The organism is Shewanella sp. SP1S1-7, from assembly GCF_031932105.1.
In the GTDB taxonomy this organism is placed as follows: Bacteria; Pseudomonadota; Gammaproteobacteria; order Enterobacterales; family Shewanellaceae; genus Shewanella; species Shewanella baltica.
On record NZ_JAUOEU010000034.1, the window covers coordinates 1 to 45688 of the forward strand.

Below are 45688 nucleotides of genomic sequence, written 5' to 3' on the forward strand. Positions count from 1 at the left end.
AGCTGGGAGAGCACCTCCCTTACAAGGAGGGGGTCACTGGTTCGAGCCCAGTAGCGACCACCATATTTATTCCCCCTAATAAACTTTACCCATACGCTGACTCAACTATGCTTGATCTCAATCAGCGAGTGCTAAATTTTACTATTTCGCCTTTTATGATCCGTAAAATACCAAGCTCTATCGACACTCAGCCTGATTTCATTCTGCTTTTAGCATTGTTTGGAGATCAACGTTATGGCCAGCGTCAGTCAATCCGCTTCTCTTGCCAATATTGCCGCTTACTTAAAGCATACCCACGCTTGCGATGAGCAAACGGCGCTCAAGGAAGCACGAGAAGTCATGCACAATCTCGTCAGCATGCGCCAAAAGGGCTTTATTACTGGTTGGTACTTTGACGAACAAGGCCACTTAGAGTTGTTGCCTAGCGATGCGCTCCTAAAACGTATCCTTTTAGATGATGATTAACTGCACCAACTGCCCCTTTGTCTTGATTGACGACAAACACCATCGACTTGACCACAATTGACCATACAATCAGCCTACACTGCTTATCCCAAAATAATCCATCACGCATTTTCAGCGTAGCGCATACTTTTGCAGCATTTTTTGATCTCAAAATAACTAAGTTTGTTTAATAAACCTGCACCGCCAAGGGCTATCTATTTGAGGCAGAACCGCGCCATGGGTGGGTTTCCACCCAAATAGAAAATCACTGTGAGCGTGATCTCACCCACAAAACTAAAAGTGTGACAAACATCAAATGAACTACACTTTAGTAACCAAACACTTACAGAAGTCAGTGTAAGTTGGCGTGGTATTTGCCTTTAGTAAGACAGACCTCAGGGAAATCAAGGCTGTATTCCTACTCAAACTTGGTAACAAACTAACCAAGACTGAGGACAAATCCTAACAACAGAAAAAGGAACTCAAGATGACATTGAATCAACAAACTGGATTGACCCGTCCACTCAAAACCTTAGTCAAAATGCTCGCCGTTGCCTCCGTATTCGCAACCAGCTTTAACGTATTTGCAGAACCTATTGAAATTAAGTTTTCGCACGTTGTGGCAGAAAATACGCCCAAAGGCCAAATGGCACTTAAGTTTAAAGAACTCGTTGAACAACGTTTACCGGGTGAATACAAGGTCAGTGTATTTCCTAACTCACAGTTATTTGGGGATAACAACGAGTTAGCGGCACTACTGTTAAACGACGTGCAATTTGTTGCGCCGTCACTCTCAAAATTTGAACGTTACACTAAACGCCTACAAGTATTCGATTTACCTTTCCTCTTCAATGATATGGATGCGGTAAACCGTTTCCAACAAGGTGAAGCAGGTCAAACACTGCTGAACTCTATGACCCGTAAAGGGATTGTAGGTCTAGGCTATTTACACAATGGTCTGAAACAGTTCTCGGCTAACACGCCACTTAAAAATCCTGCTGATGCAAAGGGCTTGAAGTTCCGCGTAATGGCGTCTGATGTTTTGGCGGCTCAGTTTGATGCTGTCGGCGCTATTCCAGTGAAAAAACCTTTCTCTGAAGTATTTACCCTGCTGCAAACCCGCGCTATCGATGGTCAAGAAAACACATGGTCAAATACTTACTCACAAAAGTTCTATGAAGTGCAAAGCCAAATCACTGAAAGTAACCACGGTGTGCTCGACTATATGGTCGTGACCTCTGACACTTTCTGGAAAGGCTTACCCGCTGACAAACGTAAGATCATCAAAGAAGCTTTAGATGAATCTATCGCATTAGGTAACAAAATTGCCGCTGAGAAAGATAACCAAGACAAGCAGTTAATCCTAGATTCTAAACGCTCACAGTTAGTGACTTTAACGCCTGCTGAACGTCAAAAATGGGTCGATGTGATGAAACCAGTTTGGGCTAAGTTTGAAGAGCAAATCGGTAAAGATGTGATTGATGCTGCTGTAGCTGCAAATAAATAATAATGATGATAGCCGCTTAATCTCAACCGAGGTTAAGTGGCCATTTCAGCGAGGGGATTATGGCTGTGATATCGCGAATATTTGGTTATTTTGAAGAAGGTATGCTCAATTTATTGATCACTCTGATGACGTTGTTAGTGTTTTCAGAAGTCGTCGCACGCTTCTTCTTCAATACGGGTTTTCTGTGGATCCAAGAACTCACACTGACCTTTTGCGGTTGGTTTGTGTTGTTTGGTATGTCTTATGGGGTAAAAGTTGGCGCGCACATTGGTGTCGATGCCTTCGTTAAAAACTTAGCGCCTCGGGCCAAAAAGATAACGTCCCTCGTTACCGCCTTTGTCTGTATCGTCTATTGCGGACTCTTTTTAAAGGGCAGTTGGGATTACTTAAGCCAGATGTATCAAATTGGTGTGCCTATGGAAGATATTAATTTCCACCAATTTTTCTTAAAAAGCCTCGACCCAGACTTTGCTTGGAACACCTTAAGGATTGATGTTGAAGATGGCGCGGTACCGATTTGGTTATCCCAGAGCATCTTGATCATTGGTTTTTCGATGTTGACTTGGCGATTCGCCGAACTCTTTATTGCCATCCTACGTGACCAAGTCACTGGCTTCCAATTTGCCGATGAAGCGAAAGAAAGTATGCATTTAATCGATGAAAGCGTTAAAAACGCCAATGAAGAACCCGTCTCTGACGAAAAGGAGACTAAATAATGGCGATTGCAACCCTATTTACCGCCCTATTAGTGTGTATGTTTCTCGGTATGCCTATCGCTATCGCGTTAGGTTTTTCCAGCATGCTCACCATTTTATTTTTCTCGAATGACTCCTTAGCCTCAGTGGCACTCAAACTGTATGAGTCTTCATCGGAGCATTACACCCTACTCGCTATCCCCTTCTTTATTCTGTCATCAGCCTTCCTCTCAACCGGTGGCGTCGCGAGACGGATTATCGATTTTGCCATGGACAGTATTGGACATGTCCGTGGTGGATTAGCGATGGCATCTGTTATGGCCTGTATGCTGTTTGCGGCGGTTTCAGGCTCATCACCCGCAACCGTAGCGGCGATTGGTTCAATCGTGATTGTGGGCATGGTTAAAGCGGGTTATCCCGAGAAGTTTGCGGCGGGGGTTATCACGACCTCAGGCACACTTGGTATTTTGATCCCACCATCAATTGTGATGTTAGTGTATGCAGCCGCGACCGAAGTGTCTGCAGCCAGAATGTTTATGGCAGGTTTAATCCCAGGCTTAATGATGGGATTCATCCTGATGATCGTTATCTACATAGTCGCGCGCTTTAAGAACTTACCTTCGCGTCCTTTCCCAGGCTTCAAACAACTGGGGATTTCGAGTGCTAAAGCTTTGGGTGGATTAGCACTCATCCTTATCGTACTCGGCTCTATCTATGGCGGCGTTGCGAGCCCGACTGAAGCTTCAGCCGTGGCTTGTATGTATGCGTATTTTATTGCGGTATTTGGTTACCGTGACATTGGACCATTAAAAGAGGTGGCTTGGCGCAACCAAGGTGAAAGCTTACCTAAAGCCGCGGCACGTAACTTAGGTCACATGTTCCTTGGACTGATTAAAACGCCTATCGACAAAGACATACGTAACGTAGTGCGTGATGGCGCTAAGGTCAGTATCATGCTGCTGTTTATCATAGCTAACGCTATGTTGTTCGCGCATGTCTTAACCACTGAGCGTATCCCGCATATTATCGCTGAGCATATTGTTAATATGGGTTTACCCGCTTGGGGCTTCCTGATCATCGTTAACTTACTGCTGCTTGCTGCCGGTAACTTTATGGAGCCATCGGCGATTGTACTGATTATGGCGCCGATCCTCTTCCCTATCGCGACTCACTTAGGCATAGATCCTATTCACTTAGGTATCATCATGGTGGTGAACATGGAGATAGGTATGCTCACGCCGCCAGTGGGGCTCAACCTCTTTGTTACCGCGGGGATCACAGGTAAGAGTATTGGTTGGGTCATTCAATCGGTTCTGCCTTGGTTACTGCTGATGTTAGCCTTCTTAACCTTGATCACTTACGTGCCGCAGATTTCGCTCTTCTTACCAGAATGGTTGGATTCGATGCGTGGATATTAAGCTAAAATTCAAGGTAATGAGATTACCCCTTGATTACAGTTAGTTTTTAAGCGAGCCTAGTCAGGCTCGCTTTGTTTTATGATGTACAGTCTCAATGATTGATACCGTTGCTTTATCAGGATAGCCACCATGTTGCCCATGACGCCTAAGGCCAAGAAACGCCTCTTTCTCACTGTAGTGTTACTTGCAGGTCTATTTGCAACACTCAAACTGACCTATTGGGTGCATTTGCATCAAGGTAAAATCGAGATCCAAACTCAATCTGAGAAACAACTAAAAGAATTAATCAGTTTCCTTGATGGGGCGTTATCGCGCTACGAAAGTATTCCCCATGTGCTCTCAACTAACCCTATGCTCGCCAATGTACTGAACGATCAACAAAATCCTGATAAAGTCCAAGAGCTTAATTTATATCTGGAAGAAATTCAGCATGTCACTGAAGCGTCAGATATCTATCTGATTGATGCCTTAGGGATTGCCATTGCCGCCAGTAACTGGCAACAGAGTTTCTCGTTTATCGGCAAGGACTATTCCTTTAGGCCCTATTACACCGATGCTATCTCGGGCAATTTAGGCCGTTATTATGCCGTGGGTACCAGCTCAGATAAGCGTGGCTTTTATTTCTCCTACCCTATTTATCAGCAAGGCGGCAAAGGCATACTCGGCGCGATCATTGTCAAAGTGGACATTAGCGGTATCGAGCAGCAAAGCACAAGCATGGCAATTGCGGGCCAGTATCAATTCCTTATCAGCGACCCAGAGGACATTGTTTTTATCTCCAGTGTCGATGAGTGGCGGTTAAAGTCACTCACCCCACTTACCCAAGCCAAACAGTATATGCTCAATGCATCAAAGCGTTACGCAGAACGCCCCATAGGTGAGCTGTTAATGAAGCCACCCTATGAGAGTGGCAGCCAAGCCATGCTCTACCAATTGCAAACGGGTAGAGATCATGAGCAATACATGGATAATCATCAGTTAATGGCCAAAGCTGGCTGGCGGGTGCATATCTTAGCACCCATCAAACCCTTGCTGTCGTCTTTACCTGCGCTGATGTTATTGTCGGCTAGTATTTATCTATTGCTGGCACTCAGCATCTTGTTTAGTGCCGAGCGGCGCCGCAACCTACAGCGCATGCAACTGGCACAAAGCCTGTTAGAACAACGCGTAGAAGAACGAACTCAAGACTTGCAGCAGGCGAACAATCAGCTTAAAGATACTCAAGATGAACTCATTCAAGCGGCTAAACTCACAGTGATCGGCAGTTTATCCGCCAGTATTAACCATGAGCTTAATCAACCACTTGCCGCGATTCGCAGCTATGCCCAAAACACTCAAACCTTTCTAGCCCGTAATATGCAAGATAAAGCACTGGATAATATCAAGATTATTATTGAGCTGACCGATAGATTGGCCGATATTGTCGGCCAATTTAAAAGCTTCACCCGCAAGAGCCAAGGCACAGATAGCGCTACCGATATTGGGCGCTGCATTCAGCAAGCGCTCACTATCGTTCAGCCAGAAATAGACAAACAAGGTGTTGAGCTCGATGTGCAACTTCCCAATGGTAGCTATCAAGTTTGGGGCGATAAGGTCCGATTGCAGCAAGTATTTGTCAACATCATGAGTAACGCCATTGTCGCTATGCAGCAATCGGATAAACGCCGCTTGATTATCCGCGTAACCAGTGAAGATAAGTTCTGCATCAGTATCCAAGATTCAGGTCCTGGCGTACGTGAAAGCCAAATGGAGAAAATCTTCGAACCTTATTTCACCACCAACGAGCGGCATGGCCTAGGGCTTGGCTTATCCATTTCTCAGCGTATTATCGAATCTATGCAAGGCCAAATTAACGTCGCCAATGCCGAAGAAGGTGGCGCCATTTTCCAGATTATTTTACCTATTTATTTGCTTGAGGAATGTTAGTCTCATGAGTGTGCCCAATTCTATCCAAGATTATTCTGTACTCATCATCGACGATGAGCCGCACATAGGCACAGTTCTCGTTCAGCTATTTGAACTTGAGGGCATTAAGGCGCTCGCTACCACAGAGCCGAAAGGGATCGCTAAACTCCTGCATAAGGATTGGGCGGGAATGGTGATATCAGATGTCAACATGCCGCAATTAGATGGCATCAGCTTAATGCAACAAATCCGCCTGCAGGACCCCGACCTCCCCGTTGTGTTATTGACAGGGTTTGGGGATATCGCCATGGCAGTCAATGCCTTAAAGCAAGGTGCCTACGACTTTCTCGAAAAGCCCTTTAATAACGAACATATACTCGATGTGGTGAAGCGCGCCTTAGATAAACGCAGCCTGACCTTAGAAAACCGTAAGCTTAAAAAGGATCTCGAAAGCCAGAGCGTACCGGGCCCGCGCATTTTGGGTAACAGCGTCGGCATCAACCGCATGCGCCACATCATAGATCAAGTGATAGATACCCCCGCTGACGTGTTAATCGAAGGTGAAACAGGCACAGGTAAAGAACTCGTCGCCCGCTATTTACACGATCACAGCAGCCGCAGCCAAGCCAACTTTGTCGCCATCAACTGTGGGGCGATCCCTGAAAACCTAATTGAAAGTGAGCTCTTTGGCGCCGAAGCAGGTGCCTTTACCGGCGTCGATAAGATGCGCATGGGTAAGTTTGAATACGCCAACGGCGGCACATTATTTTTAGATGAAATTGAAAGTACACCACTGTCGCTGCAAGTAAAACTGCTGCGGGTGCTTGAGGACCGTAAGGTTGAACGCTTAGGGTCAAATAAAAGCATCAGCCTTGATATACGGGTGATTGCCGCCACTAAGGTGGATTTAAAAAGCCTGTGTGACACGGGGGAATTTCGCCAAGACTTGTTGTATCGCTTAAATCTGGTGACTGTGCCTATCCCTCCCCTGCGGGATCGCCGTGAAGATATTCCTTTGCTGTTCCTGCACTTTGCCCGGGTTGCATCGGCACGCTATCACAAAGCGCTTATTGCCTTAAATGCGGAGCAAAACGCCATACTCACCTCCCACGACTGGCCGGGCAATGTGCGTGAGTTACGTAATCTCGCTGAACGCTTTGTGCTGCTGGGCGGAGAAGCCGCCTTTGCTGGCACATTAGGCAATACTCCAAGCCTGCACTCGAGTATGTCCCTGCTACAAAGGGTAGAGTTTTTTGAACGGGTACTAATTGAAGAAGCGCTCAGCCACAACAAGGGCAGCATTAAGCAGACAATGGAACAGTTGGAACTGCCCCGCAAAACCCTCTACGACAAAATGCGTAAATATGATTTAGACCGCAAGCAGTACATTAATTCCGATGACTAAACAACAAATTGAAAGCTAGACTAATACCCGTTTGACATGCGTTTGATGGTAATGCAAACGGGTGATGGCTAAGGCAATCAAGGCCAGTAAGGTTAACGAGCCCATCACCACGCCGCGCCACTGCGCCTCATGCCAAAACATCATCAAATAAGGCCCACCAATCGCAGCGCCTAAGTAGTAACAACATAAATACAGCGATGTCGCCTTAGCCCGATCGCGACTGGCGCGCATCGCGACAAAGGAATTACAGCAACTGTGAGTGAGGAAAAAGCCACAGGCCGTCATCAAAAAACCTAAGCTAATGGTTAAAGTGGTATCAAACAGGGTCAATAAACTGCCGAGCAACATCACGCACCAAGACCACTGATACAACTTATGTTGGCCAAATTTGGCGAGCCATTTCGCGGTAAAATACGACGCAATAGTCCCGCTCGAATAACACAGAAAAATCAAGGTAGCTTGAAAGCGGCTCCATTCATAGGGCGCCGCCATCAAATGCAGCTGAATAAAACTAAATTGATTCACCATCATCATAAAGGTCAAGCCGCCAATCGCGTAAACCAAGCGCATTTGCGCATCGATCAGATGATGGCTAAAGCCATGAAGATCTTGGGCTAAACGGGCGCGTTTTGATAAAGAGGGCTCAGTTTTACTCTGTGACATGGCCTGCGCATCGGCAAGTGAAGGCAGCAAATAGTTCACTAAAGCCACGCCCGCTAAGGTGACTAAAAACAACAGCCACATGGATTCTTGCCAAGATAAAAACTGCGACATAACGCCACCGAGCAAACGGCCAACAATGCCGCCAATGCTGTTCGCCATAATGTAAATGCCCGCGGCTTTAAGCATAGTGCTAGGTGATAACTGCTCTTTAAAATACGCCATGGCAATCGCTGGCACGGCAGCGAGTAATGCACCTTGCAGCAATCGCACTAGCACTAGCCCGTTAAAGTCCGGTGCCCAAATCAACAATAAGTTAGACAACGCCAACAACCATAGGCTGACAATAATCGGCGTGTGTCGACCGATACGATCTGACAGTACCGCATACAAGAGCAATGAAAAAGCCAAGGAAAAACTGGTTACCGACAGGATTAACGTCGCTTTAGACCCAGATACCGCAAAATGCTCCGCAATCAGCGGCAACATGCCTTGCATCAGATACAAGTTGATATACACCACCACAGAGGCGACACATAGCGCCCACATCAATCGGGTATCACGCTGTTTATTATCAATCATAGTATCTAACTCGGCTTGCACAGGAGCCTCGACAAAGCACACTCATAGGATAGACAAAGGTTATCACTGGGCATAACATAACAATAATAGATAATATCTATCGCTATCATTGATTTTTGTTATAGCCACAAAGTACCGACCTTACCACTATTCAACAGTATGGGCCCGATTGATGGATATCCGCCAACTCAAGCATTTAGATGCCCTTGCCAGTACTGGCAGCTTTACCGCCGCAGCCAAAAAGCTCAATATGGCCCAACCAGCCTTAAGCCAAAGTATCAAGCGCTTAGAAGTCGCACTCGGCGTGACTTTGGTTAATCGTACGAGCAACAAGAATGACAAGCTGCTCGCACTCACGGCCGAAGGTTTAGTCCTGCATCAACATGCCACTTTGATCCTGAAACAGCTTAAGCAGGCCGAAGCGCAAATCCGCGCCATGGCGAATCTCACCTCGGGAGAAGTCCGTATTGCCGTGCCGGGCATGCTGGGTTCTTTCTACCTTCCCTCGCGCTTAATGGCTTTTCGCCATAAATACCCCGAGTTGAAACTGTCCCTGTTTGAGGGCGGGACGCGGGACGCACTGCGTATGTTGCAACAGGAAGAAGTGGATATTGCGATCATTACCGCCCAAGACCTGCAACCCGAATTTGATAGTCAGCTGTTGATCCGTGAGCAAATGGTGATCGCTATGGGGGCCGAACACCCTTTAGCTGAACATAACGCCGTCAGTCTCAATGACTTTTTCGACCATGAATTAGTGATGTTCAAGACAGGTTATTTCCACCGCGAGTGGATCCTATCGCAGGCCAAGGATCTGGGAAAAAAGCCCAATGTCGCCTTTGAGACTAATTTGATTAACCTTATCAAACAGATTGTTTCCCAAGGATTTGGGATCACCAGCGTGCTCGAAATGGCCATAAGCTCAAAAGATGACATTTTAGCTAAACCCTTCGATCCACCAGTATTTTTGAATCTGCACATCGCATGGAAAAAACAACGCCCCGTGAGTCAAGCAGACCGCGCCTTTGTCGATTTTTTAATGTCAAATCGCTGACCTAAACCGATTAAAACAAAAGGGCTGATATCAATATCAGCCCTTCTCTTTTTACTAGTAAATAACTGTTAAACCTTGCGATTTAACCTTAAGCGATTAGCCTTGCTTACGACGGCCAAAGGCAAATGGTAGCAATAACAAGCTTAACCAACCTAATGAACCACCATCATCTTTCTTAGCTGGTGTTTCAGTCACAGACACAGACACGACACTTGAATCTTTGTTGCCATGGTTGTCCGCGACAGTAAGTTGGAATGACACTGTTTGAGCTGTACCACTCACTTCTGGCGCCACGAGATTAAGCTTGGCTGCATTAGCGTCAAAGTTAAAGCTCGCGCCGCCTAACTGAGTCCATTTGTAGGTTAATGGATCATTATTGGCATCGGATGACTTGCTCGCATCGATAAACAGTGGTTTACCTTCTTGAACAGATACCGGTGCTTCAATCACTGCCACTGGCGCCACTTCTGGAACATCAAATTGATATTCTTGCTTCAAGATTTCAGCCGACTCGTTGTTCACTTTGTTGGTCAAAGTCACAAGGTTGTCTTGGCTTGCCTTACGTGGCACTAAGTCAAACGTCACATCTTGCGCCGCGGCACCAGAGGCCATCTCGATAGTCCAAGTGATCTTATTGCCCACTTGCGAACCTTGATGGCTGATATTAGCCACTTCATGACCTTCTGGTAATAACGCTTCTAAGGTGTAAACGCGGGTTTCTTGCGTTTTGTTCGCTTCGACACGGGTCTTCATCACTTTAACAGCGCCTGGCGTTAACTCGCCAGAAACAGTGCTACCTAGAGGGGGTAACACATCATCACTGACGCGCTCAAATATAACCGGAACTTTAACTGGAGCGACTTTGTCATCAGTAGTGGTCAGCGTCAGCATTGCCAAACCAGCATCGCCCACTAACATCGCTTGTTTCCAAGCTAAGTTGACGTTGAAATCTTTATGATCACCGGTAAGATTTGCCGTTAAGTTATCACCCGCTTCATCGTATAAGGTCACTTGTTTCAAACTAAAGGCATCATCCGCATCGGCTGCAGATGCCTGATAGTTTTGTATCACGACAATATACTCACCTTTCACTGGGTCCTTAATAGACACACTTTCTTTTGAACCACCAAACGCAGAAGATGCCGCGATAGAAAGCTTACTACCATCTTTCTTATCGAGTATCACAAACATGTCTAAGTCAGGAGAGGTGGTATTACCGATTGATGCATTGAAATATAACGCTTTGTCTTCAACGTTAAAGCTAAATACTTTTACGCCATCGGCTAAATCATCAAATGCACTATCGGTATTTGAATCCTGTTTCACACTTGATTCATAAGTAGCGCTTAACTTAAGTTCAGTCACTGTCGCCGCAACACCCGGTAGATCAATTGCTTTCAAGTGCGCCAAATTGCGCTCATCGGCATCACGTGAGGCTGAAACATTAACAACCGCAGGTAAGTCGCGTTTAGCAATCTTAGCCACGATCGGCATGTTAGCCGTTGGGAAGGCTTCCGAAGCTAATACTAAGTTACCAAAGCCCCAACTTGCACCGACGTCAGTCACATCCGCAGTCACTGTGATAGTTTGGCTCTCACCTTTTTTCAGGTTGAAGCTTTCTGGCGTCACAGTTAACGCGAACTTATCTGTTGCGGAAACACCTTTTGCAGTCCAGCTACCGTCAGCCGTTGCAGTGACAGTACGTGTCCAAGTACAAGTATCGATACAACGTGAATCAGCCATGCTTGGAATGTTTAGCTTACGAGGATCGCCACCTGTTGTAGGGTTAGCAATCTCGTAGTTTAAGGCACTTTCATCCATCACTAAGCCAGATTTCGCCGCTAAATCCACACGAATACGGCCTGCGCCTACGTCAAACGGATCTGCAACAGTTTTGCCATCAGCCTTTTTCATCGCTTGGGCTGTCGTTGCTGTCATCATTAACGCAGAACGAATGTTATCTGGGGTCCAATCCTTATGCAGCGATTTAAGTAACGCGCCAGCACCGGCAACATGAGGACTCGCCATTGAAGTACCTGACATCAACGTGAAATCAGCAGGATCAGTTCCCGTCTTATCATGGCCGAATTGTTGATCTGCATAAGCAGCGTAAATGTCACTACCCGGTGCAGCAACATAAGGCACGAGTACATCGTTAGTCAGGTTAGGTCCAATCAATGAGCTGGCAGCTAAAACATCCGCTTCTTTACTGATGACTTTAGGGGTTGGAGACAGCGTGATTTCAAGCGCTGGATTTGCCGCCATAGCAGCAATCAGTTCTAAGCCATCGATATCGCCAATAAATACCGCTGGAATATCCAATTTATCTAGCCCAGACATGGTCAGACGCGCATTATTTTCACCATCTCTATTGAAAACAATCACACCCTTAGCGCCAGCTTTCATCGCCGCAGCGACTTTAATATCGAATGAACAACCACCGCGTCTTAAAACAGCGATCTTGTCTTTAAAAGCATCCGCTGCGAATGGTTTACAGGCTTCAAAATTAGCGGCATCGATTGTGCCAGCATAAACAGGTACACCTTTGAGCACTTCAGTTTGAACCGGGCCAGAGCCAGCAGTGTAGTGGTAGTTTTTACCATTAAATTCAACGGCGCGAACTATGTCGCGATTGTGGGTCGAGTTAGCAACCGAAGTATACCAAGGCGCATTTTTAGGCGTTGAGTAAGGTGTTTGATTAATAGCAGGGCTAGTATTTGTCGCGGCACGTGTGTTACCCGCAGCAACGGCAGCAAAAATACCCGCATTACGTGCAGCTAAGAAACCTTGCTCTGTTGCACTATTCCACGGATTTCCACCACCGCTGATTGAAAAGTTAATCACATCGACGCCATCTTTGATTGCATCGTCTAACGCTTTTAAAATAGGTGCGGTCGGGCAGCCAGAATAAGTGTCGCCCGCATTACCCGGATTACAGATTTGATAGGCAATGATGTTTGCATGTGGTGCAACACCTGAGATTTGCGCAAATTCAAGACCCGTCGCAATACCATCACCTTCTAACTTACCGGTTTCACCTTGCACATAAGGGACATTCACTAAAATGTTACCCGCTGCTGTACTGGCAACGTGCGAACCGTGTCCGCCGTAATCCTCACCATTTTTTGCCGGAGGGGTGTCACCATACACTTTTACGTCATCAAAGTTATTGGTGATTTCTGGATAGCTACGGACACCGATCAGTTTATCGTTACACATGCTAGCGAAATCAGTTTTACAATCACCAATATAGATGCCTTGGCCTAATGGGTTAGTGTGGTCATAACCATCTTGGCCAACATCCGCAAATGAAGCATGGTCAGAGTTAATGCCTGAGTCGATAATACCGACGATCACACCTTCACCCATGGCTTTCGTGCCCGTTGCACTACCATCCCATACATTTGGAGAACCGATAAGCGCTTGGCTAACATCAGTTTCCATTTGTTCCATGCGTTCGCGCTCAACAAACGCAACCTCAGGTAACTCAGCCATTTTCTTCGCTTGAGCTTGAGTCATGCGCACTGCCATACCATTTAACGCATACTGATAGGTCGTTAATGGCTGCAGATTGGTGCCAATAGCCGCACTTGCGTTAGCTAGAAATCGGTTTTGTTTGACTTTTAAATAGCTAACATAGCTTTTGACTTCAGGTCTTGAAGCATCGAGTTTACCATTCACCGCGACTTTTGAAGTGCCACTTGCCTGCACTCTCTGTGAGCTCGTCGCTTTAAAGCCAGGAGTCGTTCCTTGATAATTGGCGACTGAACTGTCACGTAAACGAACGATATAAGTAAATTCACCCTCGCCTAAATCCGCTTCTGGTACAAACTTAACTTCAGCTCCGGCAGCATTACCGCGTAATGACGTGGCTTGTAGTTCACTTGGAATATCTAACTGCAAGGTTTCACCCGTAGGTGATAAAACGGTTTGCGCATTTGCCGCCGACGATAACAGCGCCATAGACACTGCTAGTGCTATTTTAGTTTTCATTGTGACTTCCCTAATTCTTATAAGTTGTATGATTTATAAAACTCAGGTTGGTGGCATGAACATACTGCAACAACCAAGAACGTCACCTGTAACTGACATTTTTTATGAATAACCATTCAATTTACTGTGATGATGATCACTGAGTTTTATCGCGACAATTTGTAACACGCAAAGATACAAATTGAAACACCAAGTTAACAGAACGTAATTCAGTAAATCATTTGTCAGGGTCCATTTATGATAAAAAAGCTAAATAGTTTGTTTAGTGAGTCGGATAGACTGTAAGACCAGACTAATATATAAAGTTACTGGAAAACAAAATAATCAATACAATTAAATACTTGAAATCAAGAATTAATCACCTAGTTAATGTAAACACAAACGGAACGTGTTACCGTAAAAATATTGGCTCCCTCAAAAAAACAGTTACAACAACAAACAAAAGCAACCAAAATAATTAACAAAAAACAAACAAACAAGAATCAATTTTAAAACAATTTAGCGCAAGTACCATTTGCCCACATGGCCCACTTTTATAAATAAATACTGACATATGCATTAATATTCTTAGTTCTATATAAAGAAAAACCCTATCTTATGTCACAGACACAGCATGCAAGTTCAAATATTAACCATTAAAAAGCCCTTGCAATATAAATTGAAAGGGCTACATCTTTATCAATCCAAAACCGATATGGGCCGATAATTAAGCGTGGTTAATTAGCCATAACCGCCTTCATTAATACTTCTGTTGTGAACTTATCATTATTGACGACAGGGAACCTGTCATAGGTTTGGAAGATCACTTGGTCTTGGAATTTGATCATTGCCACAACACCATATTGAATACTCTTATCGATCGATTTGGCGGGCAACGTAAATTTAAACGGCACTGGCGCTCTGGCGATGTTAAAGGTTTTCTGCGCAACGATAACACCCGGTGTATTCAAATCAATGATAGCAATCGTGATTTGGCAACCTTGAGGCAAAGGGATCTTCTCTAAATAACCCGCTGCGCCATTGATAATAATTGGGGGTTCAGGTTTAACCGTCACGCAGCTATTGAGCAGAATAGCCATGAGCGAGACTAATACAAACGACCTTATCTTAAGCAACATACTAACGTCCTTTTACCATGCGGATCAGACCTTCTTGGGTAGAAGAAGCCACTAACTCGCCTTGTTGATTGAAAAACTGCCCTCTGACATAACCTCTGCCACCGCTGGCATTGGGGCTATCAATACTGTAAAGCAACCACTCTCCCATATTAATCGGACGATGGAACCACATCGCATGATCTATCGTCGCCATGCGCACTCCAGGACTTAAAAACGACACACCATGGGGCTGAGCCGCTGTCACCAGAAAGTTAAAGTCCGAGGCATAGGCGAGTAAATATTCATGAATATGGGCGTCATTTGGCATGGGACCATTGGCCCTCATCCACACATGACGGTAGGGCTCAGTTTCTTTGGGCGCAAAGGGATGTAATGGATTAACCAGTCGCATCTCAATGGGCGCATCGGCCATAAACTTTTCGAGTATGCTCGGCGGCACTTTATCCCGCATCGTTAGCGCTAATTCCTGCTGATTCAATAAACCTTCAGGTCCAGGTACTTGCGGCATCATCGCTTGATGACTAAATCCTTCTTCCGGTTCTTGGAAGGAACAGGTCATGTGGAAAATCGGTCGACCTTTTTGAATTGCACTCACGCGGCGGGCACTAAAACTGCCGCCATCCCGCATATTTTCGACTTCATACACAATCGGTAACTTCTCGTCACCTGCACGTAAAAAGTAGGAGTGTGATGAGTGGACCTTACGCTCAACGGGGACGGTTTGTTTAGCGGCGCTGAGCGCTTGCCCCATCACTTGACCACCAAACACATGCCCAAATCCCAGATCTTGGCTCTGACCACGAAAGAGGCCGATTTCAATTTGCTCAAGGGAAAGTAATGATAAAAGATCGTCTAATACCTGACTCATGGGATCCTACTGCATAATTAGCCATTAATGCTAAAGGGTAACTCAGTTCGCCTTAAGCTGACCAGTCTTCTATCGATTATTCACAATCAAATCAATCAATTTTAATATGGTGTTCTAGCGCGCTTAACTGAGACCAAGACAAGACTTTATCCTCACCACTGGAGTGCAAAGTAACTGGAAAGGATTGGTATAGCTGGGGCCACTGCTGCGCGAGATTATCAGGCGTAAAAAGCCCCTCATTAAAATACATCGGCTGAAACTCTACAAACATGCCATGGCTGACGCTGCCCGCACCTGCGAGCAAGTGTTGACCATTGGGCGCCTGTTCACTCACCAAAAAAGCCGTTGTGGCGGTTAATGACTCAAAGGAAAATAACGGCTGAATCGCACTTGCTAAATGTTTGGCTGTCATCGCTGTGACGGCCTGTGGGCATAAACTATTGACGTGAATATTATGAATTTCTCCTTCTATCGATAAGCAATTCACCATGCCCACCAGCGCCATCTTACTCGCACTGAAACCGACTTGATGCAAATCACCAAACAAGGCCGAAGCCCCCGTCGTCATCATGATCCGACCATAATCCTGTTGTTGCATATAGGGCCAAACGGCTTGCGTCAGATAAAAACTGCCATTGAGATCGACATCCAATTGCCGTTGCCACTGCTCAAGCTTAATGTGCTCGAACGGACAAGCACCGTAGACCCCCGCGTTATTAATCAAGATATCAATGCGATGCCAACGTAAGATCACTTCTTCGACCATGCGGTTTACTTCATCCCGCAGGCTAACATCAAGCACAAAGTAGAGACAGTCACCGCCGAGTTTAATAATGCAGCAGTAGGTTTGCATCAATGCTAAGTTGGCAGGCATTGCTTTAGCGCTGTCGGTAGAAATAGACTCGGATGACGATAACGGCTGATCAACGAGCACCACTTTCGCGCCCCGCTCAGCTAACATAATGGCATAGGCTCGACCTAGCCCTGCTCCTGCCCCAGTGACTAACGCCACCTTCTCATCGAAACGCATCCAAATATATCCTTATCGGCATAACAGTAGCGGCAAAACGCAGCCAATGAATGCACAAAAACAACTCGCATAAGGCGACTCGCACCTGTGGTATCTCCAGTTGAACATAGGATTTAGCGTTACGCCTATGTCTTGGGCGGCGCAGCGTCTCCAACAACATCAGCTATAGAAACACAGACTTTTTTGATTTTCTTTGAGCTTGACGACAAATATCCGTCTACATCAGTGAACATATGTGCGCCAATTCAAACTCTGTTAAATGCGTTTATTAGATAGTGCTCACTTTCGAGTTAAATCTTGTTATGCTATGCGCTAATTGAGCCCTTGCTCGATACCATTTCCATTTACCAATAACAACTGGACGCCATGAATCCTTGGATTTTAGCTATAAGACCCCGTACGCTACCCGCGGCCATAGGTCCCCTATTGATAGGCAATATTCTCGCCCTGCATCTTGAGAGTTACAGCTGGTTAATCGCTGCCACTTCTATGCTGTGCGCTGTGTTATTACAAATTGCCGTCAATCTCGCTAACGACTATTTTGACTTTAAAAACGGCATAGACACGGCCGAACGCTTAGGACCCGTTCGCGTGACGCAAAGTGGTTTAATTCCACCAACGAGCGTCCGCAATGCCATGATATTTTGCCTATTAATGGCGCTTGCTGTGGGTTCCTATTTAATTTGGCACGGAGGCTGGCCTATCGCGATTCTCGCCGCGGCAGCCATTTTAGGTGCACTCGGTTACAGTGGTGGCCCCTATCCCCTCGCTTCCCATGGGCTGGGCGAAGTCGCGGCCTTTATCTTTTTCGGATTAGTCGCCGTCGTGGGGAGTTATTATCTGCAGGCGGGCGATACAACAATCAATGCTTGGTTATTAGGCTGCGCCATTGGGCTGTTCAATGCGGCTATCATGCTGGTCAATAACACCCGCGATATTCGCACCGACACCCAAGCGGGCAAACACACATTGGCAGTACGTATCGGTGAAGCGCAATCAAAAGTGTTATATCAAGCACTGATTTACCTGCCCTTCGGCTTAGTGATTGCAGGCTTTCTAATGGGTATTTTACCTGGGTTACCAGTATTACTCGCGGGTTTGTCACTGCTTATCGCCCGTAAACTCAGCAGTGATTTCTATGCGGTGTCTGGTGAAGCGTTAAATCCGTTACTCGGCCGCACGGCTAAGTTAACCATGATTTTCAGTACCTTGTTTAGCGTGGGTTTAGTGTTTACCGCATAAGAGTAAAGCCGCTAGGCTAATGCTATAAGCCGCTAAAAGCTTAATACTGAATACAAAAAAGGTTCGTATCCTCAACAGATACGAACCTTTTTTATTGGCTGAATATGCTTAGCCTTAGGTTTACTGCCATGTTCGACGACAGTAATCCAACATCAGACTATTGCCAGATATAGCCTGAGATCAGTGTATTTAATAAAATGCCGTTAAAGTTACGTAGCGCTTGGGATGAATCACTGTGACCAGCGCCGAAACACACATGTAGTGGCAATAAATGTTCTTCCCGCGGATGACTAAACCGCGCCTCAGGAGCCGCTTGCCAGTGAGTCAATGCTGTTTTGGCCTCGGCAGTGTTCACGCTTGCGGTTAATGTTTGCGTCAGCCAATAGTCAAACTCTGCGCTGCGACTTTGGACCGTGGGATCGCTTGAGAAAAACGCCCGCATATTGTGAAACGACATGCCAGAGCCCACAATCAATACCCCTTGATCCCGTAGCGGCGCTAAAGCCTCCCCAATCGCTATATGGGTTTCAGGATCGAGACTGTGGACTAACGACATTTGTACTACGGGAATATTCGCCTCGGGATACATCAACTTAAGTGGTACAAAGGTGCCGTGGTCAAATGCGCGTTCGCTATCTAAGCGAGCGGCGATCCCCTTATCCACGAGCATATTCGCAATCTGTGCAGCTAATTCTGGCTCACCCAGTGCAGGATACGTTAACTGGTACGCTTCAGGCGGAAAGCCATAATAATCGTATAAAATTCCGGGCTTAGGGCTATTCGACAAGGTCACCACAGATTCTTCCCAATGGGCGGTGATCAGCACAATCGCCTTAGGGGTTTCAATGGGCGCGGTCACTGAGGTTAAAAAAATACGCAACTCTTTATGATTGGCATCATTCAACAAAGGCAGTGGACCACCACCGTGGGGCACAAATAGCACAGGCATTCGACTCGCGTTAACTTGCATCAAGGCTTTCTCATGTTGGTAAACTTATAACTGTACGATTGACTTCAGACTCAATTTTATCGCTTAAAATGCGGAGCGACTCAGCACCAACTGCCGCTGAAATCGCACTAAACGCGCAACAATTTCATCGAGTTTAATAATCAGAAAGAGTCCTGCCGATAAGCTCAATGCCAGCAGTGCATTAATCGGCGCTTCATAATTAAAGTGGAAATAAATCGCCCCCATCATAATCGCCAGCAAACCGCTCGCCGATAGCACTCGGTAGTCACGTAGACACAATCCAAGGGCGCCAATCACTTCCATCAAACCAATAAAATAGCCAAATCCGGTGGGAAGATTCATCAAAGTAAACGGAACATGGAACATAGGCACGCCAAATAACTTGGCAAATCCTGAGATAAAAAACACTATGCTCATCGCCAGTGTGACGGTTGCGGCGGCGCGATTGAGTGTATTGGCACAAAGGAATAGCTTCTGCGTATCGGCCTCAGCAACTAAGCCATTGATACTTGAGCCCTTAGCACCACATAAGTTTAAAAATCGCATCGCACACACCCCATTGATCTTAATATTGCCGTCAGTCTTGGGCATAAATGCGCAGACGACAAGCGAGAATGGAGTCGATTATGAGCCGATAAAAGATAAATAAATATGGAATAAAATCTAATATCTCATAAACTAATAATTTATAACTTGCGAGCAATCCCAGTGACCTTAGACCAACTGCTGATGTTTAAAACCGTGGCTGAGGCGGGCTCACTCAAAGCCGCCAGTGACAAGCTACATAAAACCCAACCCGCCATTAGTCAAAGTATCAAACAGTTAGAATCTCAACTCGATCTCATCTTATTTAACCGTGAAGGTTATCGACTCGCCATCACAGAGCAAGGCCGAAAACTGCTGCAACATACCCAGCGGGTGCTGAATGAAGCGCAAGAAATGAAGCAAGTGGCGAAACATTTAGCCAAAGGCAACGAAGCGAGTATCACCTTAGCTTTTGAAGCATCTTTCAATCTCGCTCGAATTCTACCGATTTTAGAGCTGACTCAAAATGAGTTTCCCTATACCCAAATTATTCTCAAACAAGAGTTTTTAACCGGTGCACTCGAAGCGCTAAATCAAGATAAAGCTGACATCATCATCTCTGCGGGCGGAATTGAACCCATACGTTCGAGCCATTTAGAATTAGCCTATCTTTTTTCCGGTAGCCTGCTCGATGTTGCCGCACCGCGCATGCTTGAGCGTCACCCGACACTGACCTACGCACGAGAACTCGTTAACGAATACCAAATCGTGATCCAAGATACGGGCTCGGGCACTGCAAATATTGAGTTTGGGGTACAAGCGGGGCAACGACGTTGGTATGTTAATGATTTTTATACCAAGAAAATGCTTATTCAAAGTGGCATGGGCTGGGGCAAACTGCCGCACTATATGATAGAAGACTCACTCAAACAGGGCGTATTGATTGCACTGGATCTACGCGAAAGACAAAACAACATTCAACTCGATTACTATGTGATGCGAAAACCCCACTCGCCTTTGGGCCCTGTCGCCCAAGCACTCTGGCAAAAGCTGATCGCTTTTTCTGTAGATGAATTTAAAACATAACGCCAAAGTAAAAAGGGCCAATAGGCCCTTTTAAATCAAACAAAAATTACTGTACTTCTTGCTTGGCAATGGCGCGGTCTAACTTAGCTCGTTCAACTTCAGGGGACGCTTTAATCGCGTTCACTAGGTTGATGAGATCAGTGCCATCTTCAGCGGCTAACAAGAGTAAATTACTCTTGTTTTGCCAATCCACTTTCAGGCCATGAACTTTTGCAAAATCCTCAGCTGAAACGCCAGGTTTAAGCTTAACAACCAATTTACCTGTCATTTCTGCAAATGGCTTACCAGACTGAGTCACTACTTTCTGTCCTTTTGTTAACTGTTTCGCTTGCTTCACGCCAGCATCAGTTTTGACAAAATATTGGTTGTCAGTACCCAAAAATTCAGCACGACTGACTGTGACGCCTTGTGTTTCACCTTGAGGTTCAACCAAATCAACTTTGTCATGTGCCATAACTTGTGCAGATAACGTAAGAGCAACTGCAACTAATGATAAATTCAACGCTTTCATTTAATACTCCTTAAGATGCAGACTTGGCAGCATGGCCATGGAAACGAATTGACCAACCTTTTAGTTTTCCATCAGCTTCATTAGGAATAGAGATATAACCTTGATCATATTTGATAAATTTATAGCTACCACTATTCACATCAATAAGCTTGATAGTCCATTCTCCCTTAGCTGATTCACCATAGAAAGCATTAGACAGCATAGGCGTTGCATCAAAGCCTGTAATGAAATCTTCAGGATCTGTTTTATCCATAACACCTTGATATACCAAACCATTATAAGGTGTCATTAATACACTTTTCGTTCCTGCTGGAGATATTAGCTCAACAGCAAGATCCGGTAGACGTAAGTGATCTGCCGTTAACTCGATTTGTACAGCTTCAATGATTAAATCATCCGCTACCATCTGAGTATCACTAACACCATTGACGTCCGCGTCAGGAATAGCTTTTGCCAATTCTTGGCTCGCTTGCCATTCAGTTACCACATATTCACCTAAATCCTCAGCATAGGATTTAGCCAATTTTACCGCTTCGCTTACGTTAACTCGGCCGAAACCATAAAAATTATGGAATGAATAACCAGCGGCGTTTTCTTGCCATTCCGGAATAGCAACATATTCTTGAGCTGCATCGCCCTCGCCAATAGTAACGGTTTTAGCCGCAATATCAGCATTCACTTTGGTTGAAGTTTTAGCAAGAACATTGCGTACATCACGCCACGTCAAATCTGGGTTTGCACTCATGATCACGGCGACTGCACCTGAAGTATTTGGTGCAGCTGAAGATGTACCGTTCATTGTCGAAGTGTAATCACAATTTGAGTTTAAAGGATGTAACCCACCGTGGAACGGTGTGCTTGGGCGATCTTCTGCAATCGCAGATCCATTTTCACAACCTACACGGTCTGTTGTTACAATCGCTGGATTAACTTCACCATATTCTCCACCTGGAGCAGTGACAAAAATATTAGACCCTACAGATGAATAGCTCGATAACACGCCTTTAGCATTAATTGCACTAACGACTAAGTTGTAGACGTTTGCATTATCACTGGACATGTTTGAATTATGGAAAGGTAATCCATGGTTAGCAGGGTTTTCGGCTGTAGCAGAAAAATAATCACCAGGAAGCCAAAAGGTACTGAAACGGTAATAGTCATAACCATTACCTGCAGATTTAACGAAAATACTCCCTTTTCCATCAAAACTCTGAGTGGTCACATCGCGGTATACTTCAGATTCATCCTCTTCAAAACCGTGTGGGAAAGGAACACTGTAACCATAGCTTTGGTTAAAAACACGGGCACTATCGCTGTAGGCACTAGCACCATGTGATTTTGTAAAGTTTTCAAATGTTTGAACATTTGTCACTTTACCTGTCGGATCGGAATCTAAGAAGTTAAAACCAATTAGTTGTGCCTTTGGGGCGACACCACGACCACCAATACCGTTCCAACCTTCTGCTGCGATAATCCCGCCAACTGCAGTACCGTGACCTGATTCACCAGAAAAAGGAGTTGGGTCAACTGAACCCGTGATCAAATTGTAAGATCCTCCCTTAACAGTATTGTTCACTAAATCGGGATGAGAAATTTCCAAGCCATCATCCACAACGGCAACTGTGATGCCTTGACCCATAACTTGCTTTGAAATTGCGTCACTGACATTCATGTCTTCGCCAGCAATACCGCGATTCAATGCAAAAGAATTCTGGCCTGTGTTTTTCAAATGCCATTGATAAGCATATAAAGGATCGCCATTTTTGATATGAATTGTTAATGTACCCTCAGCTTGATACTGACCGTCAGATACTTTAAATCTGACAACATCAGTGCCTTCACTGGCATTGGAAGCATAAGTAAATTCACCGGTACTTTTATTAACTAAAGTCAAAGTACCTAGTTTTAAATCAGTTGGATCAACTAAAGAGTAAGTCAAACCGCCTTCGGCATCAGTCGCATCTAATTTGCCAGTAAATAATAGAGACTGCGACACATCAATGGTCATATCAGCAGTTGTTGGTGCTGTGTTGATCTTAGCGACTGGCTCTGGAGCCTTTTTGTCACTTCCACAACCTGCCAATAAGGCGGCCGTGATGCTTAATGCAACAATGGACATACGCATAGATAGACATTCCTTCTTGTCATTACATCTTATAATTTAATATTGGATAGCTAGAATTCACTCGCCTTTTATCCGCATTAAATACTGTTATTTTAGTTATTATTTAACCACCAAAAAACCAATATTAGCATTTTATGGTGATACATCTTTTAACAGATTAGAAATGGAAATGAAAACAAAAATAAACATAGCTGTAGATTGAATGTAAATTCCCTAGTTGTATTTACAGTAGCAATAAACTTAAGAAACGGAGTTGCACACCTTAGTTATAAAATTAATATTATTTAAAATCATATGCTTACCCAGTAAAATTGAGTGCTGGAATTAATAGAATCACTTTTTTAGTGTATTTGAAATTTAAAAATAAATTGTTACAATTTGAAAAATTCAACAGCATTAACAACATAACATACTCATTAGTGGTTAAATAAATATGCTAAGCCTTGTATAGAAAGCATGCTGCGCCTAAAATATTTAGCAACAATATTATGTATAAAACAATTCTTAAGGTGGATTGAAACTCAATATTGCATATGATTATCTGCAAGCCGAATATACAGAAAATTAATGACGACAGACATGTTCTTACTGACTCTTAATTTAATTAAGTATATAACCCTAGGCATAAGATTAATCGCGAAAAAATAATAGACCACTACGGTAAAATACTAAGCTGTTATCTTTGGCGTTAATGAGTTAACTGTCAGTTCCAATCAATGTAGAACAGGCATAAAAAAGCCCTCTATATTGAGGGCCATCTTGATAATGTTACATAAACGTTTTCGCGATAATTAGACCTTAGCTAAGGTGCGCTCTTTGGCACTCCAATCTAAGTGATATTTCTCGCCAGCTGGCGTATCGATACGCTCAAAGGTATGAGAGCCGAAAAAGTCACGCTGACCTTGGAGCAAATTCGCTGGTAATGTTTCGCAGCGGTAACTGTCGTAATATGCCAGTGCTGAGCTAATACACGGCGCTGGAATGCCTTGCATTACCGCTGTCGCTACCGCAGTGCGCCATAGGCCTTGCTTTTCAGATAAGGCTGACGCAAAACTGTCGGCCATCAACAGATTGCTAAGATCGGCATTATCTTCGTAGGCTTGAGTGATTGATTGCAAGAACGTCGCGCGAATAATACAACCCGCACGCCAAATTTTTGCAATTTCAGCAAAGTCTAACTGCCATTTTTGCTCATGGGCCGTCATCGCCATCAACTGGAAGCCTTGGGCGTAACAACACACTTTCGCGCAATATAACGCGCTTTCTAGAGCTTCAATCAACTGCGCTTTTTGCGCATCATCGATAGCAGGTGCATTTGGCCCAGCCAATTTCTGGCTAAGTTGTAAACGTAAGGATTTTTGGGTACTTACAGCGCGCGCATACACAGCTTCTGCAATTGTCGGCGCCGGACAACCAATTTGTAAACTGCTCACGGCCGTCCACAAACCTGTGCCTTTTTGGCCCGCTTTATCTAAGATCATTTCCACCAGCGGTTTACCCGTTAATGGATCGGCCTGTTTTAATACTTCGGCACTGATCCCCATCAAATAGCTGTTTAAGCTGCCTTGATTCCAGCGTTCAAACACATCACCGACTTCTGCAGCACTCATGCCTAAACCGTCATGCAACATTTGATAGGCTTCGCAAATCAACTGCATATCAGCGTATTCAATACCGTTGTGCACCATTTTTACATAATGGCCAGAACCCGCAGGGCCAATGTAAGTCGTGCATGGCTCGCCTTCTGTCACTGGATTACCCGGCTCAAAGCACTCTATGGGCAAACCTGTACTCGCATCAACCTTAGCGGCAATGGCTTTCCAAATAGGTGCGACGTGATGCCATGCATCGATATCGCCGCTAGGCATAAGTGAGGGTCCAAAACGCGCACCGACTTCACCGCCCGAAACCGCAGAGCTGAAAAATACAAACTGACCTTTGTAGCGCGCTTCACGCTCAACAGTGTCGGTCCATAGGCTATTACCTGTATCGATAACGATATCATCGGACTCTATTCCGGCAGAAATCAAGGCGCTACAGACACCATCGACGGGTGCACCAGCGGGAACAGAAAGCACAAGAATGCGGGGTTTTGTGAGACTGGCTAACATTTCGGTAAGATTAGCACAGCCAAGGATGCGAGGTTCGAGTCCAGCACGTTCCTGTTTTTCTTGCTGTATAACACCATTAACTTTAACAGGATCGAGGTCAAATGCGCTGACGTGATATTGGTTATCCGCGATGTTTAGCGCGAGGTTTTTACCCATAACGCCAAGGCCAATTACGCCGATATCATTAAGATTGCTGTGGTTTTGCATTATATAATTCCCACGGGTCACAGAGGTTAGAGCTAACCAATTTTGAGGGGTAATTATACCGATCTTTGTAACTTAATTACCAGAGACATACGATTGGCAATTTCGATTGTGCTGAAAGCACCAATCGTTTACGTCTCATTTATCCAATATAAGCGTCAATTAATGGGCGAGTTTAAGCCCTAAAACCCCCAGTAAGATCAGTATCAAACTGACGATTTTCAGTAAGCTAACTCCTTCTCCTAACAGGATAATTCCAGCAATAGCTGTACCCATGGCGCCAATACCGACCCACACACCGTAAGCAGTACCGATGGGCAGTTGCTTAACCGCGAGTCCGAGTAGCAACACACTCACGGCCATCGACGCCACTGTAAAGATACTTGGCCACAAACGCGTGAAACCTTCGGTATATTTAAGCCCTATGGCCCAACCAATTTCGAATAAACCCGCAAGGACTAATAAGAACCAACTCATAGTGAACTCCCAAAAAAGGGGTCGTCCCCATGTTAGATTAGGCGTATTTAGGGTCGTCCCTAAGCCATGTGATTACCGTAAAAACTATAGGTGATATAGCTGTACATGACAGCAGTACGTAATAGCTGCTCATGATGAGCCTGCAAGACTAGCAAATTTAAGGTAGAAACTTCAATCTCTGATCCTAACTAAGTAATCTGATCCTAACTGAATAAAAGTGCCGTAAACAAAAAAGCGATAGCAAGCTTGGTCAGTTTACTATCGCCTTGATATTTCTACTCTCGATAAGACCTTTACACTCTTTATATAAAAGCCTTTACGCTCTATTTCTTACACTAAGGCATCGGCATAACCCATGCGAGTGAGTGCGGTGCGTACTAGCTCTAAGGTCTGTGGATCTTCTATGGTCGCAGGTGCAGTATATTGCTGATTATCGGCAATTTTTCGCATAGTACCGCGTAGAATCTTCCCTGAGCGCGTTTTAGGCAATTTTTGAATCGCACTCACTAACCTAAAGGAGGCGACAGGACCAATTTCTTGGCGTACCAGCGTAATTAACTGTTTATGCAGCTCTTCATCACTGATCGTCACGCCCTTTTTCAGCACCACTAATCCTAAAGGCACCTGACCTTTAAGCTGATCATCCACACCAATCACAGCCGCTTCGGCCACATCAGGATGTTGACACAAAACTTCTTCAAAACGTCCAGTCGATAACCTGTGCCCCGCCACGTTTATGATGTCATCAATACGACTCATAATGTAGAGATAACCGTCTTCATCGGTATAACCCGCATCGCCAGTTAAGTAATAACCTGGATACATAGACAAGTAACTATCTTGATAGCGTTGATCATTTTGCCACAGTGTCGTCAAGGTTCCCGGCGGCAAAGGCAGCTTGATCACCACATTCCCCGAGGTATTGGGCGCAACTTGTTCTCCCAATTCATCCACCACTTCAACCGCATAACCAGGCACAGGTAAAGCGGGTGAACCCGGCTTAATGGCGACGGGCGCTGTGCCCATCAAATTTGCCGCGACTGGCCAACCCGTTTCAGTTTGCCACCAGTGATCGATAACAGGTTTAGCGAGTTTAGTGTGTGCCCAAACTAAAGTGTCGGGATCGCAACGTTCCCCCGCCAAAAACACGTTTTTAAGACAAGCTAAATCAACACCTTGTAGATACTCACCGTCAGGATCTTCACGCTTGATCGCGCGAATGGCCGTCGGCGCGGTGAAAAAACTTTTGACTTTATATTTGGCAATCGTGCGCCAAAAAGCGCCGGGATCGGGCGTACCGACAGGTTTACCTTCATACATTAAGGTTGTAGCGCCCACCAGCAGCGGTCCGTACACAATGTAAGAATGACCCACAACCCAGCCCACATCAGACGCGGCCCAAAACACATCGCCCGCTTGAATATCGTAAATATGTTGCATCGACCAAGCCAGAGCCACTGCATGGCCGCCATTATCGCGCACCACACCTTTAGGCTGACCCGTGGTGCCTGAGGTATAAAGCACATACAAGGGATCTGTGGCCTTAAGAGAAACACAATCGGCCTTAGGTGCAGTCGCTAACGCGGTTTGCCAATCTAAGTCACGGCCCTCCTGCAAATCGGCTTGATACTGGCTGCGATTTAAAATCAGGCAATGCTCCACCTGATGAACAGCATGTTCCAATGCTTTATCTAACAGAGGCTTATAAGGGATCACGCCCGAAGGCTCAATGCCGCAGGATGCCGACAGTACCAATTTAGGCTTGGCATCGTTAATCCGAGTCGCGAGTTCATTGGCGGCAAAGCCACCAAAAACCACAGAGTGAATCGCACCTATGCGGGCACAGGCCAGCATAGCGAAAGCGGTTTCCGGCACCATAGGCATATAAATCACCACACGGTCGCCCTTCCCGATACCAATTGATTGCATAAAGCCCGCGAGTCGGCTCACTTGAGCCTGTAGCTCCGCGTAGCTAATGCCGTATTCAGTGTCCGTTACAGGGCTCACGTACTGGATCGCCACTTGGTCACCGCGTCCGGCCAACACATGGCGGTCGACGGCGTTGTAACAAGTGTTCATCTCACCATCGGCGAACCAGTGATAAAACGGCGCCTGCGATTCATCGAGCACAGTGTGCGCCGGCTTAATCCAATCGAGCGTCTTCGCCGCTTCTCCCCAGAATTCGGCTTTATTAAGCAAGGATGCTTGGTGCAACGCTTGATGTTTTTGTTGGTTCTGTTTTTGATTTGCGGCTTGCGCTACAGATGCATTTTGCTGTTCGGTCAACATATGTCCTCCAATCAGGACTGCGGCTAAAATCGTCAGCCGCAATAACTACCCCTTCCAACAACCATTATTAACAGGGGGGCCTTAAGCCCACTATTAGACGTTAGCCTATAACCAGAAAAGATTTGTGGTTTTATACGAGAACACTAATTTAAAGCACTCGTTTTAATCTCGCTGCACAGGCTGATGGCAATTGGGATTGACACTTTTTTGCCAACAGAATAAAAGCCAAAATCTTTACCTTTACGTAAACTTCATATATCTTGCTTAAAACTGATTATTTAGGGTGCATGAATGAGCGCAACGAACACACCACAAACGACTTACTCGATCAGTGATCTCTCAAAAGAGTTTGATATCACTACTCGAAGTATTCGTTTTTACGAAGACCAAGGTTTACTTAAGCCTAAACGCCGCGGCCAAACCCGTATTTATAGCCTCAAAGACAGAGTGCGCCTCAAGCTCATTCTTCGCGGTAAACGCTTGGGCTTTTCTTTAGCAGAAACCCGTCGCCTGTTCGAATTATACGATGCCGACAAGAGCAGCACCGCACAGCTCAATACCATGCTGGCGCTAGTGGAAGAAAAGAAATCCGCTCTACAACAGCAAATGGACGACATCAAAGTCGTGTTGATGGAACTCAATTCCGCCGAGCAGCAATGCCGCTTAGCCTTAGAAGATAACAAAACGGCAAAAGCCTAAATCTCCGTTGACACAAAATCAAATCAATTTGATGGCGATAACACTACGGATTTAAGTACAAGATTGAAAAGACTCAAGCACCTAAAAATCATAAAAACGATAACAATCTGAAATTAGAACATCTGAAAGGACACAAGCAATGAACTCTCTCTACACAAGTCTGAATTTTGGTCTAGGCGAAGACGTCGATATGCTGCGCGATGCGGTGCAGGATTTTGCCGCGAATGAAATCGCTCCAATTGCCGCGAAAGTGGATCACGACAACGCCTTCCCCAATGAACTTTGGCCTGTGCTAGGAGGAATGGGACTGCTCGGCGTAACCGTACCCGAAGAGTTTGGCGGCGCGAACATGGGCTACCTTGCCCACGTCGTGGCGATGGAAGAAATCTCCCGCGCATCGGCCTCTATCGGCCTAAGCTACGGCGCCCACTCAAACCTGTGTGTCAATCAAATCAACCGTAACGGTAATGCCGCGCAAAAAGCCAAGTATCTGCCAAAACTGGTGAGTGGTGAACATATTGGCGCACTCGCCATGAGTGAGCCAAACGCAGGTTCTGACGTAGTATCAATGAAGTTACACGCCCGTAAAGAAGGCGACCGTTTCATCTTAAACGGCAACAAGATGTGGATCACCAACGGCCCCGATGCACACACCTATGTGATTTACGCTAAAACCGACTTAACCAAAGGCGCACACGGTATTACCGCCTTTATCGTTGAGCGTGATTCGAAAGGTTTTAGCCAAGCGCAAAAACTCGACAAACTCGGCATGCGCGGCTCTAACACCTGCGAATTAGTGTTTGAAGATGTGGAAGTGCCAGAAGAAAACATTTTAGGCGGCCTCAACAACGGCGTAAAAGTGCTGATGAGCGGCTTAGATTACGAGCGCGTCGTGCTATCTGGCGGCCCGCTGGGGATCATGAACGCTTGTATGGATATCGTTGTACCTTACATCCACGAGCGTGAGCAATTTGGTAAATCGATTGGTGAATTCCAACTAGTGCAAGGCAAGTTAGCCGACATGTACACCGGCATGAATGCCGCCAAATCCTACGTGTATGCCGTGGCAAAATCCTGTGACCGCGGTGAAACCACCCGTAAAGATGCCGCGGGCGCCATTCTGTATAGCGCAGAACTCGCCACCAAAATGGCACTGGATGCAATCCAACTGCTCGGCGGTAACGGCTATGTCAACGAATACGCCACAGGCCGTTTACTGCGCGATGCCAAGCTGTATGAAATCGGCGCTGGCACCTCAGAAATTCGCCGCATGCTGATTGGCCGCGAACTGTTCAATGAGTCGAAATAACGCGAGTTCAAATAATCTCTCATAAGTGAATGGGTAGCGCTGCACTGTAACTTACAGTCTGCGCCACCCATTCGAGCAAGGTGATACCGAGTTTCCGCTTTATAAGGACAATCAAAGTGACGCAAATAAGCAGTCGTATCAACGCCCGTAGCGATGAATTTAAAGCAAAATCCGACGATATGGCCGCCCTAGTGGCCGATCTTAAAACTAAACTCAATAAAATCGAACTCGGCGGCGGCCCTGTGGCGCTGGAGCGCCATTTATCTCGCGGTAAATTACTCCCACGTCAACGGGTTGAAAAGCTGCTCGATGCAGGTTCACCCTTTTTAGAACTGTCGCAATTTGCCGCGTTTGAAGTCTACGACGAAGAAGTGCCCGCAGCGGGCATTATTGCCGGTATCGGCCGTGTGAGTGGCGTGGAATGCATGATCATCGCCAACGACGCCACAGTGAAAGGCGGCACTTACTACCCGATTACCGTCAAAAAACACCTTCGCGCCCAAGATATTGCCAGCCGTTGTCACTTGCCTTGTATTTATTTAGTCGACTCGGGCGGCGCTAACCTGCCCCGCCAAGATGAAGTTTTCCCCGACCGCGACCATTTCGGCCGCATCTTTTACAACCAAGCGCAAATGTCCGCCAAAGGCATCCCCCAAATTGCAGTGGTGATGGGTTTATGTACTGCAGGTGGTGCTTATGTGCCCGCCATGGCGGATGAATCTATTATCGTTAAAGATCAAGGCACAATTTTCTTAGCGGGCCCGCCATTAGTGAAAGCGGCCACTGGCGAAGAAGTCAGCGCCGAAGAACTGGGCGGCGCCGAAGTCCACACCAAAATTTCCGGTGTGGCGGACCATTTAGCACAAAACGATGAGCACGCGCTAGAGCTTGCCCGCCGCGCGGTATCACGCCTGAATCATCAAAAAGAAATCAAATCACTGCTGAGCCCAGTCAAGCCACCAAAATTCGATATCAGCGAACTGTATGGCATTGTCGGCACCGACTTGAAAAAGCCCTTTGATGTCAAGGAAGTGATCGCCCGTATCGTCGATGATTCTGATTTTGATGAGTTTAAAGCCAACTACGGCGCAACCTTAGTGTGCGGTTTTGCCCGTATTCACGGTTACCCTGTCGGTATCGTCGCCAACAACGGCATTCTGTTCTCAGAGTCGGCGCAAAAAGGCGCACACTTTATTGAACTGTGCTGCCAGCGCAAAATTCCGCTGCTGTTCCTGCAAAACATCACCGGCTTTATGGTGGGTAAAAAGTACGAACACGAAGGCATAGCTAAACATGGCGCTAAAATGGTGACCGCGGTTTCTTGCGCCAATGTACCTAAATTCACTGTGATTATCGGCGGCAGCTACGGCGCGGGTAACTACGGCATGTGTGGCCGCGCGTTCGAACCGACCATGATGTGGATGTGGCCTAACGCCCGTATTTCTGTGATGGGCGGCGAGCAAGCGGCTGGCGTACTCGCGACAGTACGTCGCGACGGTTTAGCCCGCAAAGGTGAAGAATGGTCGGCTGAAGCTGAAAAAGCCTTTAAAGCGCCGATTGTCGCCCAGTACGACAAAGAAGGTCATCCGTATCATGCCAGCGCCCGTTTATGGGATGACGGCATTATTGACCCAGCGCAAACCCGCGATGTAGTCGGCCTTGCCCTATCGGCGGCGTTAAACGCCCCTATCGAAGACACCCGCTTTGGTGTGTTCCGTATGTAAAGGCACATGTGAAAAACATATGCCACACAATAAGATAGGGGAAAGAATAATGACCAACAGATTAAACAGCACTAGCGGCACAAAGGATTTAAGCAACTTGCAGCACGTCACTTACGCACTCAATAACGGCGTTGCTGAGCTTATTCTTGACCGAGCAGAAGTACACAACGCCTTCGATGAAGTGATGATTAGCGAGATGATTAGCGTCCTTAGCTATTTTGCTGAGCACAAGCAATGCCAAGTGCTGGTACTCAAAGCGAACGGCAAAAACTTCAGCGCCGGCGCCGATCTCAATTGGATGCGCAAACAAGCCAAAATGGACTTTGAGCAAAATCTAAATGATGCCAAAGCCTTAGCAAAACTGATGCAGGATTTAGATACCTTTCCAAAACCCACCATTGCATTAGTGCAAGGCGCAGCCTTTGGCGGCGCACTGGGGCTGATTTGCGCCAGCGATATCGCTATCGCCACAACGCGCGCCAGTTTTTGTTTGAGCGAAGTGAAACTCGGATTAATTCCTGCGGTGATAAGCCCTTACGTTGCCCGCGCTATGGGTAACCGCGCATCGCGCCGCTACATGTTAACGGCTGAGCGTTTTAGTGCAGAAACCGCATTAAAGCTTAATGTCATTCATGAGATCAGCGATGACTTAGATGCCGCCGCAAAGCCAATGATTGACGCGCTGCTGGCCAATAGTCCGCAAGGTATGGCATGGGCAAAAACACTGCTGTCGCATCTTGAAGATGGCGTGATAGACCAAAACACCATTGATTACACTAGCGAGCGTATCGCCCGCATTCGGGTATCAACCGAGGGCCAAGAAGGCTTAAACGCCTTTTTTGAGAAACGTCTGCCTAACTGGCAACAAGCGCTCTCAACTCCCACGCAAAAGCCAAGTGATACCCAAGGAGCCCTTTGATGTTAACCAAGCAAATGTTTACCAAGCTATTGATTGCTAACCGCGGTGAAATCGCCTGTCGCATCATCAAAACCGCCCATGCCATGGGCGTTCGCACCGTTGCCCTATATTCCGATGCAGATAAAGAAGCGCGCCATGTCGCCATGGCCGACGAATCCTTCTACTTAGGCGGCAGTGCGCCGATAGACTCCTATTTAAAGGGCGATTTGATTATCGATATCGCCAAAAAAGCCGGCGCCCAAGCCATTCATCCAGGTTATGGTTTCTTATCTGAAAACGCCGACTTTGCCCGTAAATGTGAAGCCGCAGGCATCGTCTTTGTTGGCCCAGGTAGCGATGCTATCGATGCCATGGGCAGTAAAAGCGCCGCCAAATCTATTATGACGGCGGCAAATGTGCCCTTAGTGCCGGGTTACCACGGCGATGACCAAACCGATGCGACCTTAAAAGCGGAGGCACTGAAAATCGGCTTCCCTATGCTGATTAAAGCGGCGTATGGCGGCGGCGGTAAAGGCATGCGTATCGTCGAGAATGAAGGCGAAATCATGGAAGCCGTTAACTCGGCGCGCCGTGAAGCGGCCTCTTCTTTTGGTAACGATAAGTTATTGATGGAGCGTTATTTACGCCAGCCGCGCCACGTCGAAGTACAAGTGTTTGCCGACACCTTTGGTAACGCGATTTACTTATCGGATCGCGACTGCTCGATTCAACGTCGCCACCAAAAAGTGGTCGAAGAGGCACCAGCACCAGGCTTAAGCGATGCACTGCGCGCCCAAATGGGTGATGCGGCCGTCGCGGCAGCTAAAGCCATCGATTATGTTGGCGCGGGAACGGTAGAGTTTCTGTTAGATACGGACAATAGCTTCTATTTCATGGAGATGAACACCCGTCTGCAGGTTGAGCATCCAGTGACTGAAATGGTCACAGGCCAAGATTTAGTCAAATGGCAATTGCTGGTCGCCAGCGGTCAGCCACTGCCCCTTAAGCAAGATGAAGTGCGTATTCACGGCCATTCCTTTGAAGTGCGTATCTACGCCGAAGATCCGCAAAATGAATTTTTACCCGCCAGTGGTAAGCTCAACTTTTTGCGTGAACCTGAGCAAAGTAAGTTTGTCCGTATCGATTCGGGTATTCGTGAAAACGATGTGATCAGTAACTTCTACGATCCTATGATTGCCAAGCTTATTGTTTGGGATGAATCGCGCCCGCGCGCCCTGCAACGTTTAGTGCATGCCTTAGAGTCGTATCAAATTAGCGGTCTTAAGCACAACATTGAATTTTTGGCGAACATTGCCGAGCACCCAGCGTTTGCCAATGCCGACTTTAGCACTGACTTTATTGGCCGTTATGGCGACACCTTAATTGGTACAGCTTCAAGCGAAGCCGACACTGCGCTTGCCTTTGCCGCGCTGTATCAAGTGCTTGCCCGTAAAGAAGCCGCCAAAGCGCAAGCGATCAACAGCGCAGATCCTTACTCGCCTTGGGGTCAAGTGAGCGGCTTTAGACTCAACAGTTGTAGCCAACACAATATTGCCCTGCTCGATGACGCCCATGAATTACAGCAGTTGGTGATGCTCGATTTAGGCGGCATGTATCAGTTGCCACTGCACGGCCAAGATTGGTTGCTAAATGGCGAACTGAAACAAGACTTACTGCTCGCCGAAATCAACGGCCATAAGAGTAAAGTGCCGGTTAGCGCACAAGGTGATGACTTTACGCTATTTTTATCCTCTGGCAGTTACCACTTCAAAGCAGTGCAAACCTTAGTGGTCGAAGAACAAGCCAGCAATGCTGACAAGTTAAAAGCCCCCATGAACGGCACTGTCGTGACCCATTTAGTCGATGTCGGCACACAAGTGAAAGCAGGCCAAGGTTTGCTAGTGATGGAAGCCATGAAGATGGAATACACAATCGAAGCGCCCTTTGATGGCATAGTCAGTGAGTTCTACTTTAAGGCAGGCGAGCTGGTGACCGATGGCGCAACCTTGCTTAACGTTGAGCCGTTAGAGACAGACGAGCCAACCGCGACCAAGGAAGCCTAAGATGTCGTTAGTCAATCTAAGTCAAGCAGCGGACGCCAAAGACAGGGTAAGCATCTTCGAGATGGGCGCGCGCGACGGCCTGCAAAACGAAGTCGCCGTGCCGACGGCAGCTAAAATCGCCTTGATTGAATCGCTGGCAGATGCAGGGCTTAAGCGCATCGAAGCGGGCAGTTTTGTATCACCCAAATGGGTGCCACAAATGGCCGACTCTGCCGATGTGCTCAAGCAAATACAGCGTCAAAGCGGCGTGGTGTATAGCGCGCTCACGCCCAACGTCAAAGGCTTTGAACTGGCACTGGATGCAAAAGCTTCCGAAGTAGCGATATTTGGCGCCGCCTCACAAAGCTTTAGTCAACGCAATATCAACTGCTCGATAGAAGAGTCGATTGAACGCTTTATCCCTTTGATGGAATTAGCAAAAGCGCACAATATTCCAGTGCGCGGCTATGTGTCCTGCGTGCTAGGTTGCCCCTACGAAGGTGAGATAGCGGTCAGTGAAGTGGCCCGCGTGTCTGAAATCCTTTACAAAATGGGCTGTTACGAAATATCACTCGGTGACACTATCGGTATCGGTACGCCGCAAAAAGCCCGTAGAATGCTGCAAACTGTGAGTGAACGAGTGCCTATTGAGAAACTGGCGCTACACTTTCACGACACCTATGGCCAAGCACTCGCTAACATTTTGGCCTGCTTAGACTTAGGTGTGCGGGTGTTTGACTCCTCGGTTGCAGGTCTTGGCGGCTGCCCCTATGCCAAAGGCGCATCGGGCAATCTTGCCACCGAAGACTTAGTGTATATGCTGCACGGCATGGGATTAGAGACAGGTATCGATCTCAACAAGCTAGCGTTGGCAGGGCAAGCTATCAGCACACAGCTGAATCGCAACAACGGTTCAAAAGTGGCCACGGCCCTGTTAGCAAAATAGAACAACAATAATTAACGACAACAACCGTTATTGAAAACGCGCGTTATTTCCCGCGCGTTTTATACAGCATAAAAGGACATCACAATGGCAGGACTCAATAAAGTCGTCAGCAGCTATGAAGAAGCGTTAAACGGCTTATCAAACGACATGACCATTATGGTCGGCGGCTTTGGCCTATGCGGCATTCCTGAAGGCTTAATCAATCAAATGGTTAAGATGGGCATTAACGGCTTAACCGCAATTTCAAACAACGCAGGTATTGACGATTTCGGTCTTGGCTTACTGTTAAAACATCGCCAAATCGCCACTATGATCGCCTCTTACGTGGGCGAAAACGCCACTTTCGAGCAACAAATGCTCTCTGGCGAACTGAACGTAATTTTAACGCCCCAAGGCACATTAGCGGAAAAAATCCGCGCAGGTGGCGCAGGTATTCCGGCATTTTTCACTGCAACGGGTTACGGCACACCCGTGGCTGATGGCAAAGAAACCCGCGAAATCAAAGGTCGCCATTACGTGTTAGAAGAGTCGCTGACCGCAGATTTTGCCTTAGTGCGCGCATGGAAAGCCGATACCATGGGTAATTTGGTGTTCCGTAAAACCGCCGCCAACTTTAACCCTATGATGGCGACCGCGGGCAAAATCACTGTAGTAGAAGCCGAGTTTATTGTTGAGCCAGGCGAGCTAGACCCAGATCATATCCACACGCCGGGCATCTATGTTGACCGCGTTATTCAAGGCAGGTTCGAGAAACGTATCGAGCAGCGCACGGTAAAAGCCGCGAAATAAAAGGCGCGGGCAAAACCTTGAAACACAGTTAACGCAATTGGCACTTAGCTCCCTAAAGTAAAAACTAAGGGTAAAACCTAAGAGTAAAGACCAAAGCGTCAAAGCCAAATAGAAAGGATAGATATCATGGCATTATCAAGAGAACAACTGGCTCAGCGCGTCGCCAAAGAATTAAAAGACGGTTACTACGTCAACCTTGGCATAGGCATTCCAACACTGGTCGCTAACTATATTCCGAGCGGCATGGAAGTGATGCTGCAATCGGAAAATGGTCTACTCGGCATGGGCGAATTCCCAACCGAAGACACCATAGATCCTGATTTAATCAACGCGGGCAAACAAACCGTTACCGCAGTCAAAGGCGCCTCGTTTTTCTCATCGGCGGAAAGCTTTGCCATGATCCGTGGCGGCCATGTGGACTTAACCGTGCTCGGCGCCTTTGAGGTCGATGTGAACGGCTCTATCGCCTCATGGATGATCCCCGGCAAACTCATCAAGGGCATGGGCGGTGCGATGGATTTAGTCGCCGGCGCTGAAAACATTATTGTGACTATGATGCACGCCGATAAATACGGTAATTCTAAGCTACTGCCCGTATGCGAATTGCCGCTGACTGGTTACGGCTGCATTAAACGCGTCGTCACAGATTTAGCCTTTATCGAAATCAAAGATGGCGCTTTCCATCTACTAGAGCGCGCCCCAGGTGTCAGCGTAGAAGAAATCGTCAGCAAAACCGCCGGCAAATTAATCGTACCTGAGCATGTACCAGAAATGGTGTTTTAAGCGTTCTCTAAAATGCGCAAGTAACGAATAGCGGCTAAGGTTGAAACTCAAGTTAGTTTGAAGCTTTAGCCTAAAGAGTTTTGAGCGTTAACCGACGTTTTACGATACCAACGAGGCTCAGAAAATGATTCTGGGCCTCGTTGCTTTTGTCATCCCCGCGAAAACGGGGAACCATGAGTAAAATTCACCACCAGATTGTTCACTACAAACCTTGTTTTCTGTGGGCTTTTGCAGTCTAGGTACTTTTTGAGAGCTTATCGCCATAAACAGCACTAATGCTCTGGCGACACGCCGTAAACCCATCCTTGGGGGCTCAACGAAAAAGTCCCTTTTTCCGATGGTCGCCAACGCAAGAGTGCGGTTTACTCACCCATCCCAGCATATTCAATAATGAACAATGTCGCGCATTAAACTAATAACACCATATGTTAGTAAGGTTCTTTGCTGGCGAATGTGTGTTCACCATCGCAACAACGGAGTCGCTTAATGCTTGCTTCAAAAATGCTACAGATAGTCATATTTAGCGCCGTTGCGGTAAACTTGCCGCAGCCTAAATAATAAGGATGCTCAATATGTTAGCCAAGTTTCTCAATAAGCGCAGTCGCAGTCGTAAACATATGCGCGATTATGCCAAAAACGTCTTTGAATATGACCAGTATTTACTGACCGATTATATCGACAGTGGGATGACAGATGGTTTCGAGAGAGTGAAACAATATCGTGAGTTTGATGAGGATTTTCGCCAGTGGGAATTATTTGGAGCTGAGTTTGGTGTACCCGAGTGCCATTGGGGCTATGTAGCCCAACTTACCTATATTGAATCGGGCTTGCTTGAGCCTAAGCCGCTTATATGCTCGCTTGCTTACGGCTATTTTAATACCGCGATCGACTACTATCGATACTACACTGCGGTTGAGAAAACAGGTGAAATAGCTAATGCCGGATGGATGACAACCAGTGCTTTTCGGCTTGTGCTTATGCTGTTTTCTGGGCTTAAGACTGAGGCCGACGAGCTGTATTATGCCAACGCAATGGCCTGGCGTTCGGGTTGGGCTATTCGCTCCCACGGCTTTATCGGCGATTTTTTGGTGCTGCTGTATGGGCGCTATTTGGGCGTTATTGAGCCGCCTTTTGCCACTGAAGTGCAAGTGACACTGCGAAAAACGGCTCCTTTCCCCTATGCGCCATTTATAGATAACTGGGACACACAGGATATCGAATTCATCAGCACTATGCTGCAAACCCTGTGCGATCATCAGGTAGAACAAGCAGTTATTGGGGATAAAAAGTGCTTTTTTGAGTTCAATGGTGGGCCGCATACATATTTACCATTGACAGCGTTAATGCTGCTGAAACTGCGATCCCTTAGGGGTTTGCCTAACCCACAATTTAGTCATCCGGCCTTTGGCGATGTAACGGCTTTGTTTGAACAAGTCTGCACAGCGTTTAGCAACTATGTCACAGCAGAGAAGATCCTGCGGATTGAAGATGCAGCCGATGAAGTGTTAACCAACACATTAACCAGAATGCAAAGCCAAGATTTTGATGCCCATGCTATTTTCGCCAAGCGACTGCCATCGTTTAGTGCTGGTTAAGATTTTGATTAACCAAATTTTCATAAAAAATGGATAACCAATAAAATCATGATTCTATTGATATTGAGGACCCAAGGCTTAAGGTTGAGCGTATTCAAGCCTTAAGTCATCCACAATACAAGCCAGAGGAAAGCTTATGTACCAGATTGCGATTGTAATATTTGATGAATTTACCGATATCGATTTCTTCCTAATGCGTGACATCCTCGGCAGGACAAAAACAGACTTGAATGTGAAAGTACTCGGGACCAAACCTAGCCACAGATCGAGTTTAGGGATGACGGTTGCAACCGATGGTCATGTGGCCGAAGTCGCTGATGCCGACGTGGTATTATTTAGCAGTGGCTACAAAGGCGTACCTGCCGCACTTGCTGATCCTGAGTTTATGTCCGCCCTTAAATTAGATCCCACACGGCAATTGCTTGGCAGTATCTGCGCGGGGTCATTCTTCTTTGCCAAATTAGGCTTACTCGACAATATCTCAGCAACGACTCATCCCGATGCCAAACCCGCATTAGTTGCCATGGGCGTGGATGTAGAAGACTGCGCTCTGGTTATCAGTGGCAATATTGCCACTGCTGGTGGCTGCCTGTCCTCGCTCTATTTAACCGGCTGGGTTGCGGAGCGCTTATTCGGCAGTGCGAAACGCCGCGAAATTCACAGACAGCTTATTCCAGCAGGCCAAGCTGAGATTTATGAGACGCTGATCCAATCATCAATAGCAGCTGCAATTCGCTAGCGAGTGGTTCAGGTTCGCAGCCAGAAGCAAGGGACTGCGTGATTAGACTGAAAAATCTTCTAGAGGCAATAAAAGCCGAGCATCCAATCACCACCCAGAGTGAACTTGCGGCTTTGCTGTCACAAAATGAAATACTCGTACAGCAAATCCAAACTGCCGATGCGCAACATTGGGTGCATTTTGCCAAGAATGCCTTCGATGGTTGGTATTGCATTCGAACACCTATGCTCAGTACCTTTAAAGTTTATTATCAAGAACGTGGGCAAAACTGCTGGGGAGAAGATGTTTTTACCGAGCAAAGTGAAGCCATAGCTGCGGTTATTTTTATGTCTGGTGTTTGGGATCAAGTCCCCCTAGCACTAAGCAAGTAAAAGCCTGTTCACTTATTCTGTGTGTTCACATTTACGAATGGCAGTGTGACTATCCATTACGCGACTTTCTATTACGCGACTTTCGATTATGTAACGAATCATTGCTCGACTTTCAATATCGAAATCATCCTGTTAGGGTGACGTACTTAGATTGACTCACGAGAACAGACTCATTATTAGCACTCAGATGAACTCTCTGTTTAACTCTCTCATTACCCAAAGGAGCGGTATCTATGGACTGGCTTATTATTGCACTCGCTGGCTTTTTAGGCGGCATGCTCAATGCGGTTGCCGGTGGTGGCAGTTTTATTACCCTTTTGGCGTTAGTGTTTGTCGGGGTTCCACCGATTGCGGCGAATGCAACGGGGACAGCCGCGCTGCTGCCCGGATATATCGCCAGTGCTTGGCGTTTTAGAAAGGATATCGAATATCCGGCGAGTCTTAGTCTTAAGCATCTGATCTTGATTGCCCTTATTGGCGGCAGTATTGGCGCAGGCATTTTGCTGACTACCAGCGAGCAAGTCTTCGCAAAACTGATCCCTTGGCTAATTTTACTGGCCACCGCGGCCTTTATCATTGGCCCTTGGTTGCTCAAACGAAGAATCGCTGAGCAAGGCGAAAACACCTCAACGCCAATGTTAAGTCGGATAACAGCACTGATGATACTGTCGGCTGTGTGTATCTATGGCGGTTATTTTAATGGTGGCTTAGGCATTATACTGCTCGCAAGTTTTGGGCTGATGGGGCAGACCAATCTGCATGGGATGAACGGTCTTAAAAATCTCATTTCAGCCCTGCTCACCGCCATCGCCGTTGTGGTTTATGCCGCGGGCAATGTTATCGATGGGCAATATCTGTTGCTACTTGCTGTGATGGCGATTATCGGTGGCTATGTGGGCGCGGTGCTGGCCTATCGCATTTCACAGCCCTTGCTGCGCGGCTTTATTGTGATTGTCGGTTTAGCGATGGCCTTAGGCTTTTTCATGCGCTAGGTTTTCATGCGTTAAGCTAAGCTTTTCATACATTTGGCTTTTAATACGCTAGTATTTTTAATACGTTAGCCTTTTAATGCATTAGCCAACGCGCAGTTCTTGGACTCACGATAACAAGACAGGTGAGTTTCGCTACAAGGTCACATCGAGAAATTGCCCTTAGGTTGCTGGCTTGTTACTCTGAGCCATCATTTAGGAAAGCACAGTGATTAAGGATAGCGATGAAACGGATCACCTTTAAACTAAGCAGCTTGAAGCTAAAGGCCTTGAAGCTGAGCAGCTTAAGTCTTGCCCTGTGTCTTGTTGCAAGCTCACCCACTATTTACGCGCAGAACACTAGCGCAACAAGCATTAGCGTCAAAACGGAAACGGGTAACATTCAGGTAAAAACCATAGCCCAAGGGTTAGAAAATGTCTGGGGTATGGCATTTTTACCCGACGGCAGCATGCTCGTGACTGAACGCGCCGGCAGAATGCGCATTGTCAGCGCCGCAGGTAAAGTGGGCGAACCCTTAACGGGTTTACCGCCTATGTATGCCAAAGGTCAAGGTGGTTTACTCGATGTGGTGCTTGCACCAGATTTTGCCAGCAGCAAAAAAATCTATTTCAGTTATTCAAAGCCCGCTGAAGGTGATGCAAGTGAACTCAATAGCACTGCGGTGAGTTTTGCTACTCTCAATGGCAACAAGCTTGAAAATCTCAGCCGCGTTTTTAGTCAGCAACCTAAAATCAACAGCGGCCACCATTTTGGATCTCGTTTAGTGTGGGCGCCTGACGGCACGCTGTTTATTACGCTTGGCGACCGCTACAGCGAAAAAGATAGCGCCCAAACATTAGATAATCATTTAGGCAAAGTGGTGCGGATTAATGCCGATGGTTCTGTGCCTCAAGATAACCCCTTCGTTAATACGGCGGGCGCTTTGCCCGAGATCTGGTCTATCGGTCATCGCAATATGCAAGGCGCGGCCATTAATCCCACCAGCAAAGTATTGTGGACGGGTGAGCATGGACCGCAGGGCGGCGATGAGCTCAACATTGATGAGGCAGGCAAAAACTATGGCTGGCCTGTAATTACCTATGGTGAGAATTACGGCGGCGGCAAAATCGGCGAAGGCACCCACAAGGCTGGAATGGAGCAACCCGTCTACAAATGGGTTCCCTCAATTGCCACGGCGGGCTTTATGTTTTACACGGGCGATAAATTTCCGCAGTGGAAAAATAATATTTTACTCGCCAGCCTAAAGGAAAAAACGCTAGTACGTTTAGTGCTTGATGGCGACAAGATTATTAAAGAAGAACGGCTGCTAAAAAATGAATTGGGGCAAAGATTACGCTCAGTCGTGCAAGGGCCTGATGGGCTGATTTATCTTGTGACCGATGAAGCGAAATCAAAAATTTACCAGATCTCACCGTAGTAATCTTAAGCACTCGCTTTAACCACAGCCTTTTGACCAGTGAAACAAGCTCAATGGTGGGAGAAAAATAAAGTTCGATACTGAATCGTCACATGTGCTTGATTCTACAGCATCAGATTGAATACGTGGAAAAATAAAGCATCATACTCATCTGCGCTTAGGTGCATAAATAGAACAGCAATTGAGTATTAAAGTTTCATACTCAAGATAACTCATTTTGGGACAAAAAACCTTGTTAGATCGTTAGCCCTAATATGTGATTTTCGGATTAAAATATCTATGGGCTAACGCCGCCAACAGCGGCCGAGCGTAGCGAGGTCCAGCCAGCTTTGCTGGCGATGCTGCTTGGCCTTGTTAACTGTGGGTCTGAACAAGCTCATTGACCCACTCTTTAAGTTTAGGGATTACTTCTTGGGTTTCGGACTCAAAGCCCTCTTCATCAAAGTAACCCTCGGTTTCTATTTTGTACTGCCAATCTCTACATTGCTGTTGCACTGAATAAGGTATTCCTTCTAGCGCTTCGATTGACTCATATACCCTTTGCGCAAAAGCATCGCGATCTCTACGATTTTTATCGTATTCGTCTATTTCGACTAAAAGCCTCTCTAGAACGGTTTTATTCGACATTACTCTCTCGATGCTTTCGTACAGTTAACGCCTCACTAAGGAGCGAGTAACAGTTAGCTAAAATGTGTAGCGAAGCGAAACTGAGCCAACTGTTACGAGTCCCGCTTTAGTGGTTTGTTAGCTAACGACAACTGCAGTAACTTTCCGAAACCACAATCAACAGAGGCTTGTTCGCTTGCCGACAAGGTGATCGCGTCTAACTCATTAACAGCCATTCCAGTAACACTTCCGTCAGAGTCTGACTCTGTTGCCTGACAATGAAAAAAAACATGATATTCATCTTTGTCTTTTGCTACAGCCGAAATTAATAAATCCACTACGGTATGCTCAATATTGAAACTTACACTTGTGTTGTCTTCAAATACTACCTTCGAGATATTTGAATTGCTAACTTGTATCGGATGCTCAAGCGTTTCCGCAGCAGTAAACTGCGAAACTATCAGTAGTACTAGATATGTTGGAGTTTTCAAAATGCTTCCATAGTTAGCTAACGCCCGGCTAAGGGGTTGACAACGCACCGCCGAACTCAAAAAACCACCCTAAACCCTGAACTTCAATTTTGCACTAAAGCCGCCACGCGTTGACAATCCCTCTTGAGCCGTTTGTTATATGTTTGCTTACACCTTATCTGCGAAGTAAGCCATGATTTCTTCTGTGGTCATTTCTTTGGTTTCATTAGCAAAACAGTAATAACTTGGGCGCATATCACTAAAATACTGCATGTCCATTTCCAAGTCTTTTAAGTTTGGAAATAAACCCACTGGCATATTGTACTCACCAGTTTCTTTAAATTTGTAAAACAGATGAGTTCCACATTCAGAGCAGAAACCACGAGAAGCCCAAGAAGATGATTTGTATATTTTAACCTTATCATCACCTTCGATCTTTACTTGAGTGCCACATTTCACAGCAAAGAATGGTGCTCCACCCCAAGTTCTGCATGATTGGCAATGGCAGACAGTAAACTTAGGATTAACGTTTTCAGCCGTAATTTTTACCGCGCCACAAAGACAATTAGCCTCAGCATAAGACATTGAGATAACTCCTAAATTGATGAAACATATAACGTCTTAGTATTTATGCGCTGCGCTGTTTGCAGGGCATAAATCGCTTGTTGGACTTGGCCGCTGCCACATCCGTGTAAATGGGTATGAATGATGCTATAGGAATTTGCTTTTTTGCGGTAGCGGTTTTTTATACAGTTTGATGGGTAATCACTTGATATCGTTTTAGCTTTCTCATTCTTTCAAGCTCACTTTTGACTGACTAAGGCGCGTGGTCCACTGCATTCCAGCCCAGACTCAGGCTCACTCTCACACCACATCCCCTCATCGGCTTGTGCCCATAAGGCTGGTTGCTTTTCGCTGTCGGTTACGCTACGTCTTGAGGGAGTGGTTATCCTGACAGACGTACTGGCTGACTTTGGTTGTTAATCATCACTAATCTCTGCAGTCTTATCTCCCCAATAAACTGCAAATGACCTAACTGGCATTGCGGACATGACCACCAACATTCCTCCTTAATCAAAGGACTCGCCAATACCACCTGCGGCTTACGTAGTTGCCGCTGGATGAGCGCCAGCTTTTTGCGGCGGCAAGCATTGGCGAGAAAACCAAAATGTCTCACTCGCATCAGCCCTTTGGGCAATACATGCAATAAGTAACGGCGGATAAACTCATCACAGCTTAGCCGCATTTGCTTATGCTGCTGACCGTCACGATAATCCTTGTAGTGAAAACTGACATGCTCTGCGGTCACTTCTGCAATTCTTGACTCATGTAGCATGCCTTTACGGGTATAACGCCCGAGATATTCCACCACGGTTTCGGCGCGGCTCAGACACGCTTTGCTGTAAACACACCACGGCTTTGCCATTAAGGTTTCAGCCGCAGGGATAGCCAGCTCATGTTGTCGCAGCGCCCGTAATAACTTGGCCCGATATACGGTGGACAAGGCTCTAACCGGAAACAGATAATCCGTTTTCACGCCATGCCAATCCCCCTCTGAGGTCACTACCCCGCCTGGAATTAAGCAATGCAAGTGGATATGTTGACTCAAGGTTTGCCCCCACGTGTGCAGCACCATAGTGCAACCCAATTGCCCCTGAAGGTGTTTCCGTTTCATGCCAAACTGCGCAAGCGTCTGCCACACAGACTCAAACAGGGCGCTGTATAACGGCTTGGCAGCGTAGTGCGCCAAGATGTTCAGCTCGTGAGGTAAGGTAAAGACCAAGTGGAAATAGCGGCAAGGCAAGACTTGCGCCTGCTGCGCTGCAATCCACGCTTGCGTCTGCCTTCCCTGACAACGAGGACAATGCCGGTCACCACAGGAGCAAAATACCTGCTGCACATACTGGCAAGTATCACAACGCCATTGCTGTAAGCCTAAGGCTTGCGTGCGACACAATTGAATATGCTGGCAGACTAAGGCTTGCTGTTCGGTCAGTTTATGCTGCTGTTGATAGTGGGCTAAGTGCTGATGAAGGATATCGCTTACATGGTAGGAGGTTGCCATGGCATCCCCCCAAGACTTGCTAGCAA

At 46.4% G+C, this 45688-nt stretch carries 38 protein-coding genes; 22 read left to right on the forward strand and 16 right to left on the reverse strand.

The features are described from left to right. The first annotated feature begins 234 nt into the window (after window positions 1–234). From Q4Q49_RS19360 to Q4Q49_RS19385, 6 genes are all read left to right on the forward strand, one after another. Entirely contained in the window at window positions 235–465 is a 231-nt protein-coding gene (locus tag Q4Q49_RS19360) for a hypothetical protein (RefSeq protein ID WP_312000190.1), read from the forward strand. A 466-nt stretch (window positions 466–931) separates the two neighbouring features. Further along, window positions 932–1951 carry a TRAP transporter substrate-binding protein gene (locus Q4Q49_RS19365; RefSeq protein WP_006085509.1) on the forward strand — a complete coding sequence of 340 codons (1020 nt, stop codon included), beginning with the start codon at window positions 932–934 and terminating at the stop codon, window positions 1949–1951. Window positions 1952–2010: 59 nt separating this feature from the next. After that, complete coding sequence (locus Q4Q49_RS19370) at window positions 2011–2667, forward strand: TRAP transporter small permease (protein WP_312000191.1); 657 nt, start codon at window positions 2011–2013, stop codon at window positions 2665–2667. Beyond that, complete coding sequence (locus Q4Q49_RS19375; RefSeq protein ID WP_006082297.1) at window positions 2667–4064, forward strand: TRAP transporter large permease; 1398 nt, start codon at window positions 2667–2669, stop codon at window positions 4062–4064. The genes Q4Q49_RS19370 and Q4Q49_RS19375 overlap by 1 nt, the downstream gene beginning before the upstream one ends. A gap of 129 nt (window positions 4065–4193) precedes the next feature. After that, window positions 4194–5990 (forward strand): ATP-binding protein, encoded by a 1797-nt coding sequence (locus Q4Q49_RS19380; protein WP_220590655.1) that lies wholly within the window; start codon window positions 4194–4196, stop codon window positions 5988–5990. 4 nt (window positions 5991–5994) lie between these two features. Continuing rightward, a complete protein-coding gene (locus tag Q4Q49_RS19385; protein WP_312000192.1) occupies window positions 5995–7374 on the forward strand; it encodes a sigma-54 dependent transcriptional regulator in 1380 nt (459 codons plus the stop codon). A gap of 15 nt (window positions 7375–7389) precedes the next feature. Here Q4Q49_RS19385 and Q4Q49_RS19390 read toward each other — a convergent pair whose 3' ends face one another. Beyond that, window positions 7390–8637: an MFS transporter gene (locus tag Q4Q49_RS19390; protein ID WP_312000193.1), complete on the reverse strand. Its 1248-nt coding sequence runs from the start codon at window positions 8635–8637 to the stop codon at window positions 7390–7392. Between the two features lie 151 nt (window positions 8638–8788). Here Q4Q49_RS19390 and Q4Q49_RS19395 point away from each other — a divergent pair, with 151 nt between their 5' ends. Further along, window positions 8789–9670, forward strand: coding sequence for a LysR family transcriptional regulator (locus Q4Q49_RS19395; protein ID WP_106650985.1), 882 nt, complete (start codon window positions 8789–8791; stop codon window positions 9668–9670). Window positions 9671–9766: 96 nt separating this feature from the next. Here Q4Q49_RS19395 and Q4Q49_RS19400 read toward each other — a convergent pair whose 3' ends face one another. The 4 genes from Q4Q49_RS19400 to Q4Q49_RS19415 all read right to left on the reverse strand — a co-directional run bounded on the left by Q4Q49_RS19400 (window position 9767) and on the right by Q4Q49_RS19415 (window position 16679). Next, window positions 9767–13663: a S8 family serine peptidase gene (locus Q4Q49_RS19400; RefSeq protein WP_312000194.1), complete on the reverse strand. Its 3897-nt coding sequence runs from the start codon at window positions 13661–13663 to the stop codon at window positions 9767–9769. A 716-nt stretch (window positions 13664–14379) separates the two neighbouring features. Continuing rightward, window positions 14380–14781 carry a YbaY family lipoprotein gene (locus Q4Q49_RS19405; protein ID WP_312000195.1) on the reverse strand — a complete coding sequence of 134 codons (402 nt, stop codon included), beginning with the start codon at window positions 14779–14781 and terminating at the stop codon, window positions 14380–14382. Between the two features lies 1 nt (window position 14782). Next, complete coding sequence (tesB, locus tag Q4Q49_RS19410) at window positions 14783–15649, reverse strand: acyl-CoA thioesterase II (RefSeq protein ID WP_312000196.1); 867 nt, start codon at window positions 15647–15649, stop codon at window positions 14783–14785. 91 nt (window positions 15650–15740) lie between these two features. Further along, window positions 15741–16679, reverse strand: a complete 939-nt coding sequence (locus Q4Q49_RS19415) for an SDR family NAD(P)-dependent oxidoreductase (protein WP_312000197.1) — start codon at window positions 16677–16679, stop codon at window positions 15741–15743. Between the two features lie 366 nt (window positions 16680–17045). Here Q4Q49_RS19415 and Q4Q49_RS19420 point away from each other — a divergent pair, with 366 nt between their 5' ends. Beyond that, complete coding sequence (locus Q4Q49_RS19420; protein ID WP_220777983.1) at window positions 17046–17921, forward strand: 1,4-dihydroxy-2-naphthoate polyprenyltransferase; 876 nt, start codon at window positions 17046–17048, stop codon at window positions 17919–17921. A 157-nt stretch (window positions 17922–18078) separates the two neighbouring features. Here Q4Q49_RS19420 and Q4Q49_RS19425 read toward each other — a convergent pair whose 3' ends face one another. Beyond that, on the reverse strand, window positions 18079–18891 hold the full coding sequence (locus tag Q4Q49_RS19425; RefSeq protein ID WP_012587288.1) for a class III extradiol ring-cleavage dioxygenase: 813 nt from the start codon (window positions 18889–18891) through the stop codon (window positions 18079–18081). A 63-nt stretch (window positions 18892–18954) separates the two neighbouring features. Further along, window positions 18955–19437, reverse strand: coding sequence for a DoxX family protein (locus Q4Q49_RS19430; RefSeq protein ID WP_041408592.1), 483 nt, complete (start codon window positions 19435–19437; stop codon window positions 18955–18957). A 162-nt stretch (window positions 19438–19599) separates the two neighbouring features. Between Q4Q49_RS19430 and Q4Q49_RS19435 the strand changes: the two genes are divergently transcribed. Beyond that, complete coding sequence (locus Q4Q49_RS19435; RefSeq protein ID WP_312000198.1) at window positions 19600–20502, forward strand: LysR family transcriptional regulator; 903 nt, start codon at window positions 19600–19602, stop codon at window positions 20500–20502. A gap of 46 nt (window positions 20503–20548) precedes the next feature. Here the strand turns inward: Q4Q49_RS19435 and Q4Q49_RS19440 are convergent, their stop codons facing one another. The 5 genes from Q4Q49_RS19440 to Q4Q49_RS19460 form a co-directional block, all read right to left on the reverse strand. Further along, entirely contained in the window at window positions 20549–21013 is a 465-nt protein-coding gene (locus Q4Q49_RS19440; RefSeq protein ID WP_006085523.1) for a hypothetical protein, read from the reverse strand. Window positions 21014–21023: 10 nt separating this feature from the next. After that, on the reverse strand, window positions 21024–23138 hold the full coding sequence (locus Q4Q49_RS19445; protein WP_312000199.1) for a S8 family serine peptidase: 2115 nt from the start codon (window positions 23136–23138) through the stop codon (window positions 21024–21026). A gap of 791 nt (window positions 23139–23929) precedes the next feature. Continuing rightward, complete coding sequence (gene gndA, locus Q4Q49_RS19450; RefSeq protein ID WP_312000200.1) at window positions 23930–25456, reverse strand: NADP-dependent phosphogluconate dehydrogenase; 1527 nt, start codon at window positions 25454–25456, stop codon at window positions 23930–23932. A 159-nt stretch (window positions 25457–25615) separates the two neighbouring features. Beyond that, entirely contained in the window at window positions 25616–25930 is a 315-nt protein-coding gene (sugE, locus tag Q4Q49_RS19455) for a quaternary ammonium compound efflux SMR transporter SugE (protein WP_312000201.1), read from the reverse strand. Window positions 25931–26260: 330 nt separating this feature from the next. Next, the gene (locus tag Q4Q49_RS19460) at window positions 26261–28219 is read right to left on the reverse strand and encodes a propionyl-CoA synthetase (protein WP_312000202.1); all 1959 of its coding nucleotides are present in this window, start codon (window positions 28217–28219) and stop codon (window positions 26261–26263) included. Window positions 28220–28510: 291 nt separating this feature from the next. Here Q4Q49_RS19460 and Q4Q49_RS19465 point away from each other — a divergent pair, with 291 nt between their 5' ends. The 13 genes from Q4Q49_RS19465 to Q4Q49_RS19525 all read left to right on the forward strand — a co-directional run bounded on the left by Q4Q49_RS19465 (window position 28511) and on the right by Q4Q49_RS19525 (window position 42521). Continuing rightward, window positions 28511–28918 (forward strand): MerR family DNA-binding transcriptional regulator, encoded by a 408-nt coding sequence (locus tag Q4Q49_RS19465; protein WP_006085528.1) that lies wholly within the window; start codon window positions 28511–28513, stop codon window positions 28916–28918. Between the two features lie 139 nt (window positions 28919–29057). Beyond that, window positions 29058–30227: an isovaleryl-CoA dehydrogenase gene (locus Q4Q49_RS19470; protein WP_012089637.1), complete on the forward strand. Its 1170-nt coding sequence runs from the start codon at window positions 29058–29060 to the stop codon at window positions 30225–30227. A gap of 116 nt (window positions 30228–30343) precedes the next feature. After that, a complete protein-coding gene (locus Q4Q49_RS19475; RefSeq protein WP_006085530.1) occupies window positions 30344–31951 on the forward strand; it encodes a carboxyl transferase domain-containing protein in 1608 nt (535 codons plus the stop codon). A gap of 49 nt (window positions 31952–32000) precedes the next feature. Next, window positions 32001–32870, forward strand: coding sequence for an enoyl-CoA hydratase-related protein (locus Q4Q49_RS19480; RefSeq protein ID WP_259512967.1), 870 nt, complete (start codon window positions 32001–32003; stop codon window positions 32868–32870). Beyond that, a complete protein-coding gene (locus Q4Q49_RS19485) occupies window positions 32870–34912 on the forward strand; it encodes an acetyl/propionyl/methylcrotonyl-CoA carboxylase subunit alpha (RefSeq protein WP_312000203.1) in 2043 nt (680 codons plus the stop codon). Before Q4Q49_RS19480 ends, Q4Q49_RS19485 begins: the two co-directional genes overlap by 1 nt. Window position 34913: 1 nt before the next feature. Further along, the gene (locus Q4Q49_RS19490) at window positions 34914–35837 is read left to right on the forward strand and encodes a hydroxymethylglutaryl-CoA lyase (protein WP_312000204.1); all 924 of its coding nucleotides are present in this window, start codon (window positions 34914–34916) and stop codon (window positions 35835–35837) included. 84 nt (window positions 35838–35921) lie between these two features. Continuing rightward, window positions 35922–36626 (forward strand): CoA transferase subunit A, encoded by a 705-nt coding sequence (locus tag Q4Q49_RS19495; RefSeq protein ID WP_312000205.1) that lies wholly within the window; start codon window positions 35922–35924, stop codon window positions 36624–36626. 126 nt (window positions 36627–36752) lie between these two features. Continuing rightward, window positions 36753–37409 (forward strand): 3-oxoacid CoA-transferase subunit B, encoded by a 657-nt coding sequence (locus Q4Q49_RS19500; RefSeq protein ID WP_006082325.1) that lies wholly within the window; start codon window positions 36753–36755, stop codon window positions 37407–37409. A gap of 572 nt (window positions 37410–37981) precedes the next feature. Beyond that, complete coding sequence (locus Q4Q49_RS19505) at window positions 37982–39004, forward strand: hypothetical protein (protein ID WP_312000206.1); 1023 nt, start codon at window positions 37982–37984, stop codon at window positions 39002–39004. Between the two features lie 136 nt (window positions 39005–39140). Further along, window positions 39141–39743, forward strand: coding sequence for a DJ-1/PfpI family protein (locus Q4Q49_RS19510; protein ID WP_312000207.1), 603 nt, complete (start codon window positions 39141–39143; stop codon window positions 39741–39743). 38 nt (window positions 39744–39781) lie between these two features. Continuing rightward, window positions 39782–40114, forward strand: a complete 333-nt coding sequence (locus tag Q4Q49_RS19515) for a cytoplasmic protein (protein ID WP_312000208.1) — start codon at window positions 39782–39784, stop codon at window positions 40112–40114. A 233-nt stretch (window positions 40115–40347) separates the two neighbouring features. After that, entirely contained in the window at window positions 40348–41106 is a 759-nt protein-coding gene (locus Q4Q49_RS19520) for a sulfite exporter TauE/SafE family protein (protein ID WP_312000209.1), read from the forward strand. Window positions 41107–41327: 221 nt separating this feature from the next. After that, window positions 41328–42521, forward strand: a complete 1194-nt coding sequence (locus tag Q4Q49_RS19525; RefSeq protein ID WP_312000210.1) for a PQQ-dependent sugar dehydrogenase — start codon at window positions 41328–41330, stop codon at window positions 42519–42521. A gap of 354 nt (window positions 42522–42875) precedes the next feature. Here the strand turns inward: Q4Q49_RS19525 and Q4Q49_RS19530 are convergent, their stop codons facing one another. The 4 genes from Q4Q49_RS19530 to Q4Q49_RS19545 all read right to left on the reverse strand — a co-directional run bounded on the left by Q4Q49_RS19530 (window position 42876) and on the right by Q4Q49_RS19545 (window position 45662). Continuing rightward, a complete protein-coding gene (locus Q4Q49_RS19530) occupies window positions 42876–43148 on the reverse strand; it encodes a hypothetical protein (protein WP_312000211.1) in 273 nt (90 codons plus the stop codon). Between the two features lie 92 nt (window positions 43149–43240). Then, on the reverse strand, window positions 43241–43618 hold the full coding sequence (locus Q4Q49_RS19535) for a hypothetical protein (protein WP_312000212.1): 378 nt from the start codon (window positions 43616–43618) through the stop codon (window positions 43241–43243). Window positions 43619–43765: 147 nt separating this feature from the next. Continuing rightward, the gene (locus Q4Q49_RS19540; RefSeq protein WP_094167963.1) at window positions 43766–44182 is read right to left on the reverse strand and encodes a GFA family protein; all 417 of its coding nucleotides are present in this window, start codon (window positions 44180–44182) and stop codon (window positions 43766–43768) included. 361 nt (window positions 44183–44543) lie between these two features. After that, window positions 44544–45662, reverse strand: coding sequence for an IS91 family transposase (locus tag Q4Q49_RS19545; protein WP_312000213.1), 1119 nt, complete (start codon window positions 45660–45662; stop codon window positions 44544–44546). Window positions 45663–45688: the final 26 nt, after the last annotated feature.

Excerpts from the sequence above, each read along its gene's own strand:
- Q4Q49_RS19510 (WP_312000207.1), top strand. The coding sequence starts at position 39,141 with ATGTACCAGATTGCGATTGTAATATTTGATGAATTTACCGATATCGAT.
- Q4Q49_RS19520 (WP_312000209.1), top strand. The coding sequence starts at position 40,348 with ATGGACTGGCTTATTATTGCACTCGCTGGCTTTTTAGGCGGCATGCTC.
- Q4Q49_RS19505 (WP_312000206.1), top strand. The coding sequence starts at position 37,982 with ATGTTAGCCAAGTTTCTCAATAAGCGCAGTCGCAGTCGTAAACATATG.
- Q4Q49_RS19430 (WP_041408592.1), bottom strand. The coding sequence starts at position 19,437 with ATGCGATTTTTAAACTTATGTGGTGCTAAGGGCTCAAGTATCAATGGC.
- Q4Q49_RS19470 (WP_012089637.1), top strand. The coding sequence starts at position 29,058 with ATGAACTCTCTCTACACAAGTCTGAATTTTGGTCTAGGCGAAGACGTC.
- Q4Q49_RS19365 (WP_006085509.1), top strand. The coding sequence starts at position 932 with ATGACATTGAATCAACAAACTGGATTGACCCGTCCACTCAAAACCTTA.
- Q4Q49_RS19420 (WP_220777983.1), top strand. The coding sequence starts at position 17,046 with ATGAATCCTTGGATTTTAGCTATAAGACCCCGTACGCTACCCGCGGCC.
- Q4Q49_RS19425 (WP_012587288.1), bottom strand. The coding sequence starts at position 18,891 with ATGCAAGTTAACGCGAGTCGAATGCCTGTGCTATTTGTGCCCCACGGT.
- gndA (WP_312000200.1), bottom strand. The coding sequence starts at position 25,456 with ATGCAAAACCACAGCAATCTTAATGATATCGGCGTAATTGGCCTTGGC.
- Q4Q49_RS19540 (WP_094167963.1), bottom strand. The coding sequence starts at position 44,182 with ATGTCTTATGCTGAGGCTAATTGTCTTTGTGGCGCGGTAAAAATTACG.
- Q4Q49_RS19460 (WP_312000202.1), bottom strand. The coding sequence starts at position 28,219 with ATGTTGACCGAACAGCAAAATGCATCTGTAGCGCAAGCCGCAAATCAA.
- Q4Q49_RS19380 (WP_220590655.1), top strand. The coding sequence starts at position 4,194 with ATGTTGCCCATGACGCCTAAGGCCAAGAAACGCCTCTTTCTCACTGTA.
- Q4Q49_RS19445 (WP_312000199.1), bottom strand. The coding sequence starts at position 23,138 with ATGCGTATGTCCATTGTTGCATTAAGCATCACGGCCGCCTTATTGGCA.
- Q4Q49_RS19360 (WP_312000190.1), top strand. The coding sequence starts at position 235 with ATGGCCAGCGTCAGTCAATCCGCTTCTCTTGCCAATATTGCCGCTTAC.
- Q4Q49_RS19530 (WP_312000211.1), bottom strand. The coding sequence starts at position 43,148 with ATGTCGAATAAAACCGTTCTAGAGAGGCTTTTAGTCGAAATAGACGAA.
- Q4Q49_RS19480 (WP_259512967.1), top strand. The coding sequence starts at position 32,001 with ATGACCAACAGATTAAACAGCACTAGCGGCACAAAGGATTTAAGCAAC.
- Q4Q49_RS19415 (WP_312000197.1), bottom strand. The coding sequence starts at position 16,679 with ATGCGTTTCGATGAGAAGGTGGCGTTAGTCACTGGGGCAGGAGCAGGG.
- Q4Q49_RS19485 (WP_312000203.1), top strand. The coding sequence starts at position 32,870 with ATGTTAACCAAGCAAATGTTTACCAAGCTATTGATTGCTAACCGCGGT.
- Q4Q49_RS19490 (WP_312000204.1), top strand. The coding sequence starts at position 34,914 with ATGTCGTTAGTCAATCTAAGTCAAGCAGCGGACGCCAAAGACAGGGTA.
- Q4Q49_RS19495 (WP_312000205.1), top strand. The coding sequence starts at position 35,922 with ATGGCAGGACTCAATAAAGTCGTCAGCAGCTATGAAGAAGCGTTAAAC.
- Q4Q49_RS19465 (WP_006085528.1), top strand. The coding sequence starts at position 28,511 with ATGAGCGCAACGAACACACCACAAACGACTTACTCGATCAGTGATCTC.
- Q4Q49_RS19370 (WP_312000191.1), top strand. The coding sequence starts at position 2,011 with ATGGCTGTGATATCGCGAATATTTGGTTATTTTGAAGAAGGTATGCTC.
- Q4Q49_RS19395 (WP_106650985.1), top strand. The coding sequence starts at position 8,789 with ATGGATATCCGCCAACTCAAGCATTTAGATGCCCTTGCCAGTACTGGC.
- Q4Q49_RS19375 (WP_006082297.1), top strand. The coding sequence starts at position 2,667 with ATGGCGATTGCAACCCTATTTACCGCCCTATTAGTGTGTATGTTTCTC.
- Q4Q49_RS19545 (WP_312000213.1), bottom strand. The coding sequence starts at position 45,662 with ATGGCAACCTCCTACCATGTAAGCGATATCCTTCATCAGCACTTAGCC.
- Q4Q49_RS19385 (WP_312000192.1), top strand. The coding sequence starts at position 5,995 with ATGAGTGTGCCCAATTCTATCCAAGATTATTCTGTACTCATCATCGAC.
- Q4Q49_RS19525 (WP_312000210.1), top strand. The coding sequence starts at position 41,328 with ATGAAACGGATCACCTTTAAACTAAGCAGCTTGAAGCTAAAGGCCTTG.
- Q4Q49_RS19500 (WP_006082325.1), top strand. The coding sequence starts at position 36,753 with ATGGCATTATCAAGAGAACAACTGGCTCAGCGCGTCGCCAAAGAATTA.
- Q4Q49_RS19400 (WP_312000194.1), bottom strand. The coding sequence starts at position 13,663 with ATGAAAACTAAAATAGCACTAGCAGTGTCTATGGCGCTGTTATCGTCG.
- Q4Q49_RS19440 (WP_006085523.1), bottom strand. The coding sequence starts at position 21,013 with ATGAAAGCGTTGAATTTATCATTAGTTGCAGTTGCTCTTACGTTATCT.
- tesB (WP_312000196.1), bottom strand. The coding sequence starts at position 15,649 with ATGAGTCAGGTATTAGACGATCTTTTATCATTACTTTCCCTTGAGCAA.
- sugE (WP_312000201.1), bottom strand. The coding sequence starts at position 25,930 with ATGAGTTGGTTCTTATTAGTCCTTGCGGGTTTATTCGAAATTGGTTGG.
- Q4Q49_RS19405 (WP_312000195.1), bottom strand. The coding sequence starts at position 14,781 with ATGTTGCTTAAGATAAGGTCGTTTGTATTAGTCTCGCTCATGGCTATT.